General features: G+C 52.9%; 35 protein-coding genes. 21 read left to right on the forward strand and 14 right to left on the reverse strand.

All coding sequences use genetic code 11. The features are described 5' to 3' along the window. Positions 1-84 precede the first annotated feature (84 nt). The 4 genes from H7F08_RS09305 to rluC form a co-directional block, all read right to left on the reverse strand. Positions 85-945 (reverse strand): multidrug resistance efflux transporter family protein, encoded by an 861-nt coding sequence (locus H7F08_RS09305; RefSeq protein WP_193640396.1) that lies wholly within the window; start codon positions 943-945, stop codon positions 85-87. Positions 946-1119: 174 nt separating this feature from the next. Then, positions 1120-1332: a hypothetical protein gene (locus H7F08_RS09310; RefSeq protein ID WP_035211420.1), complete on the reverse strand. Its 213-nt coding sequence runs from the start codon at positions 1330-1332 to the stop codon at positions 1120-1122. A gap of 10 nt (positions 1333-1342) precedes the next feature. Beyond that, positions 1343-2005 (reverse strand): HAD family hydrolase, encoded by a 663-nt coding sequence (locus tag H7F08_RS09315; protein ID WP_031575276.1) that lies wholly within the window; start codon positions 2003-2005, stop codon positions 1343-1345. Beyond that, positions 2002-2955: a 23S rRNA pseudouridine(955/2504/2580) synthase RluC gene (rluC, locus tag H7F08_RS09320; RefSeq protein ID WP_193640397.1), complete on the reverse strand. Its 954-nt coding sequence runs from the start codon at positions 2953-2955 to the stop codon at positions 2002-2004. Before rluC ends, H7F08_RS09315 begins: the two co-directional genes overlap by 4 nt. A gap of 200 nt (positions 2956-3155) precedes the next feature. Between rluC and H7F08_RS09325 the strand changes: the two genes are divergently transcribed. Continuing rightward, positions 3156-5621, forward strand: coding sequence for an Rne/Rng family ribonuclease (locus tag H7F08_RS09325; protein WP_226842687.1), 2466 nt, complete (start codon positions 3156-3158; stop codon positions 5619-5621). A gap of 27 nt (positions 5622-5648) precedes the next feature. Here the strand turns inward: H7F08_RS09325 and cysS are convergent, their stop codons facing one another. Together cysS and gltX are read right to left on the reverse strand one after the other, a co-directional pair. After that, the gene (gene cysS / locus H7F08_RS09330) at positions 5649-7049 is read right to left on the reverse strand and encodes a cysteine--tRNA ligase (RefSeq protein ID WP_193640398.1); all 1401 of its coding nucleotides are present in this window, start codon (positions 7047-7049) and stop codon (positions 5649-5651) included. Continuing rightward, a complete protein-coding gene (gene gltX / locus H7F08_RS09335) occupies positions 7049-8545 on the reverse strand; it encodes a glutamate--tRNA ligase (protein WP_193640399.1) in 1497 nt (498 codons plus the stop codon). Before gltX ends, cysS begins: the two co-directional genes overlap by 1 nt. A gap of 95 nt (positions 8546-8640) precedes the next feature. Between gltX and H7F08_RS09340 the strand changes: the two genes are divergently transcribed. From H7F08_RS09340 to H7F08_RS09375, 8 genes are all read left to right on the forward strand, one after another. Beyond that, positions 8641-11136, forward strand: coding sequence for a penicillin-binding protein 1A (locus H7F08_RS09340; protein WP_193640400.1), 2496 nt, complete (start codon positions 8641-8643; stop codon positions 11134-11136). 75 nt (positions 11137-11211) lie between these two features. Beyond that, a complete protein-coding gene (locus tag H7F08_RS09345) occupies positions 11212-12666 on the forward strand; it encodes a cryptochrome/photolyase family protein (RefSeq protein ID WP_193640401.1) in 1455 nt (484 codons plus the stop codon). A 164-nt stretch (positions 12667-12830) separates the two neighbouring features. Next, positions 12831-14117: an NAD(P)/FAD-dependent oxidoreductase gene (locus H7F08_RS09350; protein ID WP_010638587.1), complete on the forward strand. Its 1287-nt coding sequence runs from the start codon at positions 12831-12833 to the stop codon at positions 14115-14117. 62 nt (positions 14118-14179) lie between these two features. Next, positions 14180-15031 carry a DUF1641 domain-containing protein gene (locus H7F08_RS09355; RefSeq protein ID WP_193640402.1) on the forward strand — a complete coding sequence of 284 codons (852 nt, stop codon included), beginning with the start codon at positions 14180-14182 and terminating at the stop codon, positions 15029-15031. 272 nt (positions 15032-15303) lie between these two features. Then, a complete protein-coding gene (locus H7F08_RS09360; RefSeq protein ID WP_193640403.1) occupies positions 15304-17667 on the forward strand; it encodes a glycoside hydrolase family 15 protein in 2364 nt (787 codons plus the stop codon). Beyond that, entirely contained in the window at positions 17664-18449 is a 786-nt protein-coding gene (locus tag H7F08_RS09365) for a glucose 1-dehydrogenase (protein WP_010638581.1), read from the forward strand. The genes H7F08_RS09360 and H7F08_RS09365 overlap by 4 nt, the downstream gene beginning before the upstream one ends. Before the next feature lie 4 nt (positions 18450-18453). Beyond that, a complete protein-coding gene (locus H7F08_RS09370; RefSeq protein WP_193640404.1) occupies positions 18454-19968 on the forward strand; it encodes a GMC oxidoreductase in 1515 nt (504 codons plus the stop codon). Further along, positions 19965-21098 carry an MFS transporter gene (locus tag H7F08_RS09375; protein ID WP_193640405.1) on the forward strand — a complete coding sequence of 378 codons (1134 nt, stop codon included), beginning with the start codon at positions 19965-19967 and terminating at the stop codon, positions 21096-21098. The genes H7F08_RS09370 and H7F08_RS09375 overlap by 4 nt, the downstream gene beginning before the upstream one ends. Before the next feature lie 32 nt (positions 21099-21130). On the opposite strand, the gene H7F08_RS09380 is transcribed toward H7F08_RS09375, so the two are convergent. Continuing rightward, positions 21131-22741: a cation:proton antiporter gene (locus tag H7F08_RS09380; protein ID WP_031575232.1), complete on the reverse strand. Its 1611-nt coding sequence runs from the start codon at positions 22739-22741 to the stop codon at positions 21131-21133. A gap of 313 nt (positions 22742-23054) precedes the next feature. On the opposite strand from H7F08_RS09380, the gene H7F08_RS09385 reads away from it, so the two are divergent. Genes H7F08_RS09385 through H7F08_RS09395 form a run of 3 tightly spaced genes read left to right on the forward strand, consistent with a single transcriptional unit; the run spans position 23055 to position 25339 of the window. Continuing rightward, positions 23055-23564, forward strand: a complete 510-nt coding sequence (locus tag H7F08_RS09385) for a hypothetical protein (RefSeq protein WP_075322911.1) — start codon at positions 23055-23057, stop codon at positions 23562-23564. A gap of 31 nt (positions 23565-23595) precedes the next feature. Next, complete coding sequence (locus H7F08_RS09390) at positions 23596-24594, forward strand: aminoglycoside phosphotransferase family protein (protein ID WP_010638563.1); 999 nt, start codon at positions 23596-23598, stop codon at positions 24592-24594. 4 nt (positions 24595-24598) lie between these two features. Next, positions 24599-25339, forward strand: a complete 741-nt coding sequence (locus tag H7F08_RS09395; RefSeq protein ID WP_010638561.1) for an HAD family hydrolase — start codon at positions 24599-24601, stop codon at positions 25337-25339. A 36-nt stretch (positions 25340-25375) separates the two neighbouring features. On the opposite strand, the gene H7F08_RS09400 is transcribed toward H7F08_RS09395, so the two are convergent. Genes H7F08_RS09400 through H7F08_RS09410 form a run of 3 tightly spaced genes read right to left on the reverse strand, consistent with a single transcriptional unit; the run spans position 25376 to position 27568 of the window. Next, positions 25376-26119 carry a TIGR02186 family protein gene (locus H7F08_RS09400; protein ID WP_193640406.1) on the reverse strand — a complete coding sequence of 248 codons (744 nt, stop codon included), beginning with the start codon at positions 26117-26119 and terminating at the stop codon, positions 25376-25378. Continuing rightward, a complete protein-coding gene (locus H7F08_RS09405; protein ID WP_024894937.1) occupies positions 26120-27034 on the reverse strand; it encodes a sulfite exporter TauE/SafE family protein in 915 nt (304 codons plus the stop codon). It abuts the gene before it with no gap. Further along, positions 27035-27568, reverse strand: coding sequence for a universal stress protein (locus H7F08_RS09410; protein ID WP_075322914.1), 534 nt, complete (start codon positions 27566-27568; stop codon positions 27035-27037). A gap of 204 nt (positions 27569-27772) precedes the next feature. Here H7F08_RS09410 and htpG point away from each other — a divergent pair, with 204 nt between their 5' ends. From htpG to H7F08_RS09445, 7 genes are all read left to right on the forward strand, one after another. After that, the gene (gene htpG, locus H7F08_RS09415; protein ID WP_193640407.1) at positions 27773-29665 is read left to right on the forward strand and encodes a molecular chaperone HtpG; all 1893 of its coding nucleotides are present in this window, start codon (positions 27773-27775) and stop codon (positions 29663-29665) included. 349 nt (positions 29666-30014) lie between these two features. Then, positions 30015-31526, forward strand: coding sequence for a PQQ-binding-like beta-propeller repeat protein (locus H7F08_RS09420; protein WP_031575220.1), 1512 nt, complete (start codon positions 30015-30017; stop codon positions 31524-31526). A gap of 12 nt (positions 31527-31538) precedes the next feature. Next, entirely contained in the window at positions 31539-32627 is a 1089-nt protein-coding gene (locus H7F08_RS09425; protein ID WP_010638552.1) for a TQO small subunit DoxD, read from the forward strand. Between the two features lie 66 nt (positions 32628-32693). After that, positions 32694-33248 (forward strand): DNA-3-methyladenine glycosylase I, encoded by a 555-nt coding sequence (locus H7F08_RS09430; RefSeq protein ID WP_193640408.1) that lies wholly within the window; start codon positions 32694-32696, stop codon positions 33246-33248. A 146-nt stretch (positions 33249-33394) separates the two neighbouring features. Continuing rightward, positions 33395-33610 (forward strand): hypothetical protein, encoded by a 216-nt coding sequence (locus H7F08_RS09435; RefSeq protein ID WP_010638548.1) that lies wholly within the window; start codon positions 33395-33397, stop codon positions 33608-33610. 52 nt (positions 33611-33662) lie between these two features. Further along, complete coding sequence (locus H7F08_RS09440) at positions 33663-33932, forward strand: hypothetical protein (protein ID WP_010638546.1); 270 nt, start codon at positions 33663-33665, stop codon at positions 33930-33932. 69 nt (positions 33933-34001) lie between these two features. Further along, complete coding sequence (locus H7F08_RS09445) at positions 34002-34817, forward strand: outer membrane protein assembly factor BamD (protein ID WP_193640409.1); 816 nt, start codon at positions 34002-34004, stop codon at positions 34815-34817. An 8-nt stretch (positions 34818-34825) separates the two neighbouring features. Here the strand turns inward: H7F08_RS09445 and H7F08_RS09450 are convergent, their stop codons facing one another. After that, positions 34826-36277 carry an MDR family MFS transporter gene (locus tag H7F08_RS09450; protein ID WP_193640410.1) on the reverse strand — a complete coding sequence of 484 codons (1452 nt, stop codon included), beginning with the start codon at positions 36275-36277 and terminating at the stop codon, positions 34826-34828. Position 36278: 1 nt separating this feature from the next. After that, positions 36279-37382, reverse strand: coding sequence for an AI-2E family transporter (locus tag H7F08_RS09455; RefSeq protein ID WP_142086596.1), 1104 nt, complete (start codon positions 37380-37382; stop codon positions 36279-36281). A 242-nt stretch (positions 37383-37624) separates the two neighbouring features. On the opposite strand from H7F08_RS09455, the gene H7F08_RS09460 reads away from it, so the two are divergent. Together H7F08_RS09460 and H7F08_RS09465 are read left to right on the forward strand one after the other, a co-directional pair. Further along, positions 37625-37870 carry a hypothetical protein gene (locus tag H7F08_RS09460; protein WP_031575201.1) on the forward strand — a complete coding sequence of 82 codons (246 nt, stop codon included), beginning with the start codon at positions 37625-37627 and terminating at the stop codon, positions 37868-37870. Beyond that, positions 37870-38304, forward strand: coding sequence for a TA system VapC family ribonuclease toxin (locus tag H7F08_RS09465; protein WP_031575198.1), 435 nt, complete (start codon positions 37870-37872; stop codon positions 38302-38304). The genes H7F08_RS09460 and H7F08_RS09465 overlap by 1 nt, the downstream gene beginning before the upstream one ends. Before the next feature lie 66 nt (positions 38305-38370). Here H7F08_RS09465 and H7F08_RS09470 read toward each other — a convergent pair whose 3' ends face one another. Further along, positions 38371-38712: a M48 family metallopeptidase gene (locus H7F08_RS09470; protein ID WP_193640411.1), complete on the reverse strand. Its 342-nt coding sequence runs from the start codon at positions 38710-38712 to the stop codon at positions 38371-38373. 4 nt (positions 38713-38716) lie between these two features. Continuing rightward, a complete protein-coding gene (locus H7F08_RS09475; protein ID WP_319803968.1) occupies positions 38717-41011 on the reverse strand; it encodes an HsdR family type I site-specific deoxyribonuclease in 2295 nt (764 codons plus the stop codon). Positions 41012-41195: the final 184 nt, after the last annotated feature.

A 41195-nucleotide genomic window follows, 5' to 3' on the forward strand; every position in this document is an offset into this window, starting at 1 on the left:
GCCAAATCCAGGGCACGGGGCTATCGCACCCACAAGAATTTTATTAACATGGCTTACCTCGTACTGGGTAAGCTGGATCTCAAGCTACCCACTTAAAACAGCGAGGAACCACAATACTTCCCCAGCTTGGGTAGACTCCACGGCAGCAAGACGATCAGGCCAAGGGTACATTGAGCGGGTTGCATAATAGAACAGCCCCGTAGCCACGACACCAGAGCTGACAGCAATCAGCGCAGCAAGGCCAACCTGCTGCAACGGGGGCCAGCCGTACTCAGTCTGCCCCCAAATACCCAAAACACACCAAAATGGCAGACTGCCGATGGTCATCCCCAGCATGCGGTCCATGGAACCCACAGCCGGATCTATTCTGCTGATAATCATCCGATTACCCAAGGGATAGGCAAAACAGGCCAGCAGTACCGGTAGAGCAATAAACAAGCTATCATGAAAAGTCGTTGTCATGAGATGATCCCACAAAATCAATAGCACCCCAAACAGCATTGCCAGTGATATGACAAAAGAACGCCAGGGAAAGCGTCTTGGACATGTTTCCGAATCGTGATTCCGACTGATCAATCCATCCAAGAGCATTCCGGCAAGAATCGTAATTTGCCATAATCCCGCAACTAACCAAGCTGGCCCATAAAAAGCGGCTAAGGTCAAAGGTGCATAAAAAAGACCAAAACCCACCGTTCCCCAAAGCATCCAAAGTATGGGGCGCTTTTTCAGTGAATCCAGCAACGGTCGCTTATTTTTTACAAACAGGAATATAACCAAAAGAATGGGCAGTGTGATCAAATAACGTAGGGAAGCAGACCATTGCCAACTGTAACCAGCGTTGTCCAGAGCTTTATTCAGTACAAAGGTCACACTGAAAAATAAGGATGAAAGTAATCCCGCGCTGATCGCCAGAGAAAATGAATGCTTGAATTTTTTATCAAACACTTTCCACCCTTTTACCCGTTGATATTATTAACTCTTTTTATCAGACGCAATGCATCATTGTGTCTCATGGGCCGGACTGGTCTAGTCCTCAACCCATTGATTGAACCGGACCAGCCTGCTGCCTGGTCCGGGCCCTTATGAGGCAAAATCAGAAACCGTTCATTTTGTGCTGGCTCAAGACAGCTCCAGGCGGCGCTCGATGCGGTCTAAGCGTTCAATCAGACGATCCACGCGCACACTGATGGTGGCTGTGTTCTCTTTGTTATGGGCAATGTCCCGGCGCACACTCGCAACACTGACCTCCAAGGAACCTAAACGGGTCACGACTTCTTCCAGCTTGCGCTTGATACGATCTTGCCCGACCTGAAAGCGTTTAATGAATAGCATGAATAAAGCTTCAACCAACCTCACGCAGCAAAAAACTCGGATCAGGCAAGCAAAGCGCCGCACCTGCCTGAGTCAATCGTTGGGTATCATGAACGCCGCAAAGTACCCCTAAAGGCAGCACTCCTGCAGCTACGGCCATTTCCATATCATGGACGGTATCTCCGACCATGACGGCGGCTTCGGGGGGCAACGCGTAATGATCCAGGAGCTGTTCGAGCATCAGGGGATCGGGCTTGGAACGGGTTTCGTCCGCACAACGACTGGCACTGATGCGTGCCGCCAGGTGCGGGTTTTCGTTCAGCACCTTGTCCAGACCACGGCGCGCCTTGCCCGTTGCCACGGCAATTTCAAAACCGGCATCCGCCAGGGCAATGACCGTCTGTTCCACGCCAGGAAAAAGTGGCATATCGACTGCCGGGGTGGCAAAAAAGCAATTCCGGTACCCCTCCAGAATGCGGGAACGCAAGTTTTCGTCCGCATCGGGGGCGAGAACCGCCAGCGCATCACCAAGGCCTAAGCCAATAATTTCCTTATATTGCTCTTCACCGCGATCGGCCAGTCCGGCATAAGCGAATGCATGGGCGAGGCATCGGCAAATAGTGGGAATGCTGTCCATCAAAGTGCCGTCCCAGTCGAAAATAATCAGACGGCGATCCTGCAGCACGGGATTCATGATTTGGACTCCTGACGTAATTGCTGAAGTAATCCTTCCAGCTCTGCAGGCAACGGGGCCTGGATATGCATGGGCTGCTGATCACGAGGATGCGTAAAACGAATGCTGACCGCGTGCAGGAACAGGCGGCGCAAACCCAGACTGCGCATGCGCTGATTGAAAGCCGCGTCGCCATATTTTTCATCACCCGCCACCGGGTGTTCTATGGCCTGTAGATGTACCCGGATCTGGTGGGTACGCCCGGTATCCAGATCGGCCTGCAATAAAGCCGCACCTGGGAAATGCTCCAGCAACGTAAACCGCGTATGTGCGGGTTTGCCCTCGACCGGATCCACCCGCACCATGCGTTCTCCCGATTGCAGGGTGTTTTTGCGCAAGGCCAGGCGCACAGAGCGCGTTTTGTCTTTCCAGTCACCCAGGGTCAGGGCCAGATATTGTTTTTCCATCTGCCCCTGGCGCAAGGCCTCATGCAGCGCCCGCAATGCCGAGCGCTTTTTGCTGAGCACCAGACAACCGGAAGTGTCGCGATCCAGGCGATGCACCAGTTCCAGTTCGCGGGCTTCAGGCCGCAGTTGGCGCAGGGCTTCAATAATGCCCCAGCTCAAACCGGAACCGCCATGAACTGCGAGGCCACTGGGTTTGTTCAGTACCAGGACATGGCTGTCTTCAAAAAGAACCGCCGATTCCAGTTGTCCGCGCAGATGGGCAGGAAGAATGGCCGGATCACTCGGCTCAGCAACGCGCACCGGCGGCAGGCGCAGCACATCGCCAACAGCAATGTGGTAATGCGGCCGCGCCCGGCCTTTATTGACCCGCACTTCGCCACTACGCAGAATTTTGTAGATGTGGGAACGGGGTACGCCTTTCATAACCCGCAGGAGGAAATTGTCGAGACGCTGGCCCGCATCCGCATCGGTCACCAGCCACTGTCGCACTCCGTTTTCCGCCATATTTTCACCGCCCCTGCATTTTTTCGTTTGCGATTCTATTCTTTTATGGCATATATTGCGACTGAGGACGCTGCGCTAACAAGGTGCGGCCCCCATTTTTAGCATCGAAGGGCAAGCCTTTCGGTCCCAATTACAAACGCTGCGCTCCCCGGCCTGCTTTTATTGAGCATGCGGGTTGAGCGCCGGAGAAAGAAGAACTTATGAAAAGGATGTTGATTAACGCTACCCATGCAGAGGAGTTGCGGGTGGCTTTGGTAGATGGTCAAAAACTCCTCGACCTGGATATTGAACGCGCCTACAAGGAACAAAAAAAGAGCAACATCTACAAGGGCAGAATCACCCGCGTAGAGCCCAGTCTGGAGGCGGCTTTTGTTGATTATGGGGCCGAACGTCACGGCTTTCTGCCGCTCAAGGAAATTGCCCGGGAATACTTCCAGCAACAGGAATCCGGCCAGGGCCGCAAGCGTATTCAAGAGCTGATTCGCGAAGGTCAGGAAGTCATTGTTCAGGTGGACAAGGAAGAGCGCTCCAGCAAGGGTGCCGCCCTCACCACCTTTGTCAGTCTGGCTGGTCGCTATCTGGTCCTGATGCCCAATAATCCCAGGGCGGGCGGCGTTTCCCGACGCATTGAGGGCGATGATCGCACCCAGATTCGTCAGCACCTTCAACTTCTCGACATTCCCGAAAATATGGGTGTTATTGCCCGTACTGCTGGCATTGGTCAAGAACTTGAGGCGCTGCATCGTGATCTCGAATACCTGAAACAAATCTGGCAGGCCATTGTCGATACGGCCGCACCCCGTGCCGCCCCTTTTCTGATTTACCAGGAAGGGAATGTGGTCGTGCGGGCCCTGCGCGATCACTTTTCGGAAGATTTTGGTGAAGTCCTCATTGATGAGGAAGGCGCCTATAACGCTGCCGTGCAGTTTATGGGCGCCATGATGCCGAAAATGGTGCACCGCCTGAAACATTACGATAATGACGTGCCCCTCTTCAGCCGCTATCAAATTGAACAGCAGATTGAATCGGCATTCAGTCGGGAAGTGCGGCTGGAGTCGGGCGGGGCCATTGTCATTGATCATACCGAGGCGCTGGTTGCCGTGGACGTCAATTCCGGCCGTTCCACCAAGGGTCAGGATATTGCCGAAACCGCTTTCCGCACCAATCTGGAAGCGGCGGAAGAAATCGCCCGGCAAATCCGTCTGCGGGATCTGGGTGGCCTGATTGTGGTGGACTTCATTGATATGGAGTCTCCTAAACATCAACGTGAAGTGGAAGGCAAGCTCAAGGAAGCCCTCAAGCTGGATCGGGCGCGGGTACAGCTCGGCCGTATTTCCCGCTTTGGTTTGATGGAAATGTCCCGGCAGCGGCTGGGAGCCAGCCTGGAAGAAGCTTCTACGGAACCCTGCCCGCGTTGTAATGGTACGGGCCAGATTCGCGGCTGTGAGGCGACCAGCATGCATGTGCTGCGCTTACTGCAGGAAGAATGCATGAAACCCGGTCCTGCTGAAGTGCAGTGTGAAGTACCGGTGGATGTGGCCGTTTATCTGCTCAACGAGAAACGTCTGCCGATTCTCGAACTTGAGGCAAAAACAGAAACCCGCATTGTCATCATTCCCAAGCCGGAGCTGGTAACCCCGCACTACAACATTGAGCGCACCCGCATGGAGGCGAGCGCCACGCGGACTTTGCCACAAAACCTGAACAATGCTTTACCCGCACGTCCCAGCCGCCCTGGTACCGAATCTGCGGCGCTCAGTCCGCTGACTGCGCCACCACCGCCCGACGTTCTTCCCCCGCTCCGCACTCCGGCGCCAGCAGCCAAAAGCAAAAATACTGGCAGCAGCAACAAGGCTGCCGCGCCCGAAGAGGGGATTCTCGCCCGTCTGGTACGCGCTTTGGTATCGCGTTATGTCCCGGTGGACGCAGCTACCTTTCTGGCAGAAAGTAATGGCGGTGAAACGCCGCCTGCTCCTGAAGAGGAAATAGTCGAAGAAAATTCCGGCGAAGAAAACCGGGGCCGCCGTCGGCGGCGCGGAGGTCGGCGGGCCAGAGCCCGGCGTTCGACCCAGGGTAATCCAGGAGAGAACGAAAACGCTCAGGAAATGGAGGCCGGGGAAACCACACCGGAAACCACTCATGCAGCGCCTAAAGCAGCAGCCAAAACGCCGGCAAAGCCTGAACAGCCGGCGCCGCGTGAACTGCTGATCTATCCCGGGCCGGTTCCTGCCACGGACGACTGGCATCAAATGCTGGTAGCCACTCCGGTGAGCACAGCAGTGCTTAGTGAGAGTCTCGCTACCGAGCCTGCTGGCATTGCAGCTGCCGAGGAAGCGCCAGCGGAAGCTCATGAAGAAACCCGGGCGGAAACATTGGAAGCAGTGGAGATACAGCCTGATTCAGCCCCTGAAACCACGAGCTCCATAACAGAGTCCGTCCAGTCCTCTGATTCTGAAGCAGCAGAGCTCTCTGCAGAGCCAGTGACTGCGCTGGCGGAACCTTCTGCCACCGGGAGCTCCTCATCAGCAGCGACGGTAACCAGTCCTGAAGACTGGCATTTGCCGCTGTTTACTGAAACGGCAGCAACAGCGGCTGTTTCAGTAGGGGACGTTGCAGAAAGTGTTGAAGACCCCGGTCAGCAGTCCCTGCCACTTAACGACGATTAATTCGTAAAGCGGCTACTGCTCGGCAATTCAGGCTCCCTGCCGTCGCCAACTGGTGCCGGCAGGGCCATCTTCCAGAATAATCCCTGCAGCAGCCAATTCCGCACGAATGGCATCTGCACCCGCGAAATCTTTTTTCTGGCGGGCGGCAAGGCGGGCCGCTATGCGCTCTTCAATCCAGGCATTATCGCTTTCATTGGAACCCCGGAAATAGCTTTCCGGGTCTTCCTGCAATATTCCCAGCATGGCTGCCAGTTCGCGCAGGAGGGTAGCCAAGGGTGCGGCAACTTCGCTTTGCTCATCTCGCAAGCGATTGATTTCCCGGGCAAAATCAAAAAGGGTGGCGAGCGCCGCCGGAGTATGGAAGTCATCACTCATGGCGTTATGAAAGCGCTCCCGCCATTCACTGCCCAATTCGGGCACAATTTGGCGCGCTGGCATGCCGCGCAGCGCCGTGTATAGGCGCGTCAATCCGGCACGGGCCTGCTCCAATCCTTCTTCACTATAATGCAAGGGACTGCGATATTGGCTGGAAAGAATAAAAAAGCGCAGTACTTCGCCTGAAAAAAGAGGCAGAAGCTCGCGCACCGTTAAAAAATTATTCAAGGACTTGGACATTTTTTCGTCATTGATGCGCACAAAGCCGTTATGCATCCAGTAGTGGGCGAAGGCGCACCCTGCCCCCTGGGATTGGGCAATTTCATTTTCATGGTGCGGAAACTGCAAATCGGCGCCGCCACCATGAATGTCAAAAGTGCAGCCCAAGGCATCTGCAGACATGGCCGAACACTCTATATGCCAGCCGGGCCGACCTTCACCCCAGGGTGAAGACCAGGAGGGTTCATCGGGCTTGGCCGCTTTCCAGAGGGCAAAATCCAGGGGATCGCGTTTATCCTCGCCCAACTCCACGCGCGCACCCGAATTGAGTTCATCTATGGATTTACCCGAAAGCTTGCCATAGTCAGGGAAACTGCGCACGGCGTAATACACATCGCCGTTGGCAGCTGCATAGGCATGTCCCCGTTCAATCAACTCGGCAATCATGTTTTGCATGGCGCCTACATGCTCCGTAGCACGCGGCTCCAGGTCCGGTTTCTGGCAGAGCAAGGCGGCTTCATCGACGTGCATGGCCTCAATGAAACGCGCGGTCAGCGCCTGAATAGACTCGCCCTGCTCCAGCGCACGACGGATAATCTTGTCGTCAATATCGGTAATATTACGAACATAGGTCACTTTCATGCCCCGTGCCCGCATATAACGCACCACCGTATCAAAAGTGACCATGACCCGGGCGTGACCCAGATGACAGTAGTCATAGACTGTCATGCCACAAACATAAATACCCACCTGCCCCGGCGTTGCCGGTTCCAGAATGGTCTTGTCACGCTGCAGGGTGTCGTAAAGAGTAATAGATGGCAGGGATGGCGACATTACTTTCTCACTTCAGATAATACGCTGGCGGCAGTAAGCAGGCGCTGTTGCGCGCGCTCCATACCGATTAAAGGCAGGAGGGCTGCCAGTTCGGGACCATGACTGCGTCCTGTCAAGGCTGCCCGCAGGGGCATAAACAAAGATTTTCCTTTTAATCCGCTTTCCTGCTGCAGGGTTTTGGTCCAAATCCGGTAATCTCCGGCTGACTGCTGGAGGAGCATCGCAGCCAAAGGCCAGAATTCCGCAGGCGTTTCCGCAAGGGCGGCAAGTGCTGCGTCCTCTTTTTCCAAGGCAGCGAATGCCTCATCGGCGAAACAACGTATTAGCCAATCCACGGCGTCTTCGGGAAACAGCACGTTGGCGCGCACTGCGGCGACAAACTGTGTTTGCAGATTTTCATCTTCACTAACAGCCTTCAACATTTTTTCCAATAAACGATTTTCAATATTGGATGAATTGGCAGCGAGCAGCCACTCCCAGAGCTGTGCGTCGCTCAACGCCTGCAGAGCCAGACGCTGCCAATGCTGAAGCTGAACGTCATCAAAATGCCCCGGCGCACGACTTATTTTTTCCACCGAAAAGCCCGCAGCCAGCGTCTGATCATCCAGCAAGTCATTTTCCGCATAATGATGACCGAGACGGGCCAGATAATTGCGCGCAGCCTCCGGTCGATAACCCTGAATTTGCAAATCACGCAAACTGGCCGCGCCGTGACGTTTGGATAAAGGCTGACCATCACTACCCAGCAGAAGGGGCAGATGGGCATATTCGGGAACGGGCAAATCCAACGCCTGCAAAATCAGAATCTGACGCGGGGTATTGCTGAGATGATCCTCTCCGCGCAACACCAGATTCACCCCCATCAGGGCGTCATCCAGCGCATTGGCGAAGAAAAAGGCCGGACTGCCATCACTGCGGCGAATGACAAAATCACCCAGATCAGCCAGGGCATAGCTGCGCTCACCCCAGACCCGGTCGGGTACGGTCAACATTCCCGAGTCGGGTACCCGATAGCGCAACACCGGCTGAATACCCCTGACTTCAAGATCGCGGCGCTGCTCCACACTCAGATGCCGGCACCGTCCGCCATAGCGCGGTGCCTTGCCGGAGGCCCGTTGCACCGCCCGTTCTGCGGCCAGATCCTCGGCACTGCAATAGCAGGGGTAGGCCTGCCCCGCTAACAGTAGAGTTTCGTAGTATTGATGATAAATATCCAGGCGTTCCATCTGCCGGTAAGGACCCACCGGGCCGCCTATTTCGGGGCCTTCATCCCAGTTCAGACCCAGCCAGCGCAGGTCTTCCAGCAGGGCTTTTTCATACATTTGCGGTGAGCGGGACTGGTCCGTATCTTCCAGCCGCAGAACAAAACGGCCCGCAACAGCCCGTGCTGCCAACCAGGCAAACAAGGCGGTGCGGGCGTTTCCCAGATGAAGATAGCCGGTGGGGCTAGGGGCGAAGCGACTCTTTAGATTCATGGTGGTATAGTATTGCGCCATAAGCCGTCTCGCAATGACAAAACGGCAACAGGATACTTGGTAAAAGGCAGTCTCCTCTCTCTTTTGCCAAGCATTCAGGAAATGGAAGAAATAGCATGGCTCAAACTGGCAGCCCCCGTGCGCGTGGCAAGGCACCCAAACGTCCTCGTTATGGACGCTGGATTTTGTTGATCATCGCGCTGATCATCATCAATATTTTCATTGGGATCAGCATTTATGTGTATCGCATCTGGGAAACCCTGCCGCCCGTTCATGAGCTGAAAGAATGGCATCCCGATGAACCTCTGCGGATTTATGCGGCGGACGGGTCGTTGCTCCAGGAAGTCGGTCCGCAAATGCGCTATGCCCTGCCGATTGACCAGATTCCGGTCAAATTGCAGGAATCTTTCATATCTGCAGAGAACGCCCGTTTTTACAGTAATAATCCACTGTACTATCCGGTCAGCTATCCGGGCATCATACGTGCGGCGCTGGTCGACCTGATCCATATGTCTCCTGTACAGGGGGCCAGCACCATCCCCGAGCAGGTTGCCCGTAATTTTTACCTTACACCACAAAAAACCATCACCCGTAAAATTGCGGAAATTTTACTGGCTTACAAACTGGCGGACCACTTCAGTCACAAACAGATACTGGAACTGTATCTCAATAAAATTTATCTGGGTCAGGGGGCCTACGGCGTTCAGGCTGCCGCCCGCACGTATTACGGCAAGAGTGTCGAACAACTGACATTGGGGGAAATGGCCACCATTGCCGGACTCCCGCCAGCACCCTCGGTACTGAATCCAGTCATGAATCCGGATCTTGCCAAAAAACGCCGCGCTTATGTTCTGAAACGTCTGGTAAATCGCGGTTATATTACCAGGGCTGAAGCCGCCAAGGCCAATGCTGAACCTGTTCTATCCCGTTTCCATGCCCAGGCTTCGGATAGTGCTCCTTACGTCACCGACTGGATCGCAAGCTGGCTGACCCAGCAATTTGGCAGTGATTTCACCTATCGCTCAGGACTCAAGGTCTACACCAGCATCATTCCCAAAGACCAGATTGCCGCCAACGAAGCCGTAGCCGTAGGACTGGAAAACTACGATATGGGACTTTCCAGCATGGACCCGAAAATCTATCGTGGGCCTGTTGCCCGTTTGAGTGGCGATGCCCTGCAAACGGCCCTTACCGGAAAGCGTCCCGATGCCCTCCCGCCTCATGACCCGGCCAACCTGAAATGGGGGGTAGTCATCACTGCCAATAGCAAAACGGCTACGGTTTCACTGGAGGGCAAGAAAAACATCAACATGACCCTGCGTGATGTGCGCTGGGCCCGTCTGCGTTTCAACAGTCCCCTGCCCAGTCAGGTCGATAGTGTTTTACATAGTGGCGACCTGATCTGGCTGCGTCCCTACGTTCATGCGATGACCGCTGGTGCCGGGCAGGAATGGGGTGCCAATGTCTGGTCTTCCGCTGGAAAGGATCCGGGATGGCAGCTTACCCAGATTCCAAAGGTACAGGGCGCGCTGGTCAGTCTCGATAGCCGCAACGGCGCTATTCACGCGATGGTGGGCGGGTTCAGCTACGAACTCAGCCACTTCAATCGTGCGGTATTTGCCTATCGGCAACCCGGCTCAGGCTTCAAACCTTTTGTCTATGCAGCAGCCATGGATGCACCGGCACTGCTAGCATCCGGTCAAAGCACTTACATGACGCCCCAGACCCCCATACCGGATACCCCTCTGTCCATCACCCTGCCCGATGGGCAGGTTTATGCGCCGACCAACTACAGCAAGCAGTTCTCGAACACGCCCATACCGGTATGGTCCAATCTGGCGTACTCCCACAACGTGCCCAGTGTCCGCATTTTGATGGATATTGGCATACCTTACGCCGCCCAGTATGTGCAGCGCTTTGGATTTCCTGCCAAGCAGGTTCCAGAGGTACCTTCCATGGTCCTGGGTGCCGGAGATTACAGCCCGCTGCAAATGGCCAGAGCCTATTCGGTATTTTCCAGCGGTGGTTTTCTACCCCACCCTTATCTTATTACCAAAATCGTCAATGGTCGGGGAACCCAGATTTCCTTGCTGAACTGCCCCATGGGTTATGCTCCCCCACCCCAACAGACAGCCATACCGCCAGGCGTCGCCTATTTGATGACGCAAATGATGCAGCAGGTCATTAAAATTGGTACGGGTGTGGCAGCGCAAAGCCTCGGACGTAATGATATTGCCGGCAAAACCGGTACCACCAACAATGAAAACAACGCCTGGTTCAATGGGTTCAGTCCACGCATGACCACCAGCGTCTGGGTGGGTTATGACGACAACCATACCATGGGACGCTGGGCAGCCGGGGCACGTGAAGCATTGCCGATCTGGATTCACTTCATGCGTACCGCTATGGCGGGATATCCGGCGACGGGCTTTTTCCGTCCTCCTTCGGTCACCGGGCCCACTATCAGTGGCGGCAGCAACGTCATTGGTGTCAGTGATTATCTGGCGGGTTACCCCCCCATTGCGCCCACTTCTTCCACGGCTTCAACCAGTAGCGGTGCAGGAACGGATACGGGGAGTAAATTGATGGATACCATCAAGAACCTTTTCTGAGGAACGCCGCTTGCAGCAGACGATAATTTATCTGCTGGTTAGCGGCTTGGTTTATCTACTCTATGGGGCTACAGGATGACCATTACGATTGTCTGGTTGCGCCGGGATCTTCGTCTCGCTGATCATCCGGCCTTGTGGGAAGCCTCCCAGGAGGGGGTAGTCATACCGCTGTATATTCTTGATGCGGATGAGCAGGCTGGCACTGCCGAGCTCTGGTGGCGGCATCATAGTCTGCAACAATTACAGGAATCTCTTGCCCGGTATGGTTTGCCTTTAATACTCAGACGCGGGAAGCCTCTGCAGATTTTGCAGGAAATCATTGCTGAAACTTCGGCGCGAGCGGTTTTCTGGAATCGCCGCTATGATCCTGCTGGAATAGCTCAGGATACCGCCATCAAGGCCGAGTTGCGCAGCCAGGGTATTGCTGTGCGCTCTTTTACGGGTGATTGCCTGGTTGAACCCTGGCTGCATCATCATGACGAGAAACCTTATAAGGTTTTTACACCTTTCTGGAAAAGCCTCCTGGCTCGCTTCAGCATTGCACCAGCATTACCAGAACCCGATTTTTCGGCTTTACCGCATCAACTGACCCAAGACCTGGTAACTGAAACTCTGGCAGAGTGGCATCTGCTTCCACAAAAGCCCAATTGGGCTAAACGCTTTTCGGAATTCTGGGCCCCCGGTGAAACCGGCGCCAAAAACAGACTTCAGCAATTTTTGGATGAATCACTGGTGAACTACAGTGAGGGGCGGAATTTTCCTGCCCAAAATTCCGTATCCCGACTTTCTCCGCACCTGAGTCATGGTGAAATCAGTCCTCGTCAGATATGGCAGGAAACGCGTTTTCACTTGCGTCAACATCCTGAGCTTACGGATGAAGGGGAGCATTTTTTGCGGGAACTGGGCTGGCGCGAGTTTTCCTGGCATTTACTGTTTCATTTTCCGCAGTTGCCGGATACCCCACTGCGTCCGGAATTTGCCGATTTTCCTTGGCAAAAAGATACGCTTTTGCTGGAACGTTGGCAGTCTGGACAAACGGGTTATCCGATTGTCGATGCAGGTATGCGCGAACTTTGGCAGAGTGGCTGGATGCATAATCGGGTCCGGATGATTTGCGCAAGCTTTCTTATCAAGGACCTTCTGGTTTCCTGGCAAGACGGAGAAGCCTGGTTTTGGGATACCCTGGTAGATGCGGATCTGGCTAATAACAGCGCCTCCTGGCAATGGGTTGCCGGTTCGGGCGCAGATGCAGCTCCCTATTTCCGGATTTTCAACCCGGTATTACAGGGAGAAAAATTTGATCCCGAAGGAAAATATCTGCGCCGTTGGATTCCGGAATTATCCGCTCTGCCCGATCGCTTTATTCACCAGCCCTGGGCGGCAGATCAGGACCTTCTTAAAAAGGCAGGGGTGGTTCTGGGAGGCAATTATCCTAAACGGCTGATTGATCATCATGAAGCCAGACAGCAGGCCCTGGATATTTTCGAGAAACTGAAGAAAAATAATCTGGCAAAATCTTATAATTTATAATCCAATAAAAATATAAAACCGTATTAATATAATTAACCGGAAAACCATCCAAAAAGTTTTTAGTTGAACTTTTGAGATTATCTACTACTCTCAATAAGGAGACATTCATTCAATTTGGATGTTGATTATTGCAATTTCACGACGAAAAAACGGAGGGAACACCTATGAAGCCTCATGTTGTCGTTCTTGGTGGTAATTTTGCCGGTCTCGCTTCAGCACAAAAAGTGCGTGAACTGTGTGGAGAGTCGGTGCGTATCACCGTTATTGATCGTAAGAATTTCTTGTTATTTGTGCCTAATGTGCCCGCCGAAGTATTTGAGGGACGCGATCCCAGTAAAACCCTGGCGATGGATATCCCGAGCACTTTGGATGAAGATGATATTGGTTTTATTCAGGCCGAAATCAAAGCCATTGATCCGGATGCCAAGCGTGTGGATTTTGTACCGAACGAGCGTCCCGGTGCTGCGCCCGAAAGCATGTCTTATGACTATCTGGTTGTCGCCGTAGGTAATCGTTTGGCCTATGATAAAATCGAAGGTTTTGCCGAACACGGCCATACGGTCAGCGATTTTTACTACGGTAACAAATTGCGTCACTTCCTGGCCCATGAATACAAAGGTGGCCCGGTAGCCATTGGTTCTGCCCGTTTCCATCAAGGCGATGGGACCAAAGACATCAAGTTATATGGTGGTCATGCTTTTCCCACTGCCGAAGCCGCCTGTGAAGGTCCGCCCGTCGAAACCATGTTGTCCATGGCTACCTGGTTAGGTCAGCATGGCAAGGGTGGTCCTGATAAAGTCACGGTGTTTACCCCAGCTTCCCTGATTGCTGAAGATGCTGGTGAAAAAGTAGTGGGCAAGCTTCTCGAAATCGCCGGGGGCATGGGTTTTAATTATGTTAATGAAGCCAAAGATATTACCCGGATAACCAAGGACGGTATTGAACTGGCCAGCGGTAAAAACATTGAAGCCGAATTGAAACTGGTTTTCCCGGACTGGGTTCCCCATGATTTCATGAAGGGACTGCCCATCAGTGATAATGAAGGCTTTGTGGTAACCGATGTGACCATGCGTAATCCCAAGTATCCCAATGTGTTTGCAGCGGGTGACGCGGCTGCCATTACGGTGCCGAAGCTGGGCGGAATTGGTCACGCCCAAAGCGAAATTGTCGCCAAGCAAATCGCCAAGGATCTGGGGAAAATGGCTCCGGCGGAAGCCGACAAGCCTCTGGAACCCGTAGTCTATTGTATTGGTGACATGGGGAATAATCAGGCCTTTTATATTCGTTCCAACAGCTGGTTTGGTGGTCCTGATCAGGTTCTGAAAATGGGCCATATGCCCTTCTTGCTGAAAATGCAGTACAAAAATCTCTTCTTCAAGACGAAAGGTAAAATGCCGGAATGGGGGCTTGATGCTTCTAAATTACTGGCCGAAAAACTCTTCGCAGCCTGAAAAACGAGGGCCGCGAGGCCCTCTTTTACTATTGGCATGATATGAATCAAGGGAGATGCATTATGGCAGCACAAGAATCTTTCACCCCTCAACTCACACCAGAACAATGGGCAGGTCTTGCCCGCTTGGGCGACCTTGCCCATGGTAGCGAAAGCTTTATGGGTAGCCCGGCAGGAAACCTGCCCATGGACCTGGCGCTCAAAGCCGGCACATGGAATGAACGCTATGATCTGGAAGGTAGCATTGAAGAGTTGCTTGATACGCTTAAAGTCCTGCGTGAAAGCGGTCTTTTGTCACTCATTCGTGAAAATGCCGCTTTTGTGACCGAAAGCATAGCATTAATGAAGCCTTTCATCCCCGGTCTGCTGAGTAAACTCCATGAAATGCCTTTGGCGGAATGGTTATCTGCCCTGCAGATGTTTGGCGAAATCATCCCGAAAATAAATGCCGTTATGGACTTTCTTCAGGGGCCCGCAGGTAGTGCTGTGGTGGCCAAAATCAAGGAACTGGGTGATATCTGGCAGGAAACCTCAGCTGATACCACCATTGTCGAGGCTTTGCGCCTGCTGAAACAGATGCAGGATGACGGCAACCTGCATCGCGTTGCAGACCTCAGTCGTCAGATCGGTCTTTTTGCTGAAACTATTGATCTGGAAAGCTTACTGGGGCAACTCGTGCAGAAAAGCCAAGGCAATCCGCTGGTCAATTCCGCCGCGAGCCTGATGCAAAGCGGAAAATTAATGGCTGCCGCCCTTGCGGATGCTGCCGAACATGAGGCCACCGGCAAAGCCGGAGGACTATCCGGTCTGTATCACATGCTCAAGGATCCCGATGTTCAACGGGGTATGCGCGTGGTGGCTGTATTGCCCGTTTATCTCGAAAAAGCGGGTGTTCTGCCCAAGCACAAAGATTAATCTTTTTATTGTTTCAGGGGGTGGTACCGGAGGAACAACGCATTTTGATCATTGAACCTAAAAACGGCAATTGCCGTGGGTGCTTTTTGCTATCAGGAGAGAACTCGCCCTGCGGGCTCAGACAGATCTCCTGACGGGTGCAGGATTTCGCCAAGAACAACAACGGCTCAAAACAAAAGTCGCTGCAAAGCACCCACGGCAACTGCCGTTTTTAGGAAAACACCAGCCGGTACTAGAAATCCGCAGACATTCATCCATCCAGGAGTGATTAAATGGAATCAGTCAGTAAGGCACCGGCAGCACAATGGCGTCATCCGGTATGGTCTACCGCCCAGAAGTCCTGTGTAGGGACAGCACTGGGCACCAGCAAGCTGTGGTTCACCACCGGCAGCGGCATCATTACCGAAGTGTTTTATCCGCGCATTGATATTCCGCAGGTGCGTGATCTCGGATTTATCATTGCCGATGATCAAGGCTTTTGGCAGGAACTGAAAACCCTGCCAGAGCCGGCTCTGGAACTGGATGATCCGCAGGTACCGCTACCGATCATCCGCCATCATCACGCGCGTTTTGACTTTACTATCAAGGTCTGTGCCGATCCTGACCGTGATGTGCTGCTCATCGATTTTCAGCTGGAAGGAGATTCCAGTCTCCGCCCCTATCTGTTGTGTTCAGCGCGACTCGGGGAAGATGCCGAAAACAATCGGGCCTGGGTCGGTAACTGGGAAGGTCGCAAGGTACTGTGGGCAGAACAGGGTCCGTTCGGACTGGCTCTCGCCTGCCGGAATGCCGCCGGTTACGCGGCGCTGGAACGCTGCAGCGTTGGGGAAGTCGGCGCCAGCGACTTGTGGCAGGATTTTCATGAGCATGGACGCATGCTCTGGGAATACGGGGAAGCCGGACCCGGTGAAGTTGCCCTAGCCGGACAAATGCCCCGTCAGGGTACTCTGGCTTTAGGACTGGGCTCCAGCAAAGAAGCCGCCGCGACCAATGCCTGGAGCGCGCTGGCGAATGGTTTCCAGGCCACGTCATCCAGTTATACGGATTTGTGGCAGGCCTGGCACAAAAAGCATCCCCGCCCCCGCAATTTCGCCAGCAAACTTCCCAATACGGCCAAAACTCTTTATGCCCGTTCCAAAAATATTCTGAAGGTCCATGAAGACCGGACTTTTCCCGGCGCGCTGGTCGCCAGCCTTTCGGTGCCTTGGGGTGAAGCCAGTACCAGTCGCGGCGGCTATCATCTGGTCTGGTCCCGGGACCTGGTCGAAAGCGCCGGAGCCCTGGTCGCCATGGGGGCTACCCAAGAAGCCCGACAGGTGCTGACTTATCTCATCAGCACCCAGCAGGCTGATGGTCATTGGTTGCAAAACCAGTGGCTCGGTGGCAAACCATTTTGGCAAGGTGTTCAACTGGATGAAACCGGGTTTCCCGTTTTACTGGCCGCGCTGCTCCGCCAGCATAACGCCCTGGAAGACATTGCCGTAGCCGATATGGTCCAGCGTGCCCTGCACTTTATTGCCCACGAAGGCCCGGTAACCGGACAGGATCGCTGGGAAGAAGATGGCGGCGTCAATACTTTTACGCTGGCAGTCGCCATTGCAGCGCTGGTAGAGGGTGCCGAATTACTGGGCGGTAAAACCGCTGAATGTGCACTGATGCTGGCGGACTACTGGAATGCACGACTGGAAGACTGGACCTTTGTCAAGGATACGGATCTGGCCAAACAGCATCAGGTACCCGGTTATTTTGTGCGAATTACGCCGGAAGATGTGCTGGTTCAGGATGGCGCCAAGGATGAATGGGTGTTGATCAAAAATCGGGCGCATGATCCGCATCTTCCCGCCAGCGAGCAGGTAGCCAATGATTTTCTGCAACTGGTGCGTTATGGACTGCGCAGCGCTGCAGATCCTCACATTGTTGCCTCCGTCAGGGTGATGGATGCCCTGCTCAAAACCGACACCCCCAGTGGTCCGGTATGGCATCGTTATAATGGGGATGGCTACGGAGAACACCAGGATGGCAGCCCTTTTGATGGCACCGGAATTGGTCGTGGCTGGCCATTGCTGGTTGGAGAGCGCGGCCATTACGCGCTGGCCGCTGGAGAAAGCGCCCTGCCCTACATTGAAGCCATGGCCGCCATGACCGGGAAAGGCGGCCTACTCCCCGAACAAATCTGGGAAGCCGACCCGATTCCGGAAAAAGGTCTGGAACCGGGCCACCCCAGTGGTTCCGCCATGCCACTGGTCTGGGCCCACGGTGAATATATCAAACTGTGTCACAGCTTCATAAAAGGGGAGCCCGTAGACCGGCCTGCAGCCACCTGGAAACGCTATCAAGGGAAAAAACCGGATATTGACTACCGCCTTTGGCGCTTGCGGCAAAGGCCTCGGCAATTACCGGCAGGTCAGGAGTTACGTGTGCTGCTTCGCGCCCCCTTTACGGTTCATTGGGGTATTAATGGCTGGCAGGATGTGCAGGATCTCCACTCGGAAGACTGGGAACTGGGTCATGTAGCAATTTTGCCCCTGAAACCGTTAAGCGAGGGAGAAAGTGTTCAGTTCACCATCCGTTGGCAGGAAAGCGGAGACTGGATCGGAGAAAATTTTCATCTGGATATTACAGGAGCTTTGGCATGATTCATCTTGATTTGCAGGGACGACGGGCCTTAGTCACGGGTGCCAGTGGTGGATTGGGACGGGCTATTGCGGAAACCCTGGCGGCAGCGGGCGCAGAAGTGGCGGTCCATTATCGCAAGGGCAAGGATGAGGCCGATGCCGTAGTCGACAGCATCAGCAAGGCAGGCGGCAAAGCGCAATCATTCCAGGCAGACATCTCTGATCCGGCCGCAGTGGAAAAACTGGTACAGCAAATCGAGCAGGCTTTTGGGGGCCTGGATATTCTGGTCAACAATGCTGGTATGGACGGGCCGCGTGCCCTGGTGGGAGATGATGACCCGCAAATCTGGGAGAAAGTACTGAGCGTTGATCTGCTCGGTCCTTATTATTGTGCCCGGGCAGCCATTCCGCGCATGGAAAAACTCCAGGGCGGTGTCATCATCAATATTACTTCGGTGCACGAATTCATTCCCTGGGAAGGCTATAGTGCCTACACCAGCGCCAAGGCGGGATTATCCATGTTCACCAAAACCCTGGCCCAGGAAACCGCAGACAAAGGCATTCGCGTGGTGGCCCTTGCCCCGGGTGCCATTCAAACACCCATCAACGAATCGGTGTGGAGCGATCCTCAGTCGTTGAAAGATCTCGACAAAAAAATCTCCATGGGTCGCCTCGGCAAGCCCCGGGAAATTGGTAATGTCGTGGCTTTTCTGGCGAGTGATCTCGCCAGTTACATCACCGGCACGACCCTTGCTGTAGATGGGGGCATGTTGATTTATCCGGATTTCCGCCACGGAGGATGACACTATGGATGCCGATGTCATTATTATCGGCAGCGGTGCGGGTGGCGGAACACTGGCCCGTGCCCTGGCGGACTCTGGTTTACAAATTCTGATTCTTGAACGCGGCGATTATTTACCCCGTGAATGGGGAAACTGGGATCCCCAGACAGTTTTCGGCGAACACCGCTATCATACCGATGAACAGTGGCATGATCAGGACGGCAAAGCCTTCTCACCGGTCACCGGCTATCATGTCGGCGGCAACACCAAGTTTTACGGGGCAGCCGTTTTGCGTCGCCGCGCCAAGGATTTTGCGCTTCGCCAGCATCAGGGTGGCGATACCCGAGCCTGGCCCATCACGTATAATGATCTGGCACCCTTTTATGATGAGGCCGAATCCTGGTATTTCACGCACGGCGAGGCCGGTGCCGATCCTACTGAAGCCCCCCGCAAAGCTTATCCCTACCCCCCGTTTCCCCATGATGAAGATATCGCTTTGGTGGATAAGGCTCTGCGCGAGATGGGCTATCACCCCTTTCCCCTGCCCCTGGCACTCCACCGTTTGGCCGATGAACCTGAACAAAGCCCCTGCGTGCGCTGCCCGACTTGTGATGGCTTTCCCTGTATGCTCCATGCCAAGGGTGATGCGGAAGTGTGCGGTGTCCGCCCCGCATTGCAACACAGTAATGTCCGGATGCTGACCGGCCATCGGGTGCGCCGTCTGATCCATGGTAAAAATGGCAAAACGGTGGAATCTGTCGAGACTGATCAGGGAAGCTTTACGGCCCGGCTGGTGGTTTTGGCTGCAGGAGCGGTCAATAGTGCGGCTCTCCTGCTGGCTTCTGCATCGGAAAAATATCCTTCCGGACTGGCTAACCATAGTGATCAGGTTGGGCGCAATTATATGTGCCATCTCAATAGCGCCTGCATGGCTATTAAACCGGGTCGGGAAAATCGCAGCATTTTTCAGAAAACCCTGGCTTTGAACGATTTTTATGAAGACTCCGGAGACCCGGACTATCCTTATCCACTGGGGCATATTCAGGGGCTGGGAAAGGTCACACCGGCCCTGCTCCATGCGCAGCGGCCGCTCATGCCGATTCCCATCAGCGCCTGGACGGCCAGTCATTCCGTAGATTGGTGGCTGACCACCGAAGACCTGCCTGATCCCGACAACCGGGTGACTCTGGATACCGATGGCAACATTTGTCTGGCCTGGAACCCCAAAAACCGCGAAAGTCATCGCCGCCTCTGCCAGAAATGGCGGGAGATTCTGCATAAGGCCGGGTTCATGGGCGTATTTTTTCAGGCCATGGATATTTCTGCCACCGCCCATCAGGTCGGAACCTGCCGCTTTGGCGAAGATCCTGCCGACAATGTTCTTGATCCTCATTGCAAGGCCCATGATCTGGACAATTTGTATGTGGTGGATGCCAGCTTTATGCCCTCGATTAGTGCGATCAATCCCTCGCTGACCATCATGGCCAATGCCTTGCGCGTCAGCGCGCATATTATTCAGCATGCCAAAGGCGCCCTGTGAAACGCGGTCTCAGTGCCGTTTATATTGCCGGTTTTTTGCAGGGAGCTGCTTTTGTGCTGATTCCAGCACTGGGTACCACCCTGCGCAGCGCACCTTACGATATGAGTAATGCTACTTACGGCATGTTGTATTTTCCGGAAATCATCGGCGCCATATTGGCGGCTTTGAGTGCGGGAGCCATTCATAAACGCCTGGGCAGCAAGGGGCTGTTTCGTTTGGGAGCTCTTATCAATGTCGTTGCCATGGCTTTACTCGTAGCGGCTTTTTTCAGTTCCGGGCTGTTCGTTGTCCTGTTGCTGCTGGCTGAAACACTGATGCTCGGCATCGGGTTCGGCTTGACCAATGCCGCCATCAATCGGGCTGCGTCCCTGCTTTTTGCGGGTGCTGCGGCGGCGGCCGTCACCATTCTGAATGCCGTCATTGGCGGAGCAACTGCCGTATCGCCCATGATTCTGACTGGCGCACAAAGCTGGTTGAGCTGGGTGGCCTGGCCTGCCCTCATTCTCTTGCTTTGGTTCGTTCTACTCTTATTTCCACTCGCGGAGGATACAGATACGCACGAACTGGGCGGCTTACGTGCCTGGAGACGCTCCATGATGCCCTTCGCTTTTGCAGTAGTGATTTATGCGATCTGTGAAGGCAGCTTTGGCAGCTGGGCCAATGTTTTGGTCAGTGTCGACCGCCATCTTCCCGCCGCGACCGGCGCCCTGGCCCTGTCACTGTTCTGGGGAGGCATGACCGTTGCCCGGTTCATTTTGGGCAGTATTCCCGACCGCTTTCTTTCCCGACGCTGGGTTTATCGCCTGGCGCCTATCGGTATGGCAGCCTGCTTTATCATCATCCCCCATCTGCTCAGTGCAACGGCGCTGTTACTGGCATTTGCCCTCGCCGGTGCGGCTTGCGGTATATACTACCCCTACAGCATGGCTTTCGGCGTAGCCGCACACGGCAAGGAAGGCACGCAAATGGCTGGACTATTGGTTGGAGCGCTGATGATTGGAGAAGGCATCGGCTCTACCGGACTGGGACCACTGCAACATTTCATTTCACTGAATCAGATTTATACTTTTTCCGCCCTATGGGCGATCCCACTGCTCTGGCTGGCCTGGCGCAATAGCCGGCAGCAATAAGCAGGGCGTCTACCGATATTGCGAAAAACTCTTCACGCAACTGAGCTTTCCTCCTTCACAACAGACATCCGCGCAAATACTGTTTCCGGTTGAGAAGCTATTTCCAGCAACTGCGCATCAATATCGACAAGTAATTGTTCTGCACTGATTTCATTCAACAATCCTTCTCTCTGTGCTTGATTTATTTTTTCCTTACGGGCAAGGAGAATGCGACGATACAAGCGCACAAAATCGCCTTGCATAATGTTGTTGTCCGGTTTGTCCAGTTGCCGTAATTGTTCTGTAGCTTCTTTCTGCTCTTCTTCAAGGGCGACTTTCAATACATTCAGAGCGCGCTGATCCCGAAGCCCCTCCTCTCCCAGCTTTTTGAGTTCAAGCAGATCAGACTTTGCTAAAAAAATCCGTAGGCGCTGTATTTCCGTATTTTGATCTGCCCCGCTTTTGCCCAGCACCTTCAACATTCTGGCCAAGGGAGAAATACTTAATCCCTGCACGAGGATTGTTAATAATACCACTCCAAACACCAGATTAATGAGCAACTCCCGGTGTGGAAGGCCAGCAGGCAGACTGAGCGCCAAAACCATAGAAAGGGCTCCACGAATCCCTCCCCACATCAGTACAAAATTCCAATTCAGAGGGATTTTTGCGCGGGTCCGGCTCAACAACGCGCCCATACCATAGACCACGGCAGCTCGGGCAATGGTTACAGCGACATAGGCTGCCAGCACAAGCGCCCAGATATGCATTAAATCCAGCAGATTAATGGTCAAACCGACCAGCAGGAAAATCAGGGAATTTAGTGCAAAACCTATATATTCCCAGAAGGTATTGACAGCCATCCGGACAGATGCCGTCATGCCTTTTTGCGCCCCGTAGTTCCCACATATCAGTCCCGCGACGACTGTGGCAATCACACCCGAGTAACCCAACTGGGTTGCCAGCAGAAAGCTGCCATAAGCGGCCAAAATAGTGATGGTGATTTCGACCATTCCATCGCCAATACGTTTGATGATTTCCGAGCTGAGCCAGCCGACGATCAAACCCAGCAGCGCCCCTCCGCCAACTTCACTGACAAAATCAATGCCCAGATGGGTGATGGAGATGGATTTTCCCTCGGCAAGGGTCAGAAACAGACTAAAAAAAACTATGGCGGTTCCATCATTGAGAAGACTTTCGCTTTCAATCATGAAGGTCAGCCGTTCTGGTGCCATCAACTTGCGGAAAATGGCCACTACGGAAATTGGATCCGTAGCGGCTACAGCCGCACCGAACACCAAGGCTACGGCCAGAGGGATGACAGCACCGGAAAGGTGCGGCAAGTATTCAGAAGCCCAAAGAAATACATAGGCAGTAACCACCATAGACAGGAACACACCGGGTACAGCCAAACCAAAAATGGCCAGACGATCCCGCCACATCGCACTGGCAGAAAGATGATAGGCTGACTCAAAAATCAAACCGGGCAAAAAAAGGTTGAAAACGAGGTCATGGGTAAGTACCGGGGTATGAAAAAGATGCAACGCACCCAACGCCAGGCCGCCAAGCACCAGGGCCACGGTATAAGGTAAATGTAAACGGTTGGCGATTAACGAAAGTAATGAGGCAACCACGAACAGTAACAAAACGGCAGTTTCTGGAATCATGGTTCTCCACGCACTGAGTGTTTTTTGGCGACTATTATCCTGAATCAGTGTAACTGGTCTCAGTTACCCAAGCCAGACACAGCGCAGGACTGTTCATAGCCCTTCATGTCATACCCATCGTGCAGATCATTGAGGGGGGCCAAAAGAAACTATAAATACAGGCTTAAAACTAAAAACTACGGTTGACCCGGGGACTTTTCAGCAACTTTAGGCTGCACGTCGTATTGTCTGGTTTGGTCTCAGGCCGCAGACCATGATACAAATCAGTTGATAGCCTGGAACATCCGGGTATTCCGCAAAGGAGTGATGAACATTGGCCCCACGCAAACCCGCCCCTTCCAGGAAAAAAACCTGGATTCTGGTGGTCATTATCGCGCTGATAAGCACAGCCATTGTCATTGGCATTGCCCTCAATATTCCGCTATCCACGCAAGCCGTCAGTCCAACTCCTGAAAAACCGGTACCCGAAAAAACAAATATCCCCAGGCCGATGAAAAAAACTCTGGACTTGGGTTCTTTCGGGGTGATGGTGCGCAGTGCTGATGGTTCTGAAAAAGCATTGACCATTCATCCTGTTGCCATTCTTCACGGGCACGGACCCTGGCAGCCTCTACATGACGCCCAAAACCATTTTGAGAGCCTGATTGCCAATCCCTTCATGGCCTTTCCAGACTTGAATCAGGTTTCACATTCACCGACGGTACAGAAAGATCTGAGTCGTGAGATGATGGACAACATCGCCCCAACCCTGGCAAGACTGGAACCAGGCTGGACTATTGAACACATAGAGCTGCATCCCGCCCTTCAGGAGCCACCGCCATGAACTGTAAGAGCAACAGAATGGAGCAGATATTGTGAAATATCTCGGACGACTGAACCCTCAGGATCCACTTTTTGCCTATTTACGCGATGATGTATATCCGCAAATACTGCCAAATGATCAGGTCCGCAATTTTCGGGTATTTCAGTTTCCTGCTTCCAATGAGGTATTTCTGTATGAAGAAACTCATTCTCAGCAAAAGGTGATCGGGAAATTTTTTCAGCGTCCGGGTAAAGATCCCCAAAACGCCTGGGAAAGAGCCTGGAATGAATGGCAAAATCTGCATTATTTGCGCAACATCGGTCTTAATCATAAGCATTTTCATATTCCTCAGGCTTTTGGCATCGCCCGCCACATGAATAGTCTGGTCGTGGAAGAATATTGTCCCGGTCAATCATTATCGAGTGTTATGAGTCAGAGTCTTGCTGAACACCATGAAGATTTGCTTTATGCCCGTCTCACTGATCTCGCCTGGTTTCTGGCCAAGTTACATAACCACACGGCCGGCGCTGAGACAGTTCACTTTCATACCCAGTTTCCCTACTTTGATAAAATCGTGGCGCGTCTGCAGCGTCGCCACCGCATTACCGAAACACAAATGCGCGAAGTTTATGGATTTCGCGATCAGTGGCAGAAGTCTCCCTGTATGTGGAGCGATCAGGCGGTTCTGATTCATGGCGATGCCACTCCATCCAATTTTTTGTTTGCGCACCCCAGAACCATTATTGCCATTGATTTCGAGCGCATGAAGCGCGCTGACCGCGTCTACGACCTGGGCATGATTGCCGGTGAAATCAAACACCATTTCCTGCGCAACAACCATCATGGTGAGCAGGCCGAGCCCTTCATCGGTCATTTTCTCTGGGAATACAGCACCCATTTCCCCGACCGACAGGCGGCATTTGCAGCCATCACCCGGAGAATTCCCTTTTACATGGGCATGACTTTGTTACGCATCGCCCGTAATTCCTGGTTGGACTGGCGTTACAGTCAAATTCTGGTTCATGCTGCACTCTCTGTTCTAAGGAGGTAATCTCATGTCTATTCGCGCTGTCTGTTTTGACTTGTATGGCACATTGATCAACATAGAAACCAATGAAGACATGGAGGAAATTTATCGAGGAATTTCTCATTATCTGACTTATCACCGGGTTTTCATGAATCGTCGGGAAGTGCGCGAACGCTATTTCGCCGTCATGAAAGAACGCAAACGCCAATCCACCGAACGCTATCCGGAAATTGATGTAGAAGCCATCTGGCATACCATTCTTATTCAGGAAAACAGCAAGCCACTGAATGGCAGGGAAAAATTGGCCAAGGAACTGGCGCGGCTGCATCGTGGCATTTCCAGAACCCGCCTGGAACGTTATGAAGGCGTCAAAAGAACGCTCAAAAGCTTGCAGGAACAGTACCAGCTTGCCCTCATTTCCGATGCCCAACGCTGTTTTGCTCTGCCCGAAATGCGCGCATTGAATATCAAAAAGTATTTCGACATTCGCATCATTTCCGGTGATTACGGATATCGCAAGCCTGATTCCCGATTATTTCAAATGGCTGCCGAACAACTCGAAGTAGCGCCACATCAGGCCATTTATGTGGGTAACGACATGTTTCGGGATATTTATGGCGCGCAGCAGGCCGGGATGAAAACCATTTTTGTAGATTCCAACCAGGGGGCCAAATCCTACAACGATATTCAGCCGGATTATTTCGCCCACGACTTTTATCAGGTACTGGATGGCGTGGCTTTTCTGGCGCAAAAACATGCAGACAACTGACCCTAAAAACGGCAGTTGCCGTTTTAGGCTGAAGCATTAAGCTGAACGGCGACGCATGAGGATACCCAGAGCAAAGCCCAATCCTGCCAGAATAATAGTCAGAACAATGCCATAGACCCAGCTGTTCTCTCTGGCAAAACGGGCAATCCACGCTTGAAAACCGACCTGGCGGACATCAATCTGCTGCTTGCGGACTGCAACCACCTGTTGCTGCCGGACCAAATAAGTCAGCAATTGATAATGACCCAGAGGCAATGACGCCGGCAGCCTGATTTTCGCCGAAAATAACCCCTGCTTCAGAGTGACCCCAGCGGGATCCACCACGTAATTGCGGTAGCGAATTTTCTCATCCAGAAAGGCTCTTTGCCAGGTATCCAAATGATCGGGTTCGGGATCAAAACGGGCTTTATCTACCAGCGAAGACAGGGTTAATCCCAGTTTCTGCAGGGTATCATCAGGCAGAATGTGCCTGACCGGGGCCGAAGAAAGCCGCTGCCAGATACCCGGAGCCCTGGTCACCGTTACCTTTGCACCATTCAGCCAGATTGGTCCGGTTCGGGTTTTTTGCTGCATGGCTTCAGTGCTGTCGGGCGAACGCATTATGACAATGACCTGCCCCGGACCCGTGATGGCACCATACACCAGCAGATTTTCCCCGACAAAATGGCTGGTCACGTTCACCTTATCCGTACTGGTAGCCACCACCAGGGGCGTAGACGCTTCGGCCAGCATGGCAGCACCCATAGTCAGCAGCATGAGCATCAGGCGCAGATAAAGCATCTAAACAACCCGCGCCATGCTGAAAATGTGTTCGGGCGCAATAAATAATCCCAACCCCATCTTGATAGCCACTCCCACGACCACCAGGGCCAGCACCAGACGCAGCTGTTCCCCCTTCATATGCGCTCCGGCCCGCGCCCCGAATTGCGTGCCGAAAATAGAACCTAAAACCAAAGCCAGAGCCAGATAAGGGTCTACGGCATGATTCATTCCCGCCTGCAAAATACCTACTTCAGCCGTGGTAAACAGCAATTGAAACAATGAGGTACCTACTACCACCTTGGTGGGCATTTTCAATACATAAAGCATGATGGGCACCATCACAAAACCACCTCCAACCCCCATCAGCGCGGTAAGCAAGCCCACGCCAAAACCCAGTAAAACCGGGGTCAGAAAGGAAAGACGCAGCCCTGAAACCGGAAAATCCATTTGTCCCGGAAGGCGCTGCAGAATGGACTGATTTTTTGTCCGGTTTTTTTGGGATGCATGCCCATGCCGACCACGCAAAGCCAGCAGCGATTCAATCAACATGGAAGTACCGATGACACCCAGCAAAATGACATATAGAAAAGTCACCACCAGACCGAAGTGGCCACCCGCCTCCAGAATCCGGGCAATGTGTACACCGATCAGCCCCCCCGTCCAGCTTCCTGCCAACAGGACAAAAGCCATGCGCATATCGACATTACCCATGCGCCAGTGTGCATAACTGCCAATGGCCGACCCACCGACAATCTGGGCCGCCCCGGTACCCACGGCAACCAGCGGCGGGACCCCGATAAAAATCAGCAGAGGCGTAATCAAAATACCTCCACCCACTCCGGTCAATCCTGACAGGAAACCCACCGCCAAACCAAAGCTGACAATCAGCCAGATATTCACGTCCATATGCGCGATAGGCAGGAACAATTCCACTCAGCGGTCTCCCTGCGACGGATCGGAACAAAACACCGCAGAACACAGTTGATCGATGTTCGTATCAGGCGGCACCAGCAATACCGGAACCGCCAATGCCAGACTCAGTTTTGCACCGAGTCCCCCCAGAAGATGGGGTAACCCTCGCGGTTTACTTTCCGTGCCAAAACCACGCTGCCCTACCACCACCATGATTGTTTCCGGAAGACTCTGGACCAGATGCGGAATTTCCTGTTCGGGATCCCCTTCCAGCAGAAAATATTCTGGCAGCCCAATATCACAATGTTCTTCGATACGTTCGGCAACAGCGCGCAGATTACTCTCCGCCTCAAGACGGGCTTCTGCCAGTAGTCGATCCGTCAGGTCACGGGAAAACAGTCCCCCGCCAAAACCCAGTGGATCCTTGGTCACATGCAGGGAAGTCACCAGCCCGAGACGTGCTCCAAGAAGACGTGAAAACCGCGCCGCCACAGCAGCCGCCAGCAAGGCATTTTGTGATCCATCAATAGCCGTCAACAGGACTGGATCTGACATAAACAACCTACAATGTTGAGAGATTTCATCAATATTAGAGGATGGCCCTATGCCTGTCGAGGCGGCAAGCTCAATGCGTAAAGTCCATGGCCCCGGCAGAACAGTCTATAAGTACTCTTGATTCTCGATGAAGCAGGCCCCACTTCCAGTCTGTCTATTGAAATGATAGCTGCTCAGACTACTTGTCTATACGAAGGAGAGATAATGACCACCAACAAGGAAACTCTACAATTTCAGACTGAAATCAATCAGCTGATGCATCTGATGATTCATTCTCTGTATTCAAACAAAGAGATTTTTCTGCGTGAACTGATTTCCAACGCCTCTGATGCCTGTGACAAACTGCGCTTTGAAGCCTTGGCGGATCCCAGTCTGGTTGCGGGAGACAGCGAACTGAAAGTGGAGGTAGATTTTGATGCTGAACAAGGCACCTTAACTGTCCGCGACAATGGCATCGGGATGAACCGCGACGAGGTCATTGCCAATATTGGAACCATTGCCAAGTCGGGAACCAAAGAATTTTTTGAGAGACTGAGTGGCGATCAAAGCAAGGATGCCAAACTGATTGGGCAATTTGGCGTCGGTTTTTATTCTGCCTTTATTGTCGCCGACCGCGTAACACTGAGTACCCGTCGAGCCGGCATGGAAGTAGAACATGGTGTGCGCTGGGAGTCCGATGGGACAGGCGCCTACACCCTCGAAACCGTCGATTTACCAGAGCGCGGTACCGAGATAGTGCTGCACATCCGCGAAGATGAACGCCAGGACCTGCTGAATCTCTGGCGCTTGCGCGGCATTATCAACAAATACTCAGACCATATTCCCCTACCCATTCTGATGCGTAAAGCGGGCGAAGATGGTAAGCCCGGCGATAGCTGGGAGACCGTCAATAAAGCCTCTGCACTTTGGCAACGTTCCAAGTCTGAAATCAGTGATGCGGAATACAAGGAATTTTATCAGTACGTCAGCCATGACTATGCTGATCCACTGGCCTGGGCGCATAACCGGGTGGAAGGTCGCCTCGAATATACTTCTCTGCTCTACATTCCCGGCAAGGCACCTTTTGATCTTTGGGAACCCAATCAAACGCACGGCATCAAGCTTTACGTGCAGCGCGTTTTCATCATGGACGATACCGAACACCAGATTCTGCCCCGTTATTTGCGCTTTGTACGCGGCGTCATTGATTCCAGCGATCTCCCCCTGAATGTTTCCCGCGAAATTCTTCAGGGCAACCGGGTCATTGACCAGATGCGCTCGGGCTCCATCAAACGGGTACTGGGCCTTTTGGAAGAAATGGCTGAAAAAGAACCCGAAAAATATCAAAACTTCTGGAATGAGTTTGGACGGGCACTGAAAGAAGGTCCTGGTGAAGATTTTGCCAATCGCGAACAAATCGCGAAATTATTACGTTTTGCGAGCACCCATTCAGACACTGAAACCCAGAATGTTTCCCTGGCTGATTATATGGGCCGTATGCGCGAAGGTCAGGACAAAATATATTACATTACTGCGGATACTTTTATTGCTGCCAAAAACAGTCCGCAGCTGGAACTTCTCCGTAAAAAAGGTATTGAAGTATTACTGCTCAGTGACCGTGTGGATGAATGGTTGACCAGCCACCTGCATGAATTTGAAGGCAAGGCACTGAGTTCTGTAGCCAAAGGCGCGCTTGATCTGGGTAGCATTGAAACCGAAGAAGAACGCAAATCTCAGGAAGAAATCGAGAAAACCGCAGAAGGTCTGGTGGAGCGTATCAAAAATGCGCTGGGTGATCGGGTTGAAGCGGTTCGGGTTTCCCACCGGCTGACCAGTTCTCCTGCTTGCATGGTCCTGGGCGAACGGGACATGGCCCTGTATATGCAGCAATTGTTGAAGCAGGCTGGACACGAAGTACCCAGTACCAAGCCCACCCTGGAAATCAACCCTACCCATCCTATGTTAACCCGCATAGAAAGTGAAAAAGATGCGTCACGCTTTGCCGAGTGGTCATCTCTGTTACTGGATCAGGCGATTTTGAGCGAGGGCGGACAACTGGATGATCCTGCTGGTTTTGTGGCCCGTCTCAACCAGTTAATGCTCGCCCTGGCAGGCTGATAAACCCACTGACCCTTTTGTTCAACGGTCATGGCATCACCTTCTAATCCACCGAAGGTGATGCTTTTTTATTTGCCTATTTTCTTCAAAAGAAGACCCCTTTTTTTAATTCACAAAAAACACCATCGTTAAATTATTTTTAAGATATCAAGTGTAATCATATGTAACCATGTTTCAATTTTTTACATTTATATTATTGATATCTTATATCGAGAGGTTTAGGGTTCAGTAACTCAATGATGATACTGAATTATTCATTAACAAATTAGAATTTTCTAATTATTCAGCACACCTCATGAGAGAATTTACAACGAGGTTGCTTCACATTTTCAACGCGCGAGGAGAAGTGATGAAATTCCGCAAGATAGTCATATGGTCAGCAGTCAGCATCTTGATTTCCGGGACCGCCTGGGCGCAGACCAATCAGGTTCCCCAGGATCCCATTAACAATACCCTGGACCCCCAAAGTCCCTTTGCGACGCTATATTTACCGCAAAATGCGCCACAGGCCAATGATCAGGTCGGTCCTTCAGAGTGGACCCACGCCTATGGAAACCCTCAGCACAATGCCGGATTCCCTGTTGCGCACAACGCGCCCCGTTGGATTCGTGATGGCGTCCGCTGGAATTTCCCTGAAGCCCGGGCCTGGCCGCTCAATGATAACCATCCCTACGGCGAAAAAGTGGATGGCATCAAGGAAGCACTCCCGGTACAAACCCAGTTTTATGGAAATGCTCTGGGCGTTTCGGTGGTCAAAGGGGTCGTGTATGCGGAAAGCGATGATATGTTCGCTTATGCCGTCAATGCTCAAACTGGCAAGCTGATCTGGCGGAGCAGCCCGGTAGCCAATACCCTCATGGGTAATCCTCTGGTCGTCGGCAAAAAGGTCTATCTATCAGCGGGTAGCGTGTCTTTCAATTTTGCCAATGTCATGGAGTACTCCAAGCATCCCAAGCAGGCCGGACGCGGAAAGGATATCAGCTATAACGGGATTTTCTGCCTGGATCGTAAAGATGGCAAGCTACTCTGGAGTTTCAAGACCCAGGGTGATGCCATGCCCACCCCGGCCTATGCAGACCACTCGCTTTTCATCAGCACCGGCGACGGTAATATTTACCGGATTCACTCTACGGACGGAAAGGCCATCTGGAAAACCCATGTAGGGGGCATAGCCAACATGTCCAGCCCCGTAGTCTGGAAAAACCATGTCTATGTCTCCATGTCCGTCATCCCCGGTCTTTATGCACTGAATATCAATAACGGCAAGGTGTTGTGGAAGGGTGAAATTCCCGGTGCCGTCAACACCGGCATGGGCGATGTATCCCCCGTTGTCGATAACGGTATTGTCGTCATGGACACCGTGGCCAACCCCAAAATGGTGGATGGCAAACCCACCATGGAAACCCTGGTTCGGGCTTTTAATGCCAATACCGGACAAGTTCTGTGGACAAACAATATGGGACGTGGCCCCAAGATTCCGGCCTTCAAGGGCGGGGTTCCCATGATTCATGATGGGATGGTTTATGTCGGTTCTCCTGTCACCTCGACCTATGAGGCCATGAATCTGCATACCGGTAAAGTGGCTTGGACCTGGCACGTACCCAATCCTGGTCCTGCCGGAGCAGGACGTGGTGCACCGACGTACTATGAAAATATGCTCTATATTTCTACCGGACCGGATATTTATGCCATTCAGCCTAAAACGGGGCAGATGGTTCACGAATATCATGTCGGGGGTCGCTTCGGCATCGTGAATCCCACCATTGTCGGAGGCACCATGTACCTGGGTAACTCGTGGGACTGGATCAACGCCGTACCGGTCAAGGACGTCAACCCGCAATTCAACGCCAACAAGGCTTAACAGGAGTCAAGAATGGCAACGACCATGAAATCTGCAGCAACCGATCAAGCCACGCAACATTCGTGGCGCATACTGGCCATTGGCATGCTCGCCGTGCGTTTTGTCCAGGGCTGGATTTACTGGGGTGGTGGCTCCCGCCGCTTCATTTATGGCCCCCAGAAAATCAATCCGGCCGGACACTGGATGGCCTATAAGTTTCAAACCGCCATGCCGGGAGCGATTCTTGGCTTGAATCATCTGATAGCCTTTTTACTACACCACTTTGTCCTGTTGTATGCGGGAGTCATCATTTTCAGCGCGGTTGAACTCATTTCCGGATTGATGTTGTTATCCGGCTTCATGACCCGCCTCGCGGCTTTTTTAACCTTGGGTCTTTCTTTCTCACTGATGCTGATGTTCGGATGGCAAGGGGCTACCTGTATTGATGAATGGACCATGGCGGCATCCAACTTCGGCATGGGCATCACCCTGCTCCTCGTTGGCGGTGGTGCATACTCCATTGACAACTGGATGATGAAACGCAATCCGGCCTTGGCCCAGAAAGGCTGGTTTCGCTGGCTGGGAGGCAGCTTACCCCTGCCCCTGTCTGACGGCGCTTTCAAAAAGCTGGCCCTGACCCTGTTCTGGATTGCGGTTATTTTCATTGTCGCCACCTATTCTTACTATCGTGGCTCAGTGATCACCCCCTTCCATGGCGATCCTACCGGCGTGAAGGCCCACCATGTCAAAATGACCGATGTGCGGGTTTTGCCCGATGGTCGCGTGGATGTGCATATGTATATTGATGCAGGAACGGCTTCCGTACCGGCGCATATTATTGCCATCCGTCTGCTGGATTATAATGGCAAAGTTGTGGAGTCCTGGGATGGCAAGCAGCTTTCCCACCTGAACCCCAAAGACATTCACAATGATTTTGCCTACCAGCAAATTGCTCCGGATAAAATTCTGGGCCTGAAGGCAGGTCTGGGTGCAGAAGCCATGTTGCATCTGCCGGTCAGCAGTACGGGCTTTATCAATACCAGTTCCGGTCCTTACCAGTTGCAAGTACTGAACATCAATGGTCAGAAAGCGGAAGTAAGCGCACAAATCGCCGCTCATTAAAGGCATTTGACGCGAACCGTTCGGCGGGAGACGATGCTGTTTGTTTCTCCCCGAACGGATTTTTGTATGCAACGCTGTGCGTGGGTACCTCTCGACAAAGCAGATTATGTGCAATATCACGATCTGGAATGGGGTGTTCCCGTCCATGATGACCGGCAACTTTTTGAAATGCTCATTCTGGAAGGCAGCCAGGCCGGGCTGAATTGGTACACAATCCTCAAAAAGCGGGCAGCGTATCGTCAGGCTTTTCACCACTTTGACCCTGAAGTGGTGGCCAGGATGCCGGACACAGAGCTGGAAACGCTTTTAAACAACCCGGAAATTATCCGCAATCGCCTGAAAGTCTATGCAGCACGCGATAACGCTCGTATTTTCCTCACCATTCAAAAAGAATTCGACTCTTTTGATGCGTACGTCTGGCGATTTGTCGATGGTCAACCCCTGATCAACCGTCCCGGCAGTATGCTTGAAGTACCCGTCCGTAACGAAATATCGGATGACCTATCCAAAGATCTCAAAAAACGCGGTATGCGTTTCGTCGGTCCGACCATCATGTATGCCTATATGCAAGCTGTCGGCATGGTCAATGATCACAGCACCGACTGCTTCAAAAGTTTGTAGTCCATAATCCTAAAAACAGCAGTTGCCGTGGGTGCATTTTTCTCCGTTGTTCCTCGCCTGTTGTTCTTGGCGTCATCAGAAAGGCTTGCATTTTCCTTTTTATCGGGTTACTGTATTTATATACAGTAACCGTAAGGAGGCTTATCATGATTACGCATCATTCTACTCTGCAGCTCTGGACCAAAACCATGGGAATCATTGTCTTCGGGGCATTCATCGGAGTCTGGCTCGGCCATCAGGATAAGCACTATCAGCCCGGCCCAAGCTCAGTTATGGAAACTGTCGCAGTCCAGCAAGTGCAGTATCTACCGGCCAGCGCACAAGATCCCGTCACGCCCCAAGATCAGCGTCCACAAATATGAGATCGTGATAAACTGCTGCGCGACTACCATCCACCATTTGCAGAGGAAAACTTTGGAACTTGATCACAAGGCCCGTGAGGCCATTGAAGACATCATCAACCGCCGGGAAGGCATTAATTCCATTCAGGCACAGTTGAAAGAAGACATGAAGGCCATTGCCGAATATCTGGCCGTCAAACCGGCTCAGGTGGCGCGTCTGATTAATCTGGTAGAACGGGAACGCGCCAAGGGAGATGTACTCGAAACCGAACGTGGCGTCATTGATGCCGCTGAATCCATGGTTCCGGTAACCGCTTCTGCCCAAGAGCCTGCACCCATTTAAGGCAGCCGGGGAACTTCTGGCAGATTGTCGGCGTCATACTGGTTGATCCTGAATAATAGTGAACCAGAGATGCCGCCGCTTACCATTCGTAATTACAAAACCACCTTATCTTCATTTCTTTTTATTTCTGCGCTGATGACCTTGTCTTTGTCCGGTTGCGCCAGCACACCCGATAAAAAGGGCGAGCACATACACGTAGCACCCGTTGCGCAAATGTTCAGACCGGCCCAGGAAGCTCTGCATCGGGGCGATTACGATCGAGCCATCCGGCAATTTGAAAATTTGCAGACAGAATATCCCTACGGCCCCTATTCAGAGCAGTCCCAACTGGATACTGCCTACGCTTATTACCGGTCTGGCGATTCCAAAGCGGCAGCGGCAGCGGCCTCGGCTTTTATCAAGGCACATCCCGCAAATCCACATGTTGTTTATGCTTATTATCTGAAGGCTCTTGCCGAATATGAAGGCATTGAGGGTCCGGAATATACCCCTACTCCCGACTATGAAGCATTAAACACGTTCACCTATCTGGCCAAAACCTTTCCCAAGACACCATACGCAGTCAGTGCCCGACTACACATTGCCAAAATTATCGACATTCTCGGCCAGCGTAATCTGAATATCTGCAAGTTTTATTATATTCGCGATGCTTATGTGGCTTCCGCCAATCGCTGCAGCAGGGTCATCACTGATTATCAACTCAGCCCGGCTCGTCAAGAAGCGCTCTATTATTTAACTAAATCCTACCTGCATTTGGATTTGAACCAGCAAGCACGGACCACAGCGGCCATATTACATGCCAACTATCCCCAGGGACGATTCACCAAAAGGCTGCGCTCACTTTGGGAACAGGCACCCAAAGCCAGTACAGCCGCCGCCGGTTAACATAGAACTTAACGATCCTGACGTTTTTTCAAAAGAATTTGCATGTCTTCCAGAAACCAGGCACCGACAAATGCCGCCAGACTAAAACTGGCAGCTATCAGAAAATCTGTACGCAAGGTCTGAACAATCATGGCAGCGTGTTCAGCAGATGACGCCACACCGGCCATTAATCCGGAAAAAACGGCGCCAAATGCAGCTACGCCCAAGGTTCCGCCCATGGAGCGAAACAAGGTAACCGTCGAAGTAGCCACTCCGAGATTTTTATGCGGAATCGCCAATTGTGCGGACAACACCAATACCTGCATGGTCATGCCAAGACCAAGACCCAACAACACCAAGGCAGCGTCGATATGCCACATCGGGGTCTGCTCACCGAGCCTGGAAAGCCAACCCAAAGAAACCGTGATCAGCAGCGCACCGATAATGGGAAATTCTCGATAACGCTGTTTATGGCTGATCCGCCGCCCGGCCATAATGGACATAGACAACATTCCGACCAAAAGATATAACAATTCGAGTCCCGACATGGTGGGTGAAAAATGGCGAACATCCTGGAGATAAATGGGTAAAAAACTGATGGAACCCAACATGGCCAAACCCACAAAAAAAGACAGGATGACACTTAGCGTAAACGTCCGGAAGTTAAAAAAAGACAGTGGCAGCAATGGTTGAGGATGGTGTTTTTCAAAGATGAAAAATCCGGCGAAACTACCCAAGCCTATCGCCAAAATCAACCATAATTCGGGAGAATTCCAGGCCAATATCGGACCTGCCACGCTGGCAAATAACACCAGCGCACTTAATCCCGTAATCAGCAAAACGGTTCCCCAGATATCCATAATCCATTCAGCCGTACGTAGAGGTTTGGGAAAGGCGGTGCCAATAACCAGCAAAGCAAATATGCCAATGGGCACATTAATATAAAAAATCCAGCGCCAGCTCAACGTCTCCACAATAAACCCACCCAGAAAAGGGCCAATTAAAGTGGCCAAACCAAAAGCAGCGCCGACCAGCCCCTGATAGCGGCTTCTTTGAGTTACCGGTATAAAATCCGAAATAGAGGCAATGGCGGTTACCAGTAAGCCGCCACCACCAATACCCTGTAAGGCACGAAACAGGATGAGTTCATCAATATTTTGGGCCAATCCCGAAAGGGCTGACCCGGCCAGAAATAATAACACAGCGGATTGCAGCAAATATTTGCGGCCCAACAAGTCACCGAGTTTGCCATACACCGGCAAACAGACCGTGGAGGTCAGCAGATAAGCCGTGACAATCCAGGGCAATTTAGCCAAGCCATTCAGGTCACGAGCAATAGTCGGCAAGGCGGTCGAAACAACAGTCTGATCCATCGCCGCGAGAAAAATGGAGGACAGAATAGCTACAAACATCAGCCGCGCCGACCAATCCAGCTGAAAATTCTTCTCGTTATCGATAGTGTCTGGTTTTATGTCCTGCATATCAGCTCGATTGCTCTGCGTCATCACGCTTCCACCCCTGCCACCAGGCCATCAACATGCCCATCAGCATCGGGCCCACAAAAATGCCCAAAATACCCAGCACCGAAAGTCCCCCAATGAGTCCCATAAAAATCAGCATGAAAGGCATTCTTGAACGACCACCGATGAGTAACGGTTTCAACAAATTATCTGCCAAAGTGGTGATAATATTACCGGCAATAAATATCACCAATGCCAGCAGCGGTTCAGATGCGGCCAACCAGACCCATAAGGTCACACCGGTAAATACTGCCGAAGCACCAAAGGGAATCACGGAAAACACCCCGGATACCGTCCCCCAGATCAAGGCATGCGGTACTCCGCAGGCGGCATATAAGGCCCAAAACAACAGGGCTTCAAACAGACCGGTAATCACGACACTCCAGAAAGTGCCTCGCAAAATATCGAGACCACGGGAAACGACTTTCCACACTTCAGCACCAGCCAGTCCGGTCACCCGTTCGGCCAGTCCCTGAGCCAACGTTTCGCCATGCAACAGAAAGAAAAACAGGAGCAGCAACGCCAGACTGGCATTAAAAGCCGTATCTTCGGCACCGCCAAGAACATTCAGCACCATTTGCCCATGCGCCAGCAACGCATCCGAGCCACTAAGAACCTGCAATCCCGTAAAATGCGGGGCCAAAAGGACACTTTTTGCACTGATTCCTGGTAAAAATGCGCCAAGCCAACCTGTAGCAACGCGCCACAAATGCCGCAACGGATCCAGTAAAATGAGCGGCAAATGCTGACTCATCCAGGCGGGTAGAGCCCAATGCGATAGTTCTTCCCCAGAAATCCATGGCCCGAGCAAATGCAGACCGCGCAGCATTTCTAAAATCACAAAGGCCAGCGGCAAAAGAATCAAACTGGCCGCAGTCAGTGCAAAAAACAATGCGCCCAAAGGTCGCCATCGCCCCGGTATGCGCGCCACAAAAGGCCAGAAAACCACAGAAAGCACCGCCGACCAGGCCAAGGCTGACCAAAAATCCTGCAATATCCAAATCAATGCAAAAGCAATCAGTAAAATCGGTAACCAACGCTGCACGGATTGAGCACGATCCGTCAAAATGCTGCCCTCGTCTGAAATATCTTTTCCATTATGCCTGAAACTGCATTTTGGAGCGTCATAAAACCGCGCCGACAGTGCGTGCGGCCGAGTGCCGGAAGGCAGAGGGAAAGTAACCGCATTGAACCGGGATATTGATGCCAGTGTCGCTCTGAAGTGTTTAATGATTATTATTGACGACTTCGGAGACGATGATATAGCATCAAAACATCAGATCATCCAACACGACGAAGGACTGTCTCATGCGTACTACACTGGATATCGAAGACGATGTGCTTGAAGCCGCACGTGAACTGGCGCGGCGTGAGCATATCAGTGCAGGTGCAGCAGTATCCCGACTTTTGCGTGTCGCGTTTACCGGCCATTTCCCCATATCCACAACGCCGCCAGAAACCACTGTAGTGAATGGCTTCCGCCCCATTCCAGCTAATAACCGGCTCGTCACCGATAGTCTTATCGACCGGCTGCGCGATGAATCTGGCCTCTGATGCGCGCCCTGCTCGACGTCAATGTACTGATTGCTCTGCTCGACGCCGCCCACATCCACCACCGCGCTGCCCATCATTGGCTCGCACAGCAGAGTGATGGCTGGGCCACCTGCCCGATTACCGTCAACGGCTGCCTGCGTATCCTCTCACAACCCGGCTATCCTGGAGCTTTGCCTATTGCGGATATCGCCGGGCGGCTAACCGATGCCACCGATTCCCGGTCTCACGCTTTCTGGCCCGACAGTCTCGACCTGCTCCACAACAATTCACTGGACTGGACTAAGGTAATCGGTCACCGCCAAATTACTGATGTCTATCTGCTCGCACTCGCGGTGGACCATGATGGATGCTTTGCGACCTTCGACCGGCGCATTCAGCATAAGGTTTTGCACTCCGCCCGTGAGGAACATCTCATCATGATTCCAGGCAGATGAACTGAAAGATGTTCACTTGGGCAAAATTTGGCGCAGATTTGTGCATTTTCAAGATGCCATAGAAATTCAATCGAAGCGCGTATGCTGCGGGGCTTGGTTGCCCGCGATGCGCCTTAACTCTCCCTCTTGTACCTCATATTCGCCTAAATGCGCGCGCATCAGGCTTTTCCAAAGTTTTCCGTGATTGGGAACAGAGAAGTGGAGCAGCTCGTGGACGATCACGTAGTCCCACAGTTCGGGTTTCAAGCCGGGTAGTTCGTCGCTGAAATTCAAATGACCTGCAGTGGAACACGAGGCCCATTTGTTCCGCATCGGCCGCACCCCCAACCAGACAATCTTGACGTCCAGCTTGTCGGCCCATAGCCGGACGCGCTGCTTGAACTGGCCTTTGTGATCGATTGCCATCATTGCGCTAAATCCGGTCCGCCTTTTCCAGCAGCGTAAACAACTCATCCACCATCGCCGTCACCCGGTCTAGGTCTTCCGATTCCGCGAAGAGGGCGAAGGTCACTTTTTTGCGGAGTTCTCGGAAAGCGTTTTCGCTGCGTTTCCAGTTCGGAAACTCGGTGAAGGCGTGGCGAATCTTCCGACTGACCGCCTCCGCGTTCTCAATCTTCGCGTCGAGCAGGCTGCGGTAGACAAAATAGGTCAGGCCATCGAAAGACTTTTCGGCCTGTTCCTTCTTCCGCGTTTCATTGCCTTCCACTTCACGCAGCAATTCGGCCAGGGCCTCGGCCGTGCTGGTTTGGCGTTGCTCAAAGCTCTCCTGCACTGCCCTTGCACGTTCCGCCATGGCGATAAGGTAAGGGTCATCACTGTTTTCCTCGGCCAGCTTTTCAATGCTTTTGATCAGGTTGATGACTTTGGTGCCATCCCCGCCCTGCTTGTTCTTGATCAGCTCGATGGTATTACCGTTGATCGCGACCATCTCGCCCAAACCGCCCACGCCATAACTGCCGACCTGATCCCGAACCAGGTGGTTGGTCTTGGCCTGAAACTCGCGGTCAACCATCACGGTTCGGGTGTAGGCCTTGCGGACGACCTGATAGATCGCTGATAAGGTGCCATAGTCGTCAATGAACGGCCGCAGGAAGGCATCGGGCGAGATGATCTCGTAGAGCATCTCGATTTCCTTGTATTCCTTGAAAAACTCCTTGCGTCGCTCGGGGTCTCGGAAGTGCTCGATCAGCGTGTCGACGTCCTTGTCGTTGAAGTTGCGTTCGATCAGGCCGAGGTACTTCGGCGCCTCGGCCTCCATCTTGTTCTTAAACAGCACCTTCAGCAGCTTCAGGTCCTTGACGATGGCGTTGATCTCCTCACTGTCGAAGGCCAGAGCCTTTTCGAGCTTGTCGAAGATGCCGACAAAATCGAGCACGAAGCCGTGCGGCTTCGCCATCTCCTGCGCCTCATTCTCGTAGGGGCGGTTTACCCGGGCGATGGCCTGCAGCAGGGTATGGTCGCGCATCGGCTTGTCGAGATACATGGCGTAAAGCACCGGCGCATCGAAGCCGGTGAGCAGCTTCTCGGTCACGATGAGGATCTTCGGCATCTGGTCGAGCTTGCCGAAGCTCTTGCGAATCTGCCGCTCCCGCTTCGGGTCGAGGTGGAATTCCTTCAGCAGCTTGGAATCGTTGTTGCTGCCGGTGTAAACGACCTCGGAATACTCGGGCGGCAGGAACTGATCGAGCGCATGCTTGTAATGCGCGCAGGCTTCGCGGTCCACGCCAACCAGGAAAGCCTTATAGCCCAGCGGCTCGACGTTCGCGCGATAGTGCTCCGCGACAAATTGCGCCACCTGCTGAATCCGCTCCTTGCCCTTGAGGAAGTTCTTCAGGTGCACCGCCCGTTCGAGAATCTTGTTCAGTTCCTCGATGTCGGCCACGCCTTCGGCTTCGGCCAGCGACAGGAATTCCTTGTCCAGCGTCTCGTGCGGCACCAGCATTTCGTTGGGCGCGAGCTGGTAGTACAGCGGCAGCGTGGTGCCGTCCTCAATGCTGTCAGCGATGGAATACTTGTGCAGGTAGCCCTGGTCGTCCTCGAAGCCGAAGGTCTTGAAAGTGCCTTTGCCATACACCGTCTTGTCCACCGGCGTGCCGGTGAAGCCGATGAAGGTCGCGTTCGGCAGGCCAGCCATGAGAAAGTTGCCGAGATCGCCGCCGGTGGTGCGGTGGGCTTCGTCGATCAGGACGTAGATGTTTGCGCGCGTGTTCAAGTCCGCCGGCATATCGCGGAACTTGTGGATCATCGTCACGATGATGCCCCGGTAGTCGTCGCGCAGGAGCTGGTTGAGCCGGGCGATGCTGCTGGCGTGCTCCAGATTGCTTAAGCCCAGCGCGGCGAGGTTCTTGAGCATCTGGTCTTCCAGCTCGTTGCGGTCGATCATCAGCAGCACGGTCGGCTTGTCCGCCCCGGGCGCGCGGAACAACCGCTCCGCCGCCTTGATCATGGTGAAGGTCTTGCCGCTGCCCTGGGTATGCCAGATGAGGCCGCGCGTGCGCCTGGGATCGAGTGCGCGGCTGACGGTCGCCTCCACCGCGCCGGTCTGGTGCTGGCGCAGGATGTATTTGTTCAGCTCCTCGTCCTTCTCGGCAAAGACGATGTAATCCTTCAGGAAGGCGAGCACCTGCGGGATGGCACAGAAGCTCTTCACCTTGGCCTCCAGCTTGCCGACCTCCTCATTCTTCCAGTTGAAGATATTCCGCCGCACCGTATGAGCTATAGTCAAATCTGGTGTATGAGCATTTTCTGACATAGATCAGGCGGCGGTCTGTTGATCATCCGGCAGGGTGAGGTTAGCCGGTATGCCATCGATAAATTTCACCCCTGCAAAAAGCTGCAGGACTTTCTCTGGAGCATAAATCCTGTCTCTTATACACATCTCCGAGCCCACG

Source organism: Acidithiobacillus sp. HP-11, assembly GCF_015100075.1.
Taxonomy (GTDB): domain Bacteria; phylum Pseudomonadota; class Gammaproteobacteria; order Acidithiobacillales; family Acidithiobacillaceae; genus Acidithiobacillus; species Acidithiobacillus thiooxidans.

Coding starts and splice junctions, on each gene's coding strand:
- H7F08_RS09310 (WP_035211420.1), bottom strand. CDS start 1,332: ATGCTATTCATTAAACGCTTTCAGGTCGGGCAAGATCGTATCAAGCGC.
- H7F08_RS09315 (WP_031575276.1), bottom strand. CDS start 2,005: ATGAATCCCGTGCTGCAGGATCGCCGTCTGATTATTTTCGACTGGGAC.
- rluC (WP_193640397.1), bottom strand. CDS start 2,955: ATGGCGGAAAACGGAGTGCGACAGTGGCTGGTGACCGATGCGGATGCG.
- H7F08_RS09325 (WP_226842687.1), top strand. CDS start 3,156: ATGAAAAGGATGTTGATTAACGCTACCCATGCAGAGGAGTTGCGGGTG.
- cysS (WP_193640398.1), bottom strand. CDS start 7,049: ATGTCGCCATCCCTGCCATCTATTACTCTTTACGACACCCTGCAGCGT.
- gltX (WP_193640399.1), bottom strand. CDS start 8,545: ATGGCGCAATACTATACCACCATGAATCTAAAGAGTCGCTTCGCCCCT.
- H7F08_RS09340 (WP_193640400.1), top strand. CDS start 8,641: ATGGCTCAAACTGGCAGCCCCCGTGCGCGTGGCAAGGCACCCAAACGT.
- H7F08_RS09345 (WP_193640401.1), top strand. CDS start 11,212: ATGACCATTACGATTGTCTGGTTGCGCCGGGATCTTCGTCTCGCTGAT.
- H7F08_RS09350 (WP_010638587.1), top strand. CDS start 12,831: ATGAAGCCTCATGTTGTCGTTCTTGGTGGTAATTTTGCCGGTCTCGCT.
- H7F08_RS09355 (WP_193640402.1), top strand. CDS start 14,180: ATGGCAGCACAAGAATCTTTCACCCCTCAACTCACACCAGAACAATGG.
- H7F08_RS09360 (WP_193640403.1), top strand. CDS start 15,304: ATGGAATCAGTCAGTAAGGCACCGGCAGCACAATGGCGTCATCCGGTA.
- H7F08_RS09365 (WP_010638581.1), top strand. CDS start 17,664: ATGATTCATCTTGATTTGCAGGGACGACGGGCCTTAGTCACGGGTGCC.
- H7F08_RS09370 (WP_193640404.1), top strand. CDS start 18,454: ATGGATGCCGATGTCATTATTATCGGCAGCGGTGCGGGTGGCGGAACA.
- H7F08_RS09380 (WP_031575232.1), bottom strand. CDS start 22,741: ATGATTCCAGAAACTGCCGTTTTGTTACTGTTCGTGGTTGCCTCATTA.
- H7F08_RS09395 (WP_010638561.1), top strand. CDS start 24,599: ATGTCTATTCGCGCTGTCTGTTTTGACTTGTATGGCACATTGATCAAC.
- H7F08_RS09400 (WP_193640406.1), bottom strand. CDS start 26,119: ATGCTTTATCTGCGCCTGATGCTCATGCTGCTGACTATGGGTGCTGCC.
- H7F08_RS09410 (WP_075322914.1), bottom strand. CDS start 27,568: ATGTCAGATCCAGTCCTGTTGACGGCTATTGATGGATCACAAAATGCC.
- htpG (WP_193640407.1), top strand. CDS start 27,773: ATGACCACCAACAAGGAAACTCTACAATTTCAGACTGAAATCAATCAG.
- H7F08_RS09420 (WP_031575220.1), top strand. CDS start 30,015: ATGAAATTCCGCAAGATAGTCATATGGTCAGCAGTCAGCATCTTGATT.
- H7F08_RS09425 (WP_010638552.1), top strand. CDS start 31,539: ATGGCAACGACCATGAAATCTGCAGCAACCGATCAAGCCACGCAACAT.
- H7F08_RS09430 (WP_193640408.1), top strand. CDS start 32,694: ATGCAACGCTGTGCGTGGGTACCTCTCGACAAAGCAGATTATGTGCAA.
- H7F08_RS09435 (WP_010638548.1), top strand. CDS start 33,395: ATGATTACGCATCATTCTACTCTGCAGCTCTGGACCAAAACCATGGGA.
- H7F08_RS09445 (WP_193640409.1), top strand. CDS start 34,002: ATGCCGCCGCTTACCATTCGTAATTACAAAACCACCTTATCTTCATTT.
- H7F08_RS09450 (WP_193640410.1), bottom strand. CDS start 36,277: ATGCAGGACATAAAACCAGACACTATCGATAACGAGAAGAATTTTCAG.
- H7F08_RS09460 (WP_031575201.1), top strand. CDS start 37,625: ATGCGTACTACACTGGATATCGAAGACGATGTGCTTGAAGCCGCACGT.
- H7F08_RS09465 (WP_031575198.1), top strand. CDS start 37,870: ATGCGCGCCCTGCTCGACGTCAATGTACTGATTGCTCTGCTCGACGCC.
- H7F08_RS09470 (WP_193640411.1), bottom strand. CDS start 38,712: ATGATGGCAATCGATCACAAAGGCCAGTTCAAGCAGCGCGTCCGGCTA.